General features: G+C 52.8%; 55 protein-coding genes. 44 read left to right on the forward strand and 11 right to left on the reverse strand.

What is annotated here, in order from left to right; translation table 11 throughout:
* Positions 1-694 precede the first annotated feature (694 nt).
* The 4 genes from HQN87_RS00005 (at position 695) to HQN87_RS00020 (ending at position 3,422) form a co-directional block, all read left to right on the forward strand.
* Positions 695-1,279 (forward strand): putative ABC transporter permease, encoded by a 585-nt coding sequence (locus HQN87_RS00005; protein ID WP_254075301.1) that lies wholly within the window; start codon positions 695-697, stop codon positions 1,277-1,279.
* A 423-nt stretch (positions 1,280-1,702) separates the two neighbouring features.
* Positions 1,703-2,185, forward strand: a complete 483-nt coding sequence (locus HQN87_RS00010; RefSeq protein WP_173125873.1) for an NUDIX domain-containing protein — start codon at positions 1,703-1,705, stop codon at positions 2,183-2,185.
* Between the two features lie 23 nt (positions 2,186-2,208).
* On the forward strand, positions 2,209-2,613 hold the full coding sequence (locus tag HQN87_RS00015; RefSeq protein WP_216857080.1) for a ribosomal maturation YjgA family protein: 405 nt from the start codon (positions 2,209-2,211) through the stop codon (positions 2,611-2,613).
* Positions 2,614-2,630: 17 nt separating this feature from the next.
* Positions 2,631-3,422, forward strand: coding sequence for a lipid II flippase Amj family protein (locus HQN87_RS00020; RefSeq protein ID WP_173125876.1), 792 nt, complete (start codon positions 2,631-2,633; stop codon positions 3,420-3,422).
* 13 nt (positions 3,423-3,435) lie between these two features.
* Here the strand turns inward: HQN87_RS00020 and HQN87_RS00025 are convergent, their stop codons facing one another.
* On the reverse strand, positions 3,436-4,176 hold the full coding sequence (locus tag HQN87_RS00025; protein WP_173125879.1) for a hypothetical protein: 741 nt from the start codon (positions 4,174-4,176) through the stop codon (positions 3,436-3,438).
* 400 nt (positions 4,177-4,576) lie between these two features.
* On the opposite strand from HQN87_RS00025, the gene HQN87_RS00030 reads away from it, so the two are divergent.
* Genes HQN87_RS00030 through lepB form a run of 9 tightly spaced genes read left to right on the forward strand, consistent with a single transcriptional unit; the run spans position 4,577 to position 12,980 of the window.
* A complete protein-coding gene (locus HQN87_RS00030) occupies positions 4,577-5,578 on the forward strand; it encodes a beta-ketoacyl-ACP synthase III (RefSeq protein ID WP_173125882.1) in 1,002 nt (333 codons plus the stop codon).
* Positions 5,568-6,779, forward strand: a complete 1,212-nt coding sequence (locus tag HQN87_RS00035; protein WP_173125885.1) for an ATP-grasp domain-containing protein — start codon at positions 5,568-5,570, stop codon at positions 6,777-6,779. Before HQN87_RS00030 ends, HQN87_RS00035 begins: the two co-directional genes overlap by 11 nt.
* The gene (locus tag HQN87_RS00040; protein WP_173125888.1) at positions 6,776-7,765 is read left to right on the forward strand and encodes an NAD-dependent epimerase/dehydratase family protein; all 990 of its coding nucleotides are present in this window, start codon (positions 6,776-6,778) and stop codon (positions 7,763-7,765) included. The genes HQN87_RS00035 and HQN87_RS00040 overlap by 4 nt, the downstream gene beginning before the upstream one ends.
* Positions 7,762-8,616, forward strand: a complete 855-nt coding sequence (locus tag HQN87_RS00045; RefSeq protein WP_173125890.1) for an MBL fold metallo-hydrolase — start codon at positions 7,762-7,764, stop codon at positions 8,614-8,616. The genes HQN87_RS00040 and HQN87_RS00045 overlap by 4 nt, the downstream gene beginning before the upstream one ends.
* Before the next feature lie 5 nt (positions 8,617-8,621).
* Positions 8,622-9,929, forward strand: a complete 1,308-nt coding sequence (locus tag HQN87_RS00050; protein WP_254075324.1) for a F390 synthetase-related protein — start codon at positions 8,622-8,624, stop codon at positions 9,927-9,929.
* Positions 9,926-11,071, forward strand: coding sequence for a GNAT family N-acetyltransferase (locus HQN87_RS00055; protein ID WP_367272636.1), 1,146 nt, complete (start codon positions 9,926-9,928; stop codon positions 11,069-11,071). The genes HQN87_RS00050 and HQN87_RS00055 overlap by 4 nt, the downstream gene beginning before the upstream one ends.
* A 35-nt stretch (positions 11,072-11,106) precedes the next feature.
* Positions 11,107-11,979 (forward strand): SDR family oxidoreductase, encoded by an 873-nt coding sequence (locus tag HQN87_RS00060; protein WP_173125896.1) that lies wholly within the window; start codon positions 11,107-11,109, stop codon positions 11,977-11,979.
* Positions 11,980-12,012: 33 nt separating this feature from the next.
* A complete protein-coding gene (locus tag HQN87_RS00065) occupies positions 12,013-12,456 on the forward strand; it encodes a DUF4265 domain-containing protein (protein ID WP_216857081.1) in 444 nt (147 codons plus the stop codon).
* 26 nt (positions 12,457-12,482) lie between these two features.
* On the forward strand, positions 12,483-12,980 hold the full coding sequence (gene lepB / locus HQN87_RS00070; RefSeq protein WP_173125902.1) for a signal peptidase I: 498 nt from the start codon (positions 12,483-12,485) through the stop codon (positions 12,978-12,980).
* Positions 12,981-12,997: 17 nt separating this feature from the next.
* Here lepB and HQN87_RS00075 read toward each other — a convergent pair whose 3' ends face one another.
* Positions 12,998-13,303: a Dabb family protein gene (locus HQN87_RS00075; protein ID WP_216857082.1), complete on the reverse strand. Its 306-nt coding sequence runs from the start codon at positions 13,301-13,303 to the stop codon at positions 12,998-13,000.
* A gap of 305 nt (positions 13,304-13,608) precedes the next feature.
* Here HQN87_RS00075 and HQN87_RS00080 point away from each other — a divergent pair, with 305 nt between their 5' ends.
* The 6 genes from HQN87_RS00080 (at position 13,609) to HQN87_RS00105 (ending at position 19,166) form a co-directional block, all read left to right on the forward strand.
* Positions 13,609-14,643 (forward strand): HD-GYP domain-containing protein, encoded by a 1,035-nt coding sequence (locus tag HQN87_RS00080; RefSeq protein WP_173125905.1) that lies wholly within the window; start codon positions 13,609-13,611, stop codon positions 14,641-14,643.
* A gap of 219 nt (positions 14,644-14,862) precedes the next feature.
* Complete coding sequence (locus HQN87_RS00085; RefSeq protein WP_173125908.1) at positions 14,863-15,618, forward strand: GTP pyrophosphokinase; 756 nt, start codon at positions 14,863-14,865, stop codon at positions 15,616-15,618.
* Positions 15,615-17,240 carry a glycoside hydrolase family 9 protein gene (locus HQN87_RS00090; RefSeq protein WP_173125910.1) on the forward strand — a complete coding sequence of 542 codons (1,626 nt, stop codon included), beginning with the start codon at positions 15,615-15,617 and terminating at the stop codon, positions 17,238-17,240. Before HQN87_RS00085 ends, HQN87_RS00090 begins: the two co-directional genes overlap by 4 nt.
* A 55-nt stretch (positions 17,241-17,295) precedes the next feature.
* Entirely contained in the window at positions 17,296-17,847 is a 552-nt protein-coding gene (locus HQN87_RS00095; protein ID WP_173125913.1) for a YfiT family bacillithiol transferase, read from the forward strand.
* 14 nt (positions 17,848-17,861) lie between these two features.
* Positions 17,862-17,999: a hypothetical protein gene (locus tag HQN87_RS00100; RefSeq protein ID WP_173125916.1), complete on the forward strand. Its 138-nt coding sequence runs from the start codon at positions 17,862-17,864 to the stop codon at positions 17,997-17,999.
* A 381-nt stretch (positions 18,000-18,380) separates the two neighbouring features.
* A complete protein-coding gene (locus HQN87_RS00105; protein ID WP_367272637.1) occupies positions 18,381-19,166 on the forward strand; it encodes a cupin domain-containing protein in 786 nt (261 codons plus the stop codon).
* Positions 19,167-19,290: 124 nt separating this feature from the next.
* On the opposite strand, the gene HQN87_RS00110 is transcribed toward HQN87_RS00105, so the two are convergent.
* The 3 genes from HQN87_RS00110 to HQN87_RS00120 all read right to left on the reverse strand — a co-directional run bounded on the left by HQN87_RS00110 (position 19,291) and on the right by HQN87_RS00120 (position 22,359).
* Entirely contained in the window at positions 19,291-19,689 is a 399-nt protein-coding gene (locus tag HQN87_RS00110; protein ID WP_173125922.1) for a MerR family transcriptional regulator, read from the reverse strand.
* Positions 19,690-19,725: 36 nt separating this feature from the next.
* The gene (locus tag HQN87_RS00115) at positions 19,726-21,180 is read right to left on the reverse strand and encodes an alpha/beta hydrolase family protein (RefSeq protein ID WP_173125925.1); all 1,455 of its coding nucleotides are present in this window, start codon (positions 21,178-21,180) and stop codon (positions 19,726-19,728) included.
* 186 nt (positions 21,181-21,366) lie between these two features.
* Entirely contained in the window at positions 21,367-22,359 is a 993-nt protein-coding gene (locus HQN87_RS00120; RefSeq protein ID WP_173125928.1) for an acrylyl-CoA reductase family protein, read from the reverse strand.
* A gap of 132 nt (positions 22,360-22,491) precedes the next feature.
* On the opposite strand from HQN87_RS00120, the gene HQN87_RS00125 reads away from it, so the two are divergent.
* The 14 genes from HQN87_RS00125 (at position 22,492) to HQN87_RS00190 (ending at position 37,134) form a co-directional block, all read left to right on the forward strand.
* Complete coding sequence (locus tag HQN87_RS00125; protein WP_173125931.1) at positions 22,492-22,971, forward strand: hypothetical protein; 480 nt, start codon at positions 22,492-22,494, stop codon at positions 22,969-22,971.
* 79 nt (positions 22,972-23,050) lie between these two features.
* Positions 23,051-24,457: an NAD-dependent malic enzyme gene (locus tag HQN87_RS00130; RefSeq protein ID WP_173125934.1), complete on the forward strand. Its 1,407-nt coding sequence runs from the start codon at positions 23,051-23,053 to the stop codon at positions 24,455-24,457.
* Between the two features lie 617 nt (positions 24,458-25,074).
* Positions 25,075-25,608: an AAA family ATPase gene (locus tag HQN87_RS00135; RefSeq protein WP_173125936.1), complete on the forward strand. Its 534-nt coding sequence runs from the start codon at positions 25,075-25,077 to the stop codon at positions 25,606-25,608.
* A 35-nt stretch (positions 25,609-25,643) separates the two neighbouring features.
* Positions 25,644-26,081: a hypothetical protein gene (locus HQN87_RS00140; RefSeq protein WP_173125939.1), complete on the forward strand. Its 438-nt coding sequence runs from the start codon at positions 25,644-25,646 to the stop codon at positions 26,079-26,081.
* Positions 26,082-26,135: 54 nt separating this feature from the next.
* Positions 26,136-26,579 (forward strand): GNAT family N-acetyltransferase, encoded by a 444-nt coding sequence (locus tag HQN87_RS00145; protein WP_216857083.1) that lies wholly within the window; start codon positions 26,136-26,138, stop codon positions 26,577-26,579.
* 94 nt (positions 26,580-26,673) lie between these two features.
* A complete protein-coding gene (locus HQN87_RS00150; protein WP_216857084.1) occupies positions 26,674-28,296 on the forward strand; it encodes a response regulator transcription factor in 1,623 nt (540 codons plus the stop codon).
* A 5-nt stretch (positions 28,297-28,301) separates the two neighbouring features.
* On the forward strand, positions 28,302-30,083 hold the full coding sequence (locus HQN87_RS00155; protein WP_173127579.1) for a cache domain-containing sensor histidine kinase: 1,782 nt from the start codon (positions 28,302-28,304) through the stop codon (positions 30,081-30,083).
* A gap of 184 nt (positions 30,084-30,267) precedes the next feature.
* Positions 30,268-31,602 (forward strand): ABC transporter substrate-binding protein, encoded by a 1,335-nt coding sequence (locus HQN87_RS00160; protein ID WP_173125942.1) that lies wholly within the window; start codon positions 30,268-30,270, stop codon positions 31,600-31,602.
* A 111-nt stretch (positions 31,603-31,713) separates the two neighbouring features.
* Complete coding sequence (locus HQN87_RS00165) at positions 31,714-32,610, forward strand: carbohydrate ABC transporter permease (RefSeq protein ID WP_173125945.1); 897 nt, start codon at positions 31,714-31,716, stop codon at positions 32,608-32,610.
* The gene (locus HQN87_RS00170; protein ID WP_173125948.1) at positions 32,603-33,427 is read left to right on the forward strand and encodes a carbohydrate ABC transporter permease; all 825 of its coding nucleotides are present in this window, start codon (positions 32,603-32,605) and stop codon (positions 33,425-33,427) included. Before HQN87_RS00165 ends, HQN87_RS00170 begins: the two co-directional genes overlap by 8 nt.
* 277 nt (positions 33,428-33,704) lie before the next feature.
* Positions 33,705-34,007 carry an ArsR/SmtB family transcription factor gene (locus HQN87_RS00175; protein ID WP_173127582.1) on the forward strand — a complete coding sequence of 101 codons (303 nt, stop codon included), beginning with the start codon at positions 33,705-33,707 and terminating at the stop codon, positions 34,005-34,007.
* Positions 34,008-34,149: 142 nt separating this feature from the next.
* Positions 34,150-35,319: an MFS transporter gene (locus HQN87_RS00180; RefSeq protein WP_173125951.1), complete on the forward strand. Its 1,170-nt coding sequence runs from the start codon at positions 34,150-34,152 to the stop codon at positions 35,317-35,319.
* Between the two features lie 197 nt (positions 35,320-35,516).
* Complete coding sequence (locus HQN87_RS00185) at positions 35,517-36,575, forward strand: DUF1835 domain-containing protein (protein WP_367272638.1); 1,059 nt, start codon at positions 35,517-35,519, stop codon at positions 36,573-36,575.
* A 67-nt stretch (positions 36,576-36,642) separates the two neighbouring features.
* Positions 36,643-37,134 (forward strand): DinB family protein, encoded by a 492-nt coding sequence (locus HQN87_RS00190; RefSeq protein WP_173125954.1) that lies wholly within the window; start codon positions 36,643-36,645, stop codon positions 37,132-37,134.
* A gap of 56 nt (positions 37,135-37,190) precedes the next feature.
* Here the strand turns inward: HQN87_RS00190 and HQN87_RS00195 are convergent, their stop codons facing one another.
* Positions 37,191-38,867, reverse strand: a complete 1,677-nt coding sequence (locus tag HQN87_RS00195; RefSeq protein ID WP_173125957.1) for an ABC transporter substrate-binding protein — start codon at positions 38,865-38,867, stop codon at positions 37,191-37,193.
* Between the two features lie 114 nt (positions 38,868-38,981).
* Between HQN87_RS00195 and HQN87_RS00200 the strand changes: the two genes are divergently transcribed.
* Positions 38,982-40,517 carry a DUF4153 domain-containing protein gene (locus HQN87_RS00200; RefSeq protein WP_173125960.1) on the forward strand — a complete coding sequence of 512 codons (1,536 nt, stop codon included), beginning with the start codon at positions 38,982-38,984 and terminating at the stop codon, positions 40,515-40,517.
* Positions 40,518-40,830: 313 nt separating this feature from the next.
* The gene (locus HQN87_RS00205) at positions 40,831-41,529 is read left to right on the forward strand and encodes a Crp/Fnr family transcriptional regulator (protein WP_173125963.1); all 699 of its coding nucleotides are present in this window, start codon (positions 40,831-40,833) and stop codon (positions 41,527-41,529) included.
* Positions 41,530-41,610: 81 nt separating this feature from the next.
* Here the strand turns inward: HQN87_RS00205 and HQN87_RS00210 are convergent, their stop codons facing one another.
* Entirely contained in the window at positions 41,611-42,693 is a 1,083-nt protein-coding gene (locus HQN87_RS00210; RefSeq protein WP_173125966.1) for a nucleotidyltransferase domain-containing protein, read from the reverse strand.
* A 234-nt stretch (positions 42,694-42,927) separates the two neighbouring features.
* On the opposite strand from HQN87_RS00210, the gene HQN87_RS00215 reads away from it, so the two are divergent.
* From HQN87_RS00215 to HQN87_RS00225, 3 genes are all read left to right on the forward strand, one after another.
* Positions 42,928-46,827 (forward strand): galactose-binding domain-containing protein, encoded by a 3,900-nt coding sequence (locus HQN87_RS00215; RefSeq protein WP_216857085.1) that lies wholly within the window; start codon positions 42,928-42,930, stop codon positions 46,825-46,827.
* 933 nt (positions 46,828-47,760) lie between these two features.
* Positions 47,761-48,684 (forward strand): cysteine synthase A, encoded by a 924-nt coding sequence (cysK, locus tag HQN87_RS00220; RefSeq protein WP_173125968.1) that lies wholly within the window; start codon positions 47,761-47,763, stop codon positions 48,682-48,684.
* Positions 48,685-48,703: 19 nt separating this feature from the next.
* Complete coding sequence (locus HQN87_RS00225; protein WP_173125971.1) at positions 48,704-49,735, forward strand: hypothetical protein; 1,032 nt, start codon at positions 48,704-48,706, stop codon at positions 49,733-49,735.
* A 34-nt stretch (positions 49,736-49,769) separates the two neighbouring features.
* Here the strand turns inward: HQN87_RS00225 and HQN87_RS00230 are convergent, their stop codons facing one another.
* The 4 genes from HQN87_RS00230 to HQN87_RS00245 all read right to left on the reverse strand — a co-directional run bounded on the left by HQN87_RS00230 (position 49,770) and on the right by HQN87_RS00245 (position 53,029).
* On the reverse strand, positions 49,770-50,261 hold the full coding sequence (locus HQN87_RS00230) for a VanZ family protein (protein WP_173125974.1): 492 nt from the start codon (positions 50,259-50,261) through the stop codon (positions 49,770-49,772).
* A 20-nt stretch (positions 50,262-50,281) separates the two neighbouring features.
* Complete coding sequence (locus tag HQN87_RS00235; protein ID WP_173125977.1) at positions 50,282-51,151, reverse strand: M15 family metallopeptidase; 870 nt, start codon at positions 51,149-51,151, stop codon at positions 50,282-50,284.
* A 92-nt stretch (positions 51,152-51,243) separates the two neighbouring features.
* Positions 51,244-52,341, reverse strand: a complete 1,098-nt coding sequence (locus HQN87_RS00240) for a sensor histidine kinase (RefSeq protein WP_173125980.1) — start codon at positions 52,339-52,341, stop codon at positions 51,244-51,246.
* On the reverse strand, positions 52,334-53,029 hold the full coding sequence (locus HQN87_RS00245; RefSeq protein ID WP_173125983.1) for a response regulator transcription factor: 696 nt from the start codon (positions 53,027-53,029) through the stop codon (positions 52,334-52,336). Before HQN87_RS00245 ends, HQN87_RS00240 begins: the two co-directional genes overlap by 8 nt.
* Before the next feature lie 219 nt (positions 53,030-53,248).
* Here HQN87_RS00245 and HQN87_RS00250 point away from each other — a divergent pair, with 219 nt between their 5' ends.
* The 6 genes from HQN87_RS00250 (at position 53,249) to HQN87_RS00275 (ending at position 57,510) form a co-directional block, all read left to right on the forward strand.
* A complete protein-coding gene (locus tag HQN87_RS00250) occupies positions 53,249-54,121 on the forward strand; it encodes a sensor histidine kinase (protein WP_173125986.1) in 873 nt (290 codons plus the stop codon).
* Positions 54,090-54,755, forward strand: a complete 666-nt coding sequence (locus HQN87_RS00255; protein WP_039297122.1) for a response regulator — start codon at positions 54,090-54,092, stop codon at positions 54,753-54,755. Before HQN87_RS00250 ends, HQN87_RS00255 begins: the two co-directional genes overlap by 32 nt.
* A gap of 67 nt (positions 54,756-54,822) precedes the next feature.
* Positions 54,823-55,473, forward strand: coding sequence for a DUF1775 domain-containing protein (locus HQN87_RS00260; protein ID WP_254075325.1), 651 nt, complete (start codon positions 54,823-54,825; stop codon positions 55,471-55,473).
* Between the two features lie 548 nt (positions 55,474-56,021).
* The gene (locus HQN87_RS00265) at positions 56,022-56,369 is read left to right on the forward strand and encodes a hypothetical protein (RefSeq protein WP_216857086.1); all 348 of its coding nucleotides are present in this window, start codon (positions 56,022-56,024) and stop codon (positions 56,367-56,369) included.
* Between the two features lie 172 nt (positions 56,370-56,541).
* A complete protein-coding gene (locus HQN87_RS00270; RefSeq protein WP_173125994.1) occupies positions 56,542-57,195 on the forward strand; it encodes a hypothetical protein in 654 nt (217 codons plus the stop codon).
* Positions 57,196-57,282: 87 nt separating this feature from the next.
* Complete coding sequence (locus HQN87_RS00275) at positions 57,283-57,510, forward strand: bacteriocin immunity protein (RefSeq protein WP_367272639.1); 228 nt, start codon at positions 57,283-57,285, stop codon at positions 57,508-57,510.
* Positions 57,511-57,671 lie beyond the last annotated feature (161 nt).

Consider the following 57,671-nt stretch of genomic DNA (forward strand, 5'->3'; position numbering starts at 1 on the left):
CAAAAACGCAGAGCAGCGATCCTCCAATAACGGGAGAATCGCTGCTCTGCTCACTTTTTGTAGCATTAAGAATGAAGAGGACGGTCTTTCGCCGTAGAAAATCTACTTTTGGGACAGCCCCTTTTTGTCTTTGTTCTTCGATTCATCCGGCGAAGTAACGGTCAGGACAATGCAGATGGGATGAAGGTGGGGACAACGCAGAGGAGATAGAGGTGAGGACCATGCAGATGGGATAGAGGTGAAGGCCATGCAGATGGGATAGAGGTGAGGACCATGCAGATGAGATAGAGGTCAGGACAATGTAGATGAGATAGATATAAGGACAATGTAGATGAGATAGAGGTGAGATAGACGGTGAGGACAAAGACAGATGGGATGAGGAGCGGTAGTAGGTGGACCGGTAGTAGGTGGATTTTGTCCACTTGCTATGAAGCGAATGAAAGTTGTCAGGGAAGCAGTTGGAAAAACAGCACTTAAATACGCCCGTTTCACCCCCAGTAACGAAAACTAACCGAATTAGATGCTGTTTTTCCACTTGCTTCCTTTATTTCCGCGGATAGGGGCGAATTAAGCTGCATTTTTCCACTTGCTGGTTGCGTTCGGTCACCCCGGCATTACCCTCATAATCTCTGGACCGCTGAGGCATACTAGCTCCAATTGGTAAATAAATGGGGCTGGAGGCGGGACGACTACGATGACACCTTTACTTTTGCACAATAGTTATAATGCCATGACTGCCGCAAGCCCATATCTGTTCTATTTCACCATATATTCGTTTCTGGGCTGGGTTCTTGAGGGCAGCTACAACCTGTACAACACGGGAACATTCCGCAAAGAAGGCTTCCTGAAGGGGCCATTCAAACCCATGTATGGCTGTGCGCCGCTATTGCTGCTTGCGGCACAGGCTATCAGTCTTCCCTTTCCATTGCTTTTGCTGCTTGCACTAATTATTCCGTCGGCGGTTGAGTTTGTCAGCGGCTGGCTGCTTAAAGGGATTTTTCGTAAGCAGTGGTGGGATTATTCGGGAATGCCGTACCAGCTGCAGGGACATATTTGCCTGAAATTCTCGCTCTACTGGTGGGGACTGTCAGTCGCTTGTATGTACGGCTTACAGCCCTTGGTCCACTTCCTGTATCTGCATGTCCAGCAGGCATGGATACCCGTGCTTCCCCTGGTCATTCTGCTATTCTCGGCTGATCTGCTGTGGACCTGCCGGACCCGGCGGCGCGGGCTGAAATCGCTGGAGCTGGTGGAGCCGCTGGAGCTTGGCGAAGGTTAAAGCATGTGAAAAACCCGAAGACACCTCTGCCATTTAGGCTGGAGGTGTTTTTGGGCGTTCAGTACTGTCGTTCTGGATGTAAATATCAACAAGGAATACCATACAACGGTGTCAAATATAGAGCTATATAGAAGCATAAGCTGAAGTTGGACAGAAACAGAGAAAGGTTACATAGAATTAAGCAAGAAGCACTAAAGAAAGAAACAAAAAGCAAAAGAAGCGGAGGGGAAATTTGGAACTGTAGGAGCGGTAGCGACCGCCTTTGTCACCGGATTTCACCCGCGAAGAGCGGTATTAATCAAGAAATCTGGTGACAACAGCGGCCGAAAGTCCAAATGTTCACCGCAGTGACGACGAAGCTTCATGTTCAAATCTTAAGTGCGCTTTATGTAAATCTTGAACCACAAGTTAGGAGGAAGCTTCATGCCAATGTCTGATTATTACCGTGAGCTGCGCGGAAAAACCGGCAACGGGTTGTTGATGATGCCGTCTGTTGCGGCTGTAGTGCGGGATGAACAGGACAGAATTCTGCTGATCCGCAAGAAGGATGAGACTCTATGGGGCTTGCCGGCAGGAGCCGTTGAACCGGGGGAGACCCCATCCAGAGCGCTGCGCAGAGAAGTGTTTGAAGAGACCGGCTTAATGGTTACGCCTGAGCAGATTATCGGCGTGTTTGGCGGCGGAAAATACAGATATGAGTATAGCAATGGTGATCAGGTTGAATACATGGCTATTGTGTTTGAGTGCATTATTGTGAAAGGCCAGCTTAGAAGTATGGACGGGGAAGCGGAAGAACTGAAGTTCTTCAAGGAAGACGAGCTGCCCGAGCTGACCATTCCGTATCCTCCGAAGCTGTTCGTACGGGAGGCTGCTGCTCCACGAAAGGTTATATTCGAGAATAATTAGCAACATATGAAGGAGTAATCTCATTGCGAAATCCAGTAATAAGATCCAAGCTGGTCTACTGCAGCGCAGTACTGCTGGCTGTCATACTGGGCCTCGGGACCAGGGCATACGGTAACCAGCTGCCCAGCTTTGTCAGCGAACACTTTGGTGATGCACTCTGGGCAGGGATGATTTATTTTGGTTCCCGTGTGCTGTTCACCCGGCGCCCGCTGTGGATGTCGCTTGTACTCAGCCTGGGCTTCAGCTTCGGAATAGAGTTCAGCCAGCTCTATCAGGCGGAATGGATTCTGGAAGTGCGTGCTACAACAGCAGGCGGATTGATTCTGGGCCGGGGGTTCCTCTGGATAGATCTGGTCCGGTATACAGCCGGAATTCTGTTCTGCTACTGGATTGACCGAATCTTATGTAACCGATCCCGGATGATATAGGAGATGAGCAGCTGCAAATGACGAACAGTTTAATAGTGGTATGCCTGTTGACTCTGGTTATTCACACGGCAGAGACCTTGTCGTATTCGGTGCGGTTTGCCGGAGTGAAGCTGAACAAGATTGCCATCGCCTTATCCCTGACCGGAATTATCGTACTGGTATCCAGAACGGCAAATATGATCCAGGGGCCCTTAACGGCCAAGTTCGTAGACATTGCCAAAATAGACAACAGCTTCCCGTTACTCAACTATCTGCGGATTATTATGCTGGCTTCATCACTGGGCACCTTGATTGCCATCGCCTTGTTTCCGACCTTCGTCGGGCTGTTCGGAAGAATCATCTCCAAGCTGGAGGTCGAAGGCTCGATCCCGAAGCTTCTGACCAGTGTAACGGTCGGCCAGCTTAAGAATACGCGCAAATATATCCGCAGGCCAAAGGTGAGACTGCGCAGCTTCCGCTATCTGGGCATTCCGAAGCGGTTCATTGTGATGAATATCTTCGTGACGGCCTTTTATACGGTGGGTGTATTATCCTCCATGTACGCTGCCAAGCTGTTGCCTGAATTCAGCACAACCGCTTCCCAGGCATCGGGCCTGATTAACGGAGTAGCGACGATCCTGCTGACGGTGTTCATTGATCCGCAGCTCGGGATTATTACCCACAAGGCGACGGAAAATGTGGAATACCGTGATCAGCTCGGCAAGATTTATGTTCTGCTGATGGGTTCACGCTTCCTGGGGTCTTTGCTGGGTCAAGCCCTGTTGGTACCGGGAGCCCATATCATCACCGGACTTGTGAAGCTGCTCTGAGCTTCAGGGTACGTTATTTCGGCAGCTTTAGCTCCGCAGCACGGAGAGCTGTGCTGATCTGCTGCTCCCAGCTGTACATCTGTCCAACCATTGTGCGGATCTCCTGCATCCTGGTATAAGAGAGCTTCATCGCAGCCGCGGCCCCGGTGGCATCTCCCGCCTTGACAGCGGCTTTGTAGCGTTTATCAGCCTCGCTTCTATCCGCTTGTGCAGGGGAGAACAGTTTGTTCTGGGCGGCGATTTGCTTCTTGAGCTTTGCGACTGGTGCGAGGGCGTCCTTAGCAGGCTTGTTACGGGCTGCTGTAAGTGCCTTGGCTTCCGCCAAGGCCGAGGTGGCGGTCTTCACTTCCGCCCGTGCCGCCACTGCGCCAGCCTTAAGCTTGTTGCGCTTGATCTCAAGCAGAGCCGCACTCTTCAGGTTGTTGGCTTTGCGGGCAGCGGTAATTTGTTTGCCGAGAGAGGTGTATTGTTCCAGCAGCGGGGCGTGCTTCTTCCGCATCGCTTCCGCCGCAGTCCGCAGCCTGCCGAGCTGGAGCGCGTCTGTGGCTTGAAGCCGCTTGTTCACGGCGGCAAGCGCAGTATTGTTCTGCTTACGCAATTCCTGATTCCGCTGAATATCGGACTTCAGTAATGTCTGCAACCCGGTGTAGTCTGTGTACAGATTATGGATCTCGTCCAGAGCGGAATCCCATTCAGAAGCGGCCGAGACGCTGGACAAGGGACTGCTCCAGAGCAGCAATAGGATCAATACCACTGCGATTCTCCTTACAGACCCCCCAGAGCAACCTGTGAAACCTCGAAAGCCATAATAACCTCTCAACCTTGTGCAGCCTGTGAATTTTAACATTGCGCTCAGCTCCTATTATTGTTAATTTGGTAATAACCAGGCAATAAACACAAAGAAGCACCTCCAAGACAGGCATGAAATGCCGGTCCTGCGAGGTGCTTCTCCCGCTTAACGTGTGTTATTGTTCATTTACTATACCCTGTCAATTCTTCAGAGTCAATAGAATTAAGGAACATTAGTTCGCTTGCCTGGGATGAATCTCTTCTTTTTGGGTATGACTTGGCCAGAAAATCTAGTAGAATATATCTATAGTTTACAATTATATTAAGTCCGACATCTAGGTACTCACAGGAATAGGGGATGCACAATGCAGCTTAGACATGTGAAAATCAAAGGAACAGGTAAATATTTGCCGGAACGCGAGGTTAGTGATGCTGAGCTTGACCAGATCCTCGGCACAACTCCGGGCTGGGTTAATAAAATAACCGGCGTTGGCATCCGCCATTATGCCGGAGCAGACGAAACGGCCTCCATTATGGGCGCAAGAGCGGCAGAAGCGGCGCTCGCTGCTGCAGGCTTAAGCTTTGATGAGATTGATTGCCTGGTCTGCACAAGCGGAACCAAGGAGCAGCCGCTCCCGAGTACCGCAGTGTTCATTCAGCAAGCCATGGGGCAGGCGGATTCTGGTGTTCCGGCTTTTGATATTGATGCCACCTGCCTCAGTTTTCTGGTGGGTCTTGATGTGATGTCCTACATGGTGGAAGCGGGAAGGTACAGGAATGTGCTGCTGGTCTCCACTGAAATTGCCTCCGGGGGGCTGAACTGGCAGGATAAGGAGAGCTCGGCATTATTCGGCGACGGAGCGGCGGCGGTGGTCATTGGTCCTGCAGAGACCGGAGAATCCTCACGGATTATCCATGCTTCGCTCAAAACCTACAGCAGCGGTGCACGTTATTCAGAGATCGCCGGGGGCGGCACCAGGCTGCATCCCCAGAAATTCACCGCTGAGAATGCTGCACCTTATTTATTCCATATGGACGGACAGGCAATCTTCCGCAAGGCCTCCAAGCTGCTTCCGGATTTCATTAATGAAATGTTGACGGCTGCGGGGAATCAGATGGATGACTTCTCGCTGGTGATTCCTCATCAGGGCAGTGCAATGGCCATGCGGCTTCTGCGTAAAAAGCTGGGCATCGCCGAGGAACGCTTCCTCGACAATACCGCCGGTCACGGCAATACGATTGCAGCATCCATACCGATGGGGCTGCATGAAGCCGTCCGGCAGGGCCGGATTACTCGCGGAGACCGGATCATGCTGATTGGTACAGCAGCCGGGCTGTCTCTGGGAGGCATGATTATTGATTACTGAGGCCCGGAATATTCTGATTACCGGCGGACGCGCCCCGGTGGCACTGGAGCTGGCAAGGCTGTTCAAGTCGGCAGGCCACCGGGTATATGTAGCGGAAAGCGCCGAATATCATCTGTGCCGGGGTTCCTCTGCCGTCGAGGCCAGCTTCCGGGTACCTTCTCCCAGGCATCAGCCGCAGGCTTATGTCCGGCGGCTGGCCGCATTAACGGAAGAACTGGACATTCACTGCCTGATCCCGACCTGTGAAGAGATCTTCTATATTGCTGCCGGTCTGGAGCGCTTAAAGGGGTGCCGGGTGCTTGCGGCAGACCGGAGCATTCTGGGCGGGCTGCACCATAAGGGGGAGTTCATTGCCCGGGTCCGTTCCCTCGGATTCGCTGTCCCGGATACGGAGCTGATCAGCAGTGCTGCGGAGTGGCAGAGAGCCGCAGAGCAGGCGGCAGCGAACGGTGAGCAGCGGGTCTACAAGCCAGCATACTCCCGGTTTGCTTCCAAAGTGATTCTTCCCGCGAAGGCTTCCGCCGCCTCCCGCAGCGTCAGCCAGGGAGGAATCAAGCCTCCTGCCGGTATTTCGGCAGATGCGCCATGGGTGTCACAGCAGTACATCGAAGGCACTGCCATTTGTACTTACAGCATCGTTCATGAAGGTTCAGTGGTGGCACATGCCGCTTATGACAGCAGGTACAGGACGGGCCGGAGCGGTGCCAGTGTATATTTTGAGTCTCTTGAGCATCCGGCGTCCCTGGATTGGGTGCAGCGGTACGCCGGGGCAACAGGCTTCAGCGGCCAGATCGGGTTCGATTTCATCGAATCAGAGAACGGTACCCTGTATCCGATTGAATGCAATCCGCGCGCGACAAGCGGTATTCACCTGTTCACTCCGGAGGACGGGCTGACGGAGGCTCTGCTGAATCCCGGTCCGCTGGTGAAGAGTGGAGCAGTCATTCTTCCGCGTTCGGCCCGGAAGGCCATGCTGACGCTGCCCATGCTGGGCTGCGTCCTGAAGCTGAGACCCGGGGAGTGGGGGAATTGGCGGCGGGCACTGCTTGGAGCAGCGGATGTGATCTCCCGCAAGGGCGATCACCGTCCTTTCCTCGAGCAGTTCCGTGTAGTATACGCTGCCTGCAAGACAGCGGTGCGGTGCCGCATCTCTATTACAGAGGCGCTGACTGAAGATATAGAATGGAATGGTGAAGCATGACAAAAGCACTGGTAACAGGCGCAACCGGATTTCTTGGCCGGCACACGGCCCGCAGGCTGGCCCGGATGGGCTGGGAGGTCTACGGGCAGGGACGCAACCTGGAGCTGGGGAAGCAGCTTGGGCAGGAGGGGGTGGAGTTCCTGGCCGGGGATCTGCGCGAGGCGGAGAGCGGGCGCTTTTGCCGGGGAATGGATGTTGTGTTCCATTGTGCAGCATTGTCATCACCCTGGGGGAAGTATAAGGAGTTCTATACCTGCAATGTGGAGGCGACCCGCCATATCGTAGAAGGGTGCAGGCGGCATGGCGTGGGCAGGCTGGTTCATATTTCGACGCCCAGTGTGTATTCCAGCCAGCAGCACCGCTTCGCCATCCGGGAGAGTGATCCGCTGCCCAAGCGGCCTGCCAACGGATACGCCGCAACGAAGCTAATCGCCGAGCAGGTAGTCGGGCAGGCTTCCAGAGAGGGGCTTCCAGCCTTCATGCTCCGGCCCAGAGCCATATTCGGCCCTATGGACAATGCGTTATTCCCCCGGCTGCTGGCGGCGAATAAGAGCAAGGGTGTTCCGCTGATGAACGGCGGAAGGGCAAAGATTGATCTCACCTGTGTAGAGAATGTAGTCGATGCCATGCTGCTCTGCTGTGAAGCTCCGCTCTCAGCTTCGGGTAGAGCCTACAATATTACCAATGGTGAGCCGCTGATGTTCAGCGAGCTGATCACAAGATTGTTCTCACTGCTGGAGCTTCCGCTGCACACCAGGCGGCTGCCTTATCCCGTTGCTTATACCGCAGCGGCAATGATGGAGGGCATCCACAGGGTGCTGCCTGTTCTGGGTGAGCCGCTGCTTACCCGTTATTCTGCTGCCGCGCTCGGTATATCGCAGACACTGGATATCTCACTGGCACGGGAGCAATTGGGTTATCATCCGCGCGTAACAACAGACGAGGGGCTTCATGCCTTCGCAGAATGGTGGAGGGAACAGCCATGATTACAGAAGTTCCAGTTGGATTATCCCTGTTGTCAGCGGGCTATTGCCTGCATCCCGAGCTGCTGACACTGCGGGGCGGCTCGCTTAAGCCGGTGGCCTTTCCGGCAGGGTACGCCCTGATCCGGCATCCGAAGTACGGGCCGATCCTGTTCGATACCGGCTACAGCGCGCGATTCTTCCGGGAGACGGCGAGTTTGCCTGCCTTGCTATACCGTAAGATCACCCCGGTAGTCTACCGGGACGAAGAGAGTGCAGCCCGCCGGTTAGAGGAAGGCGGGATCACTCCGGGAGATGTACGCTATGTAGTGCTCTCGCACTTCCATGCCGACCATATCGGCGGTGTACGGGATTTCCCGCAGGCGCAGTTTATTTATCTGCGGAAGTCTTACGATGCTGTAAGCAGACTGGGTCCGGTCCGGGCGACGAAGGCTGGATTCCTCCCGGGGCTGCTGCCGGATGACTTCAATCTGCGTTCATTGCCGCTGGATGAATATTCGGCTATGCGTCCGCTGCCGGAAGGGCTTCCGTTCACAGAGGCTTATGATCTGCTGGGAGACGGCAGCCTGCTGGCCGTAGAGCTGTCGGGCCATGCCGCAGGAATGATCGGCCTATTCGTATCGACCGCCGAGCATGATTATCTGCTCTGCGCAGATACGGTCTGGTCCAGCCGGGCTTTCCGGGAGAACCGCAAGCCGCACCCGGCGGCCGGATTGATTATGTCCAGCCGTGCAGAGTACAACCACAATTTCGAGCGGCTGCGCCGGATCCATGAACAGCTTCCGGCACTGCGGATTGTGCCCAGCCATTGCCGCGAGGCGCTCGCGCTCTGGGGAACAGGAAGTGTGAAATGAAGCGGATGAGGCTGGTTATTACCCATTATATTCTTACCAAGTGGGGCAGACGCTGGAAGAACCGGACCGAGCTGGAACGCTGGCAGGAGAAGCGTATCCGGCGTCAAGTGGACAAGGTGCGGCTGCATTCCAAATTCTACAGGGAGCAGTGGGCTGGTATTCCTTCAGCAGAATGGCGCAGCTTCCCCATCATTGAGAAGTCCCGGATGATGGAGAATTTCGATGAACTCAATACGGCAGGCATTACGAAGGAGCAGGCCTTTGCCGAGGCCTATGAAGCCGAGAACAGCAGGGATTTCAAGCCTACGCTGCAAGGCGTGACCGTCGGGTTGTCTTCGGGAACCTCCGGGAACCGGGGGATTTTTCTGGTCGGAGAAGAAGAACAGGCAGCCTGGACCGGTACCGTGCTGGCGAAGCTTCTGCCGGGAGGGCTGTGGAAGCGGGCGAGGATTGCTTTTTTCCTGCGGGCGAACAGCAATCTGTATGAATCTGTGAAGCAGGGACGGCTGCAGTTCCGATATTTCGATCTGCTGGAGCCGCTTCCGCAGCTCTTGGCCCGTATGAAGGAATACCGGCCGGATATCTGGATTGCCCCGCCTTCCATGCTGCGTCTGCTGGCTGAGGCTCAGCATTCAGGCAGCTTGAATCTGACACCGCGCAGAATGATTGCCGTTGCGGAAGTGCTCGACCCGCTGGACCGGCAGCATATTGAGCAGACCTTCGGGCAGAAGGTGCATCAGGCCTATCAGTGCACCGAAGGATTCCTGGGTTCAACCTGCAGTCACGGGACGCTGCATCTCAATGAAGACATTGTACATATTGACAAAGAAGTGCTGGACGGGGAATCCCGCCGCTTCGTGCCGGTCGTGACTGATTTCTCCAGAACCGTGCAGCCCATCATCCGCTACCGGCTGAATGATATTCTGACCGAGGCGGCGGAGCCGTGTCCCTGCGGATCGTTATATACGGCCATTGAGCGGATTGAGGGCCGCTGTGATGATATCCTGTATCTGCCGCATGTCTCTGACGGCCATCTGGTCACAGTGTTCCCGGATTTCATTACCCGGGCTGTGCTGGCGGCTTCGGCAGAGATTGAGCATTACAGGGCGATTCAGCACAGCCCGCAGGAGCTGGAGATTTCGTATCGCACGCGGCCCGGCAGCAATGAAGATACGGAGCGGCAGATTGCGGATGAACTGACACGCCTGTTCAACAGGCTGTCCTGTACTCCCCCACTTCTGACGTTCAGCGCCTACAGCTTCGTGCCGGGCAGGCTGAAGCTGCGCCGGGTGGAGAGGGGCTGGAAGCTGTGAAGAGCAGAGTGATTCAATATGACAGTGATTCCGTTGCCCTGCTGGATTGGCCCGATACGGAGTACGGGCAATATGCCAGGGAGTATCTTACGCCGCTGATGGAACGGGGAGCGCAACCTTTTATTGCCAATGTGAGTACAACAGTTAAGGTGTTGACTGTCGATGGTCTGCCCGTTCCGATTACGGTGAACGAGAAGGACTATAATAATTCCTATGTGTGCTCGCCCTACACCCACTATGTCAGCTATGCGCGTGAGGAGCTGGCTCTGCTCAATAACCGGATGCTCGAAGGCCTGCTGTCGTTCATGCTCACAGGGATCGGCCGGGTGCTGAGACAAGCCCGCTTCAACCGGGTGATTCAGGTGAACAACTGGCTGCTGTCCACCAATCTGTATCCTGCGTTAAGTGCAGAGCAGCTGACCGAAATCTTGGATTACCTGCGGCACATCTATCCGGGTTATACCTTAATGTACCGTTCTCTGAGCCGCGAGACTTCGGGAGAATTCATCGACAGACTGCAAGCGTATGGCTGCAAGCTGGTTCCCAGCCGGCAGATTTACCTGCTCCAGCCGGACACCTCCGGCTCCAAAGCCAGATGGCTGGTCAAACGCGACCGGAGTCTGCTGGCGAAACACGGTTACACCGAGGTATCCCCCGAGGAGATCACACCGGAAGACATTCCCCGGATCGTGGAGCTGTACAGACTGCTGTACATTGATAAATATTCGGCCCACAATCCGCAGTTTACCGAAGCCTTCATCGCCCTGGCGCTGGAACGGCGGACACTGAAGGTCCACGGGCTGCGCAGAGAAGGACGGCTGGATGCGGTACTTGGCTTCTATGAGCGGGAGGGGGCGATGACAGCGCCTTTGTTCGGTTATGATACAGGTCTGCCCCAGTCTCTCGGACTCTACCGTATGCTGTCTGCCGTACTGATCGGGCTTGCCGGGAGCAGAGAATTATTGCTGCATGAGAGCTCCGGCGTGGGCCAGTTCAAGCGCAACCGGGGAGCGGCAGGAGCAACCGAATATTCTGCCGTGTACGACCGGGGGACCTCCTTGCTGAACCGCTGCGGCTGGTCGCTGCTGGAGCTGCTGCTCCGGAGGATCGGCATGCCGCTGATTCAGAAGCTTAAGTTATAATGAGGTCAAGTAGAATGAATTAAAGGAGGTGCAGCATGAACTCTAATTCAAGCCCGCCCGACGATCATGAGCCAGTCGCACTGATCACCGGGACTTCCAGCGGGTTCGGGCTGCTGACAGCCCTTACGCTGGCCCGCAGGGGCTACCGGGTAATTGCCACTATGCGGGATCTCGGCCGCCAGACTGAGCTGCTTCAGCAGGCTGAACAAGCCGGTGTTCTGGAACGCATTCATCTCATGACGCTGGATGTGACGGATGAAGCCTCGATTGCTTCCGCCCTTCAAGCGATTCTTGGGCGCTTCGGCAGAGTGGATGTGCTGGTGAACAACGCCGGCTTTGCCGTAGGCGGGTTTGTGGAGGAAGTGGGCATGGCGGAATGGCGGCGGCAGATGGAGACCAATTTTTTCGGGCTGATTGCCGTCACGAAGGCCGTGCTTCCCCTAATGCGGGAACAGCGCAGCGGTCTGATCATTAACGTGAGCAGTGTCAGCGGCCTGACCGGGTTCCCGGGATATGGCCCGTATGCCGCCTCCAAGTTTGCAGTGGAGGGCTTCAGCGAGAGCCTGCGCCAGGAGATGCTATCTTTTGGCGTCCGCGTAGTGCTGGTTGAACCCGGTTCCTTCCGTACGCCCATCTGGGGCAAAGGCATTGCCGGAATCCATAGCAGGGAAGGCTCTCCCTATCAGACCCGGCTTGAAGAGGTGTTGCGATACTCCCGGCGGGCGTCCGAGACGGCTCCCGATCCGCAGGAGGTAGCTGAGCTCATTGGACGGATTACAGCCAAGCGAGCGCCCAGATTACGTTATCCGGTCGGCAGAGGCTCGCGTGTGCTGATTCTCGGCAAAGCCCTGCTTCCCTGGAAGCTGCTGGAGGGGATCATCTCGAAGTCACTGCGGGCGATGAAGTGAGCAGCGTCAACGGGGGAGGTTGTAGCGGCATGGTTGTATTGTATAAGATGGCAGAACAGAACAGGGGTGTATGCATTGCCGGGAACGGTTGAATTACATATTTGCTTTGATGAGCAAGGCCGCGAGATTGAGGTCCTGGATGTGACTCCGGTTGCCAAGGATACGTACCGGATGGAGGAAACGCCGATTTTTAACCCGGGGATCGGGCTTGGTGACATTATCAGAGTGCGGGAACAGGAGGGCATAGCCTATTATGTAGAAACGGTGCAGAAATCCGGCCTTGTCCGGTACGCCTGGCTGCTCAGCAAAGAGGCGGCGGCTTCCAAGGAGGTCCGGAGCTTCACCGAACGGGTTACGGAGCATGAGGGAAGATGGGAGCAGATCTTCGGCGGTTTGCTGGTCGTTCATCTGCCCAAACATGCTGCACTGGATGCGGAACTGGAAATGTCACGGATTATTAAGCATTTTGAAGACTAATTATACGAATTCGAGGTGGAAGCACGATGAGAAAATTTCTGAAGCAATGGGTGCCGAGTATCGCGATCGGTATTATTCTATCCCTGTTTATCCGGACTTACGTCGCTGAAGCAATGAGAGTGCCCACAGGCTCCATGATTCCTACCATTGAGATAAACGACCGGCTGGTTGTGGACAAAATGCTCTGGAACTCCTCGCTCAAGCACGGCGATATTGTGGTGTTCCATCCGCCTGTTGCCGGTGAGGAGCATACAAGGTATGTGAAACGGCTGATCGGCCTGCCGGGAGATACGATTGAGATCAAAGAGGGCACCCTGTACCGCAACCATGAGGAAATTGCCGAGCCGTATCTCCAGGAAGCGATGACCTATACCTTCGGGCCGGTCACCGTTCCCGCAGACCACTATTTTTTCCTGGGCGATAACCGGAACGTCAGCTTTGACGGGCATTTGTGGGATACCCCGTTCGTAGGCAAGGATCAGCTGATTGGCAAAGTGCTGTTCGATGTGAATCAGTTGTTCTAGCGCAGGGCAGGTGGAGGTTACGGAAGAATCGGGTAATCCACGACGACAACGTTCTCTATAATCCCTTCCAGCATGGACACAAAACGCTGATGGGCCGGATGCGGGCCGTATTGGCGCAGGGCTTCCTGATCCTCAAAGGTCACGCGGAGCCCCAGTGTATAGCCGTGGATATTCTCCGTCTCCTCTGTCACATTAACGCCTGCCGTGAGGTCTGCAATACCTGGGATTTGTCCCTTCAGCGCCCGCAGCGTGCTTAACAGACCTTCCTCCCGGCTTGGTTCATACTGATCATTGAATCTGAAGACTACCAGATGTTCATACATATAGATTCCTCCCTAAGGTGTGGTGTACTGATGTAAGCGATTATACTACAATGGTCCATTGGTAGGAATAGTACCCCGTGAAACGGCTAATTACCTGGACGAAAGACAACGAAGTTAGGCTGAAAGGCGAGAGATTTGTCAAATGGCCCCGAACAGAATATGGAAAGGAGCCTAAAGACAGGGATTCATTGGAACTAGATTGCGGGGAGTTTGTGACTTTCACCGGATTGTTACTTTGCCGTCTGTTGACTATGATCAAGTGGAGAATTACGGAATATTCCTATAAATAAAAGGGGTGCTGAAACTTGAAAGTACATGTCACGGATCTGAAGCACGGTGATTGTCTCATGGCAGACACTTTCAACGGTGTAGGTCTTCATGTTCTCCCCAAGGGGACTCGTGTAGAACGCGAAGAAATTAGTATCCTGATCCGGCATAAAATTCACTATGTGGATATCGAGCCGCGCAGTGAGCTGCATCCGGACGCCGCACCAGAGCCCAGCCACGGGCTGCACGATGATTTTGATCTTGCCATTTTGAATTATGAGGGGATTTTTCTGGAAGCCCTGACTAAGGGCAGCTTCTCGCAGTCCGCAGTGGATGATACGCTGAAGCCGCTTCTGGAGACTTTGGCCGGGCAAAAGGATGTCGTCTCCCTGCTGCTCCTGCTGGACCGGGATGACATTGATACATATCACCACTCTTTACAGGTGGGCTTATTATCCTATTATATTGCCGCGTGGATGGGTTACTCCAAGGAGGAGCGTTACCTGATCAGCCGTGCGGGTTACCTGCATGATATCGGCAAAAGCCGGGTGCCCCTGTCGATTCTGAACAAGCAGGGTCCGCTCACGGAATCCGAGAAGGAGGAGCTGGCACGCCACACTTCCTATGGCTATGATCTGATCCGCGGCTCCCAAATGGACGAGGTTACCGCGCTGGTAGCCCTTCAGCATCATGAATATGAGGATGGTTCAGGGTATCCCAACCAACTGGTCAAGCAAAAGATTCACCCCTATGCACAGATTGTCTCAGTAGCCAATATCTATATGTCGCTGACCACTTCTACTGCGAACCGGCCCAAGCAGGGGCTGGTTACCGTGCTGCGTAAGGTGCATGAGATGGGCTTCGGCAAGCTGAACGAGACGGTGGTGCAGGCGCTTACCGGACATTTGCTGCCCAGCTTCGTCGGCAAGAATGTCCAGCTCAGCAACGGGGAAGTCGGCATGATCGTGATGAATAACCCGCTGGACCTGTTCAAGCCGCTGGTTAAAGTGGGCGAAGGCTTCAGAGATTTGTCGCGTGAGCGCAGCTTGTCCATAGAAGAAGTCGTTAACTGATATACCCGATAGAGTTGCGCTCCCCAGCGCGGCCTCCGGCCCTTCGGAACGGCCATACTGTCCTTGCGGATGGTGTGGCTTTTTTGGTGTTCCTGAGATGATCCGGTGACCGGAGGAAGGTTTGTGTTCGCGTGATAGATTGGCTATGATTAATGAGAGATGGAAGACTTCCATAGAGATTCTAGTAATTCTGTGCAGCAGGATAAAGGAGAAATTAAGATGAATACCGACAACCAGCTAGAGAAATTGAAGCAGCTCAAATACGAGCTTACCCGCTTCATGATGATCTACAAATTCGCCCTCGCCGAAATGGAGACCAAGATTGATATCCTCAAAGAGGAATTCCAGCTGCTCCACGACTACAGTCCGATCGAGCATACCAAGTCCCGGCTGAAGTCCCCTGAGAGCATTATGAATAAAATGCTGCGCAAGAACAGCGAGCTGTCCCTGACGGAGATCAGATCCAGTATTAAGGATATCGCCGGGCTGCGGATTACCTGTTCGTTCATTTCGGATATCTATCAGGTCAGCGCCATGCTGCAGAAGCAGGATGATCTCAAGGTGCTTGCGGTCAAAGACTATATCAAGAATCCGAAGCCAAACGGGTATCAGAGTCTGCATCTGCTGATCGAGGTTCCCGTATTTATGTCGGACTGTCAGGAGCATGTCTGTGTAGAGGTGCAGATCCGTACCATTGCTATGGATTTCTGGGCCAGTCTGGAGCACAAAATTTTCTATAAATACAGCCAGGCGGTTCCTGAGCATCTGACCCGTGAACTGAAGAATGCGGCGGACAAAGCGAATGCACTCGATCTGCAGATGGAGCGGCTGCACCGTGAAATTAAGGAAATCAAGGACTCTCAGGAGGAGGAGGACTCTCTGTCCGGGCTGCGGGAGATTATCCTCAACAATCAGCAGTTCAATCTGCCAGCCAACTTCATTAAGCTGTTAAGGGAAGGGGACGATTCCAGATGAGTGAACAGCACCTTGGTGCCATAACAGTGAACCAGGCGGGTTACCCAAGCAGCGGGGAGAAGCTTGCCAAGTTCACCGGGGAGACGTCCCGTTATCAGGTTATCGACGCAGCAACCGGAAATGTGGTGTTTACCGGACAGACGGGGATTTACGTTGAGGACAAGCCCAGCGGCTGCCGTGTGCATACCGGAGATTTCTCAGCGCTAACCTTACCCGGGAAGTACCGGATTGAAGGGGCTGCGGGTGAGCGGTCTGCTGCATTTGTAATTGCTGACAAGCCTTATTATGAGCTACAGCAGGGGTTGCTGAAGGCATTCTATTACTACCGCTGCGGCACCCAGCTTGACGGGGACTACGCCGGAGCCTGGGGGCATAAGGCCTGCCATCTGGCGGAAGGAACGGTAATCGGCCAGCCGGAGCTGAAGCGGGACAGCAGCGGTGGGTGGCACGACGCCGGAGATTACGGTAAATACTCCGGGCCGGGAGCGAAGGCTGTGGCGGATCTTCTTCTGGCCTGGGAGCTGTATCCTGCGGCGTTTGCCGGTGTACATACACTGCCGGAGAGTGACGGTGTGATGCCGGATATTCTGCTGGAATGCAGAGTGGAGCTGGACTGGCTGTTCAAAATGCAGGAGACCGGCAGCGGCGGGGTCTACCACAAGCTGACCACACAGCATTTCCCGGGGCTTGATGTTATGCCGGAGGAGGATACGGCGGAGCTGTATTTCTCGCCGGTCTCTGCTACAGCCACGGGCGACTTCGCCGGGGTGATGGCGATGGCGGCGCGGATCTACCAGCCGTTCGATGAGGCATACGCCGCACGGTGCCTGGAAGCCGCGCGGACTGCCTGGAGCTGGCTGACAGCGCACCCGCATGTGCCGGGCTTCACCAATCCGCCCGGAATTACGACGGGGGAATACGGCGATGAAGTGGACAGCGACGAGCGCTTCTGGGCAGCGGCGGAGCTATTCCGCACTACAGGAGATGAACAATTCCACGGTGCGGCCCGTGAACTTGCCAAGCTGCCCTTCCCCAAATACAGCCTCGGCTGGGGGGACATGGGCGGCTATGGTACACTGGCTTACCTGCTGCAAGGGGAAGCCGGAACGGACCCTTCCCTCTATGCGGAGCTGAGGGAAGGGTTGCTGGCCGAAGCCGGGCGGCTGCTGCGGCAGAGCCGTGAAGACGGCTACAGAATCTCGCTGCTGGAGGAGGATTACATCTGGGGCAGCAATATGCTGGTCATGAACAATGCAATGCTGCTGCTGATTGCGGAGCATGTCAGCGGGGAGCCGGAATATGCGGCTTGTGCCCTGGATCATCTGCATTACCTGCTCGGCCGCAATGTGCTGGGGATCAGCTATGTGAGCGGCTTCGGGGAACATTCGGTTATGCACCCGCATCACCGCCCGTCTGTGGGCGATCATGTTCTTGATCCTGTTCCGGGGCTGGTGGCAGGCGGACCCGACCGGGGCTTGCATGATGAATACGTACGGGAGCATCTTCAAGGCAAACCGGCAGCCCAGTGTTATGCGGATCACGAAGACAGCTACTCCACGAATGAGGTGACGATCTACTGGAATTCACCGGCGGTGTTCGTGACGGCGAGATTCAATTGCTGATTAGACGGGAGCTCGGACAGGCAACACACTCTCACCACTGAAGGGGCGAAGCGAAATGAGTAACAGCCAGGCAGAGCAGGAGTTAGAGTTGTTAAAGTACCCGATAGGTAAATTTGCTGCGGTGGAGAACCGGACGGCAGAAGCACGGGAAGAGTTGATAGTGATCCTGAAGCAGCTGGCGGATGAATTGCGGGCTGCCGTAGAGCCGCTGACGGCTGAGCAACAGAACACACCTTACCGTCCGGGCGGCTGGACTGTGATCCAGGTTGTGCATCATCTGGCCGATACGGGCATGTATGCATACCTTCGCTTCAAGCGGGGGCTGACGGAGGATGCGCCGCAGATTCCCAGCTACAGGCAGGACCTGTGGGCGGAGCAGAGTGATTATGCCGATGAACCGGCGGAATCCTCACTCCAGCTCGTGGGGCTGCTTAACCGCAGATACGCTACCCTGCTCACCTCGCTGAAGCCGGCTGATTATGACCGGATCTTCGTGAGTGCCGGTCTGGGCACAATGACTTTGGATGCGGCACTGCAAAGATACATTTGGCATAGCCGCCACCATATTGCCCAGATTACAGCATTGATTCAGCGAAGCGGCTGGTAATTGAGGCTTCTGCAATGGATGATAGTCTAACAGACGGACCAGGGGACTTCCTGCCGTCTGTTTTTTTGTATGCCAACGTATTCATCTGTTTCTCGCTGAAGCGGCCGCGCTATCTTCATGAGGATGGTGTGGCCGTTTTTCGGGCCAAATGAGCTAATGAGGAGCAATAGTGCACCTTAATTCAGCGGACGCGGGCTAGAGAACGAACGGGACGGGGCTGGAGTAGTAAGAGCCGGGAGTAGATGGATTTCCTCCACTTGCTGATGAATGAATGCACGCTGCGAGAACAGGAGGTGGATAAACAATACTTAAATGATCGAATTTCACCCAAAGCAGCTGAATCCACCACTAGCAGATGCTGTTTATCCACTTGCTTCCGTATATTCGGCAGAAATGGGGAAATTAGGATACGTTTATCCACTTGCTCCAATTTCGCTCGGTTACGAATGCAAATAATCGTCACCTGGGCATGGGCGGATACATACTCTGTAGCAGAACGATAAAAAACGGCTCTGAGGAAAGGACGGATTTGCGTGACCTCTTATATGGATTATACGTCACCGAATACACAGTTTACGTTTGATATGAACTGCAGCACCTTATTCAAGAAGGATGATTGCAATTATATCAATGTGCTGGGGATCAAAAACTTGAATACACTGGAGAATACCTCGCTGCTCGATATTTTTCTCAGTCAATCCAATGTCGTCGAGCCGCATTATCATCAAAATGCTGCTGAGCTGGTGTATTGTATCTCTGGCGCGGCAGTGGTGTCCCTGATTAATCCGTTCACGAATGAGCTGCTGCATTTCCCGATCACTCCGGGCCAGGTCGCCAATGTGCCGCAGGGCTGGTGGCATTATGAAGTGGCAACGGTGGATTGTACTCATCTGCTCGCGATATTCGACGCCCCCACGCCGGAGGTCATTCTCGGCTCGGATATTCTGAGCAAGACCCCGGCCAATGTGCTGGCACATACTTATTGTCTGAATGAAGCGCTGGTCAAGGAGGCGCTCGCTCCGGTTAAGCCCCAGACTCTCATTGGTCCGCCTGCGGATTGCTGCCCTCCTCCGCAGCACGTATCCGAGAACATGAAGGGGACCCATATCGCTCCCGCCAATATGTCACCCATGATGGCGAATGCGAACATGTCCCCGTATATGCACCAGCCGCAGGCATCGCAGTCCTTCGGCTATCAGCCAATGGCGGTACACGGTTATTATACTCAGCCGTATGCCCGGCCGTACGTCCAGCCCTACCGCCAGCTGCCCTATGTTCAGGGGAATCCGCAGAGTGCACATGAGGCTGGAATCGAATAGGGGAGCTGGCATGGACAACAAGACGGCTGTACATTCTGTGGATACAGAATATACGCCGTCTTTTTGCAAATATGAATTATATGTTTGCCGGGAAAGCTTGCGCCTGCCAAACGCAGATGTATCCTCAATTCTGGCTGTCCGTAATCTCGAACGATTTCAGGTAGTTCTGAATATCATCCTGAGGCGTCTGGAGCAGACTTGCCAGCATGCTCTGAATGGAGCGGAGTGCTGCAACCTTCTCGTCGATTTCGGTGATTTTGTCGCGGACGAGTACCTTTAATGATTCCTCATCCATCCTGGAGCCGAGCAGGGCAAGCGCCGCCTGAATTTCATTCAGCGAATACCCCAGTGATTTGGCATCCTTGATGAACTTCAGCTTCACCAGGTAATCCGCAGAGTAGATCCTGTATCCCTTCGCAGTCCGCTCCGGGACGGGCAGGATACCGCTGTCTTCATAGTAACGGATGGTTGCTGCGCTTACCCCGGCCTGCCGGGCCAGCTTGCCGCGGGTCATTCCCTCCATCGGGCACCTCCTCCTTTATTCGATATTTATCTACGGCTATTGTCTCTTTTGCGTATAGGTCTGGTCAAATTTCACTTCCGGATATTCAGCCGAAGGACCGTTCAATAGAGCCTGCGGCTCGCCTTTCAGATATTGATCGAAGAATGACCGTACATAAGATCTGGTAATATCTACAGTATGCACCGGATCGAGACCATTTGCGAATAATGAAGGCGACAGCAATGCAATCTCGGTGAAGCTCTGATGGATGAAATGATTGATGGTCAGATAATAGGTATCCCCGGAGCTGCGGGTCATCACAGACTCCAGGTCGGGAGCGAATTCCTCATAAAAGACCTTGTCCTTCTTCGTTGCAGCCGGATCAAGACTCTGAGCGGTACCGCCTGTCATCATATACATAAACGGCTGCTTAAGCCCGGCATGCGCAACCTTCCCCCAGAAGCCGCCTTCCAGACTGATGCCTGCCTTGAACCGCTTATCCTGGGCAAGTGACTCAGCAGTGGTTGCCCCGCCAAAGGAATGACCTAAGATCCCAGCGCGGCTGAGATCCAGCTTGCCCTGGAACAGTCCGTTCGGGTCCTGATTGTTCCATTCCGTCAATGTATCCAGCACAAAGCTGGCATCTGCTGCACGGATTGCGATCCCGTTCACATTGTGATTGTAGAGCTCTGCAGAAGTATCGAATTCGGGATCAGGCACGTAATAGACTGAATCTCCGTCCGGGTAAGTGACTTTGGCTGAGGTATAAGGATGGTCCATCCCGACTACGATATACCCTTGGCTGACCAACTCTTCAATCACTGACATACTTTGAAACCGGGTGGAGCGGATTCCCGGCGAGAACAGCAGTACCGGATAGCTCGCTTCTTCAGCAGACAGCTGTACTCCATCGACGACATGGGTAGGGATATCGGTGACATGACTGAACAGCAGCTTCGGCAATCCGAATACAAGGCTCACCGCTTCTCCTAAGGCGGAAGGATAATGGCCTTTTGGCTTACCCTCAGCGAGCTCCGGAGTGACCGGGTACCAGACATTGACCATCAGCTTCCGCTTGTCGCCTTCCTGCGGGCTTAGTGTCTCGTCACGGCTCTCATCCGTAAGCTCTCTTGCTATCGTTCCGATGGCATAGTGTCCTGTTGGTTCGGGTAACGTGAACATGGGCAGCAGCCGGCTCGCATATACGGATACACCTGCCAGAAGGAGGATAACGATCAGCAGCAAGCTTTTCCATAGCTTCGTTGATCTCTTCGGCCAGTCCCGTGAGTGTTGCTTCAAGAGCCTGAAGCTCAGTATGATCAGTAGCCCTAGTGCTGCGGCGTAGGCCGGAGCCATCTGGATGCGGTAATTCTCTATCACTCCATGCAGTCCAATGGCTGTAATTACAGCCAGCAGCATTCCGGTATCCAGCCGCCGGTCCTTCTTCCTAAATAAAATCCCCGCTGTGGCAGCCAGAATCACAACAATAACTACAATCTCTAATCCTCTCATTTGCAGTACCTCCACCTGTAATTGTCTGTTACAGGGATAGCATAAAGGTTGAAGTATACTTCAAGGTCAAGGTTTAATTAGCCGTTATAAGTGACAGTCAACGGAGAGCCCTGAGATGGAAAGCAAAAAAGACGGCAGAATGTTCTGTGAATTCAGAACGAACGCCGTCTTTGTTATAATATAAAGCTAGGATAAACGGACAAGCACGCGCCCCCGGGTGTGCGAACGGAGAATATCCCCGAGCGCCGCAGGCAGCTCATTCAGGGAAATCTCACGGTCCACAAGCGTATCCAGCACCGCAGGCTTCATGTCGCCTGCCATGCGCTGCCAGAGCTTGGTCCGTGTTCCGATAGGGCAGGCGACGGAGTCGATGCCCAGCAGGCTGACCCCTCGCAGGATAAACGGCAGGACTGTCGTTGGAACCGCAGTGCCTGCGGTTAAGCCGCTTGCAGCCACGGCGCCGCCGTAAGCGATTTGGCTCAGCACGGCAGCAAGCGGGGCACCTCCGACAGAATCTACAGCCGCCTGCCATTGCTGCTTATCGAGCGGCTTAAGCGCACTTCCGGCCACCTCTGCACGGGAGATGACCTCCGCGGCGCCAAGCGCCTGCAGATAACCGGCTTCATCCGTTCTGCCGGTACTGGCGGTAACCTGGTAGCCCAGCTTCGCCAGTATGGCGGTTGCCGCACCTCCGACACCGCCGGTGGCACCGGTGACGAGTACTTTTCCCTGACCGGGAGTCATTCCTTGTGCTTCCAGCGCCTGCACAGACAGCGCCGCCGTGAATCCGGCTGTGCCATAGATCATAGCTTCCCGCAGGGTTAAGCCCTCCGGCAGGTCCACTACCCAGTCCGCAGGAATGCGGGCGTACTCGCTGAAGCCTCCGAAGTGGGAGACTCCGATCCCGTAGCTGGTGGCAATGACAGACTGGCCTTCGCGGAAACGCTTGTCCGTAGAAGAGACTACCGTCCCGGACAGGTCAATTCCCGGAATGAACGGATAATTTCGCACAATATTACCATTCGGGATACTTGCCAGTCCGTCTTTATAGTTTACACTGGAATAAGCTACCTTAATTAAGACTTCACCGGCGGGTAGGTCCTCCACCGACAACGATTTGACCTCTACAGAGAATGGTTCTGTCTTGTCCACTACCAAGGCTTGAAAAGGGTTAGTCATATTTGCTCGCTCCTTAAAATCGGTTATATACTATTTATTCTGACCGGTTAACTTGTTAAACACAATGATATCTTACACAAAATTGCCTGATTTGCGAATGAAGAGGAGAGGTGAACTCTGGTGGGAGTTAACATGCGAAAGGTCATTCTTACAGCAGCCATCTGCCTCGTTCTGGGCGGGGGCACATGGTACGGTTATACGAAGGCTGATTCCAGCTCTTCTATACACAGGCTGCGGCTGAGTGATGAAGAGCCTGCACGGTATCTGCAGGGAGCAGAAGTATTGTCTCTGGATCAGATAGAGCTGTCGCTTGGCGATCAGAGCCGTCCGGGGGATTATATCAGTATTCCTAACCATACCGAGGTGTTGTGGAGGAAGGCGGTTCCTACTCCGGCAGGAGACGGGGAGCTGATCAAGTTCGTACAGGGGGGAAGCGCTGTGTTCCCTGCTCCAGAGGTTACCTATTATTGGCTGTGCTATCAGCGCCCCGGGAAGAGTGCCGACGTTAATACTGTAACCTACTATATTGAGGCCAAAGTACTGGGAGAAGATGAAGCTGCTGCGAAGAAGGAGCTGCTGAAGCTGGCTGAGCAGTGGGAGATCCCGGGTTGACCAGGAAAAGTTATGTACATCGTGTGAACTGTAGTATATTGTAGATAGCATTCATCCGTCTGATGAGGGAGGCAACTCTATGTCCATTGCAACAACGATGATTATCCGGCTTGAGATCCGTAAGTCCGAAGCTTCTTTTGGAGATGTGGCGTCCAAGCTGGCGTCTGCCGGCGGTGATATTGTAGCGATTGATGTGATCCGCGGCGGTAAGGATGTGACGACCCGCGACCTTACGGTTAATGTGCAGGATGCGGCGAATGAAGAGATTATCAGAGTACTGAAGGATATGCCGGGTATCAAAGTCATCAATGTCTCCGACCGGACCTTCCTGGCCCATCTCGGCGGCAAAATCGAGGTTACCCCGAAGATGCCGATCAAAAACCGGGAGGATCTGTCCCTGGTCTATACCCCCGGCGTGGCCCGTGTCTGTACGGCGATTGCCGAAGATCCGTCGAAGGCGTATTCCCTGACGATGAAAAGAAATACGGTAGCTGTTGTCAGCGACGGTACCGCAGTGCTGGGGCTTGGCGATATCGGACCGGAGGCGGCGATGCCGGTGATGGAAGGCAAGGCGATGCTGTTCAAGCAGCTGGCGGATATCGACGCTTTTCCGTTATGTCTGGACACCAAGGACCCCGAAGAGATCATTCAGATTGTGAAAGCGGTTGCTCCGGGCTTCGGAGGAATCAATCTGGAGGATATCAGCTCTCCGCGCTGCTTCGAGATTGAGCGGCGGCTGTCCGCTGAGCTGGACATTCCGGTCTTCCATGACGATCAGCACGGCACAGCGGTTGTTGCGCTGGCGGGTCTGCTGAATGCGCTCCAGGTTGTAGACAAGACAATCGAGGATTCCAGAATCGTAGTCGTCGGCATTGGTGCGGCAGGGGTGTCGATTTGCCGTCTGCTCCTGGCAGCGGGTGCGAAGCAGATCTATGCGGTAGACCGGGCCGGGATACTGCACCGGGATGAAGCCTACTCGAACCCCGAGTGGAGCTGGCTGGCCGAAGCTACCAACCCGGAGAATCTGAGCGGAGGACTTGACGCTGCCATGCGCGGGGCGGATATATTCATCGGGGTCTCCGGGCCAGGCATTCTCAAGGTGGAGCATCTGAAGACGATGGCCCCGGACAGTATCGTGTTCGCCATGGCTAACCCTACCCCGGAGATTGAACCCGAGCTGGCTGAGCCTTATGTCAAGGTACTGGCTACCGGAAGAAGCGATTATCCGAACCAGATTAACAACGTGCTCTGTTTCCCCGGGATCTTCCGCGGCGCGCTGGACTGCCGGGCGAAGACCGTGAATCTGGAGATGAAGCTGGCGGCGGCGCAGGCTATCGCAGCCGTGGTTCACCCGGATGAGCGGAATGAGCAGTATATCATTCCTAGTATTTTCAATGAGAAGGTTGTGGAGCAGGTCCGTCTTGCTGTGATTCGCGCAGCTATAGCGACTGGCATCGCCCGGCGTGTGCCGCCGGATATCAGTTGAGGGAACGGCTTACCGGGAGAGTCCGGTGACGCTGAATACAGGGAAGGTGAACAAGCTGTGGCCCATGGGCTGCGGCTTTGTTTGCATAGGAGCCTATCGCTGGCCCGGTGGACAAGTCTTGTGCGGATGCGCCGGGGGGGGGGGATAGGTGGACAATGGACTAGTGTAAGTACGAATGCGACGGGGAGGAATAGGTGGATTGTAGCCTAGCGCTAGTAGGAATACGGCAGGAAGGAATAGGATTGATTGTGGTCTAGCTCAAGTATGAAGGGGGAAGGAAGAGGCGGAATGGATTAGCTCATGTACGAACGGGGGGAATAGGTGGATTTTGTACACTTGCTGGTAGACGTTGGGGCGTTGGTGGGACAGCAGTTGTATAAACAACACTTAATTCAGCAATATTCAGGTAAAGCGATAAAATCCAACATAGCAGATGCCTTTTTTCCACTTGTTTCGTGAGAATCCTCAGAATCCGAGAAATTAAGATACGTTTGTCCACTTGCTTGCCGCTGGGGAGGCCGAGGGGACCTTCGGGGTAAGGCTGCTTGGTTTAAATATGAGGGACAGCATGGTAAAATATACAAATGGATACAATGATTTTTCATTCAGGAGGGCCTATGTACCGCAGAATTCATATTATGGGAGCTTCCGGAGCAGGCACGAGTACGCTCGGCCAGGTGCTGGCGGCAAGGCTTCCCCATGTGCATCTGGACAGTGACGATTATTTCTGGGAGCAGAAGTACAGTAAGCAAAGTGTTGTAGCAGAACGTCTTAGGAGATTGCGGACGGACCTGGAGCAGCAAGAGCCATGGATTCTATCCGGTGCAGTCTGCGGCTGGGGTGATCCGCTGCGTGATATGTTTGATCTGGTGATTTTCCTGTGGATTCCTGAGCAGGTTCGTCTGGAGCGGTTGCGGGCAAGGGAATATGAACGTTACGGGGATGAGAGTCTGCCTGGCGGGGATAAATATGAGGAGGTGCAGCAATTCATGGCTTGGGCGGCACTGTACGATTCAGCCGGACCGGAGGTCCGTAGCCGGACGCTGCATGAGGAATGGATAGCGGGCTTGAAATGTAATCTTGTGCGGCTGGAAGGGGATCTTACGGTGGAGGAACGGGTGAATGCCGTGCTGCAATATATGTCCGGTTAACTTCTCCTAATCAACTATAGAAAAGAGGACTGACCATGAAGAAGATGATACGTGCGCTGCTGCTTCCCGGACTCTTGCTTCTGCTGCTTACGTCCTGCAATACGGAGACGACTCATTTCAACTATACATTCAAAGGTGAGGCCGAAACCTGGTCGGCGGTATATAAGCAGGAGGCCAGCCAGAAGCTGATTACTAAACGGGATAAAGTAACCAGTGAAAGCTTCAAGCAATATACATTCAATCTGCATTACAAAGGTGAGCCGTCCGATCTCGAAACGATTAAACAGATGAAATATACTTATAAAGGCCGGGGAAGCGGCGGCAGCCAGAATATTGAAGGCCCTGTTCCTATAGGAATGCTGAAAATGGGCGGTTCTGGAAGTGGGACGATAGAGAGAGAGGACTCCGTCATTAAAGTCACTGTCGAATGGGACGGGAAGAGTGAGGAGTTTGAGCTGAAGAATGAGAAGTAGGGGACGGCTGGCAGCAGCGGTCTCACAACAATAGGAAAGCGGGGCATACCTATCATGATAACAATCGAAGCAATCGGAATAGAATCGCTGGAGGCACTGAACACACTCTATCATGAGTTAATTGGCGGGCCTACGGACCCGGTGAAGCTGGAGACCGCTTTTCGGACCATCCGGGAGGATGAGCGGTATGTGCTGCTGGGTGCTTTTGTAGACGGGGAATTGTTAGGCTCGCTGATGGGGATCGTCTGCCAGGACCTCGTGGGGGATTGCCGTCCGTTCATGGTGATTGAGAATGTCGTAGTCTCCTCCCGCGCACGGCGGCAAGGTCTCGGCAAAAAGCTGATGACCGCTATTGAAGCGATTGCCCACGATCGGGACTGTTATTACATCATATTCGTGTCAGGGGAGAAGCGGAAGGAAGCGCATATTTTCTATGAGGCTATGGGGTATAGAGAGGAGCAGGTGGAGGGATACCGGAAGCATTTAAGCTCGCATTAGGGTAAATACAAGTTGCACCAACAAGAGCAGGGAACTTCTCCCTACTCTTATTTTTAGTTTGACCATCCTGATGATAGCGCTTTATAATCCGTTCATGAGTGGCTGGACCGGCGGTCATAACTACAGAAGGCGGGGGACAACTGTGAATCAAATATGCAAGGTACTGATTGTGGACGACGAAATTCTGGTCCGGCAAGGGATTAAATATGTGCTGGACTGGGAACACGAAGGGTTTCAGATTGTAGGTGAGGCGGCGAACGGACGGGAAGCGCTGAATCTGCTGCCGGCCCTGCGGCCGCATATCATCATTACCGATATAGTGATGCCGGTGATGGACGGCGAGGAATTAACACGCCTGGTGAAGCGGGATTATCCGGCGACTGAGGTGATTGTGCTGAGCAGCTTCAGCGAGTTCCATTATGTGCGCTCCACGTTCCAGAACGGGGTGGCAGATTATATACTGAAGCCGAAGCTGGAAGCCGGGGCACTTTTGCAGGTGCTCCACACAACCCGGGACCGCATCCCGGAACTCAGCACGGCGGGAACGCAGGCAGATACGGCACCGCAGCCACTGGATGCCCTGCTCGGCCGGATGATCTCCGGTTACCGGCTGCAGCCGGAGAGCGAAGAGTACGTGAAGCAGCAGTTTCCGCATGGCTCCTTCGCGCTCCTCGGCTGGGAGACTGTGCAGATGGCGGAGGGCGGCAATCCAGTCGCCTCCCCGGGCACCACTCTCACCACTGCTATAACCGGGGAGCTGGAACGCAGTGTTCCGGGATTGGTGCAGTGTGTGATCCCAGGCACAGAGCCGGGCGCAATGCTCATGCTGATCAATCTGCAGGAGGCCCGGCGGCCGCAGCTGCTGGAGGCGGTACACCGGTTGGCCGATACTCTCGCCGGGCAAGAACCGGAGCTGCGTCTGACGCTTAGCCGGATGTTCGGTTCGCTCAGCGAACTGGCGGCTGTTCGGCAGGAGACTGTGCAGAGGCTGCAGCAGTACCGCTTTTTCAAGCCGGACCAGGTCCTGCTGGTATATGGGGAGCTGCCGGAGCGTGAAGCCGACCTGCTGCCGAAGTTCAATCTGACCCACTTCACCGAGCAGCTGAAGCGTCAGCAACTGGAGGAAGCCTTCGGTGACCTGCGTCAGTACGTAGAGGCACTTAGCGGGCAGAACGATGGAGATGTGTTCCAGTTCAAGTCCTTCCTGGGCAACATCGTCTTCAATGTCACGAATCAGTTCAGCCATCTGCGGGAGCTGGAGGAGGGGAAATACAGTCTGTTCCGGGCCATAGACGAGGCGGGTTCTGCGGATCAGGCGGTACGGATTCTGGATAATTATCTGGCCCGCATTATGGAGCTGACTTCATCGGCAGCGGCTGCGCCGGGCAGCAATGCCAGTATGACCAAGCTGCTTCAGTACATAGAGGAGCATTATGCTGAGCCGCTGACCCTTACCGAGCTGGCCCGTCATTTTCATTTCAACCCTTCGTACCTGTCGAGTCTGTTCACGGCCTACAATCAGGAGGGCTTCAAGGAGCATCTCAACACGATCCGCACGGGCAAGGCGGCAGAGCTGCTGCGGGCAGGCGAAGCACCGATATCAGAGATTAGCAGCATGGTCGGGTACGGGGATCACAGCTATTTTTGCAAAGTGTTCAAGAAGTATACCGGCTTGTCCCCGAGCGGCTACCGGCGTCAGCATTACGGGCAGGTGTAGAGGCGATGCGCAGCGTGTGGGAACGTTTCAAATTTCACAGCCTGTTCATCAAAATCTTCATCGTCATGCTGATCAGCATCATCGCTGTAGCGATCGCTTCCTCCTGGACCACCGTCCGCATGTCGGAGAGGCTGTTCATGAATACCTTCAGTATTACGAATTCCAAGGTGATCAGCCAGATCAAGGCGAGCTTTGAAGCTTTTCACTATTCGGTCGTTACGGCGACTAACAATACCCAGCTCAGCGGCACGATCAAGACCTTCCTGACTGAAAAGGACTCGAACTCCCTGGGGATGCTGCGGACCTATTACAACATGACCTCACAGATGAAGAAGATTCAGTCTACCCTCGATGCCTACCAGGTCGGGGTCAAGATTATGGGCAAAAACGGCCGCAGCTACTCCACCAATACGAACAATCTGCTAATGAGCGACCCGGAGCTTCAGCAGCATGAGCTGACACGCAATACGCTCGCCGAACCCAAACGGCTGATGTATCAATACTATGAGGAGACGGTGCCGGATTCGCCGCTGAAGGAAGCAGTCATCGTAGGCAGTAAAGCGCTAATGGAGCGGACAACGGGCGATATTTACGGGACGCTCTATTTTACGATTCATGAACAAGATTTCCGGTCCTTCTATGGGAGCTTTGTCAGTACCGGGAACGATGTGGCGATCCTGAATAAGCAGGGGATGATTGTGTCCAGTAACCGCAGTGACCTGATGGGCCAGCAGGCGGCGGACGTATTGCAGGTGGCAAAGGAGATTGAGGAGCAGCAGCTTGCTTATCAGAATATTGATTTTCGCGGGACAGATTCGATTCTGATTGCGGATTACCTGCCGTCTTATGATTTCTATATTGTGAACCTGATTGATAAGCAAACCGCCCTCGGCCAGATGGTCAACGGTAAAATGGTGGTGCTGTTCTGCTCCGTTATCGTTATCGTGGCCCTGATCGTGGTCTTTCTGATCTTCAGAAGGCTGACCCGGTCGCTAACGCTGCTTACCCGGCAGATGTCCAAGATCACCCAGCGTAACTTCCACAACTACATCACGGTGACGGGGAGCTTTGAATTTCAGGAGCTGGGACATGCCTATAACTATATGCTGGACGAGCTGAATGAGTATGTGGAGAAGCTGGTGGAGACGCAGAAGGAGCAGCGGAATGCGGAGCTTGCGGCCCTGCAGCATCAGATTAACCCGCATTTTCTGTACAATACGCTGGCCTCGGTGAACTTCCTGGTGCAGCAGGGCAGTCAGGAGAAGGCGGTCCATACGATCCATGCCCTGATCTCGATGCTGCAGAATGCGCTGAGCAATGTCAATGAGAGCATTACCGTGGCCCAGGAGCTGGAGAATCTCAAGTCCTATGTGTTCATCAACCATGTGCGCTACGGCGAGCGGATCAGGGTGAATTTCTTCATCGCCCCGGACTGTATGGAATTCCATCTGCCGAAGCTGATTATTCAGCCGTTTATTGAGAATGCCTTCTTCCATGCGTTTACGTACAAAAGCGGAGGATATATCCATATCCTCATCTCCCAGGATGCCGGATCTCTGCTCTGCGAGGTGGTCGACAACGGAGACGGTATGGACACCGGAGAAGCGGAGCTGAAGGTATCCGGGCCTGCGGGCAAACGCCAGCTTTTTACCGGAATCGGCATCAAAAACGTGCATGACCGGCTGGTGCTGATGTACGGCGAAGAGTATGGGATCACGATTAAGAGTACGCCGGGCGAGGGAACGGCCATCCGAATCCGGCTGCCGCTGATCACGGGACAAAATTAATACCATTATCCAAAAAAAGAACAAACGGCCAATAGGTAGCGCTTACAATCAGGCGATAAAATGACCAATCCCCATAAAGTAAGTTCTAACGGCTCCCCGGAGGCGGGTGATAAGATTACTTATGTAAATAAGCGCTTACATGACAGCGGAACACATAAAAGCGCATCAAAGGGGAGGATTACAAATGAAAAAAGGCTTTGCGTTAATCCTGATTTGTATGCTTTTGCTCACGGCTTGCAGCTCGAACTCGGGTTCCAAGAATTCCGGCAGCCCAGCGAATACAGGGAAGACAGAGAAGACTGAGAATACAGAAGCTACGGAGCCTGCACAGGCGAAGGAAATTACGATCTGGGCATGGGACCCGGCCTTCAATATTGCGGCGCTGGAAGTGGCCAAGGCAGAATATGCCAAGACCAACCCGGATGTGAAAATTAACATTGTAGAGTATGCACAGGCTGATATTATCCAGAAGCTGAACACGGGGCTGAACTCCGGAACGACCAAAGGTCTGCCGAATATCGTGCTGATCGAAGATTACCGTTCCCAGAGCTTCCTGCAATCGTACAAGGATTCCTTCTACGATCTGAGCAGCAGCATCAAAGGCACGGACTTCGCGGATTACAAAAGCGGGCCGACCAGCCTGGACGGCAAGCAGTACGGAATTCCTTTTGACTCCGGCGTAACCGGCTTGTATGTCAGAACGGACTATCTGGAGCAAGCAGGCTACAAGCCAGCTGATCTGCAGGATATCGACTGGAAGAAATATATTGAAATCGGCAAGGCCGTGAAGGACAAAACCGGCAAAGCGCTGATTACGCTGGACCCGAACGACCTCGGACTGATCCGGGTCATGATTCAATCCGCAGGCGAATGGTATCTGAAGGAAGATGGCAAGACGCCGAATATTGCCGGGAATGCCCCGCTTAAGGAAGCTTTTGAAACCTACAAAGAGCTGACCGATTCGAATGTCGCCAAGGTTCACGCGGACTGGAGCCAATTCGTTGCAGCGCTGAACAGCGGTGATGTGGCCTCCGTACCGACAGGCAACTGGATTACCCCTTCGATTACGGCTGAAGCGTCCCAGTCCGGCAAGTGGGCCATCGCCCCGCTTCCGAAGCTGACCGTGAATAAATCGGTTCATGCCTCGAATCTCGGCGGAAGCTCCTGGTATGTGATGAATGTGGACGGCAAGGAGACGGCTGCGGACTTCATGGCTAAGACCTTCGGCTCGAATGTGGAGATGTATCAGAAGCTGCTGACAGATATCGGTGTTATCGGCACCTTCAAGGCGGCTGCGGGCGGAGAGGCTTACAGCCAGGCCAATGAATTCTTCAGCGGCCAGAAGATCGTATCGGATTTCGCTGCCTGGACGGAGCAGATTCCAAGCGTCAATTATGGTATCAACACCTATGCAATTGAAGACATCCTGATTGTAGAGATGCAGAATTACCTCAACGGCAAGGATATTGACAGTGTGCTGAGCGATGCCCAGACCCAGGCCGAATCACAGATTAAATAACTGAGCAATGCACACAGGTAGACCTCGGGTGTGGCCTGCAGCTTCCGGGAGTTCAGGAGGCGGGCGGCGCCCGGGGTTTATTTTAAATGATAAGGAAAGGACTGGGCAGCTGTGCATCAAACAAATTCCAAACTTAGGTTCCGCACCAAAAGCGTGTTGACCGGATGGTCCTTCGTCCTGCTTGCGGTCATTCTGATCTTCGTCTTCTATTTCTATCCGATGCTTCAAGCGCTGATTCTATCGTTCCAGACGGGAACGGGCAGCAATCTGACGTTCACCGGATTCGACAACTACACACGGCTTCTGTCTGACCAGACGTTCATCACCTCGGTCAAGAACACCTTCATCTATCTGCTCGTTCAGGTGCCGCTGATGATCATACTGGCACTGTTTATCTCGGTGCTGCTGAATGACAGCAAGCTGAGATTCAAGGGGTTTTTCCGGACGGCGATCTTCCTGCCCTGTGTAACTTCACTGGTTGCGTATTCAGTGGTATTCAAGTATTTATTCGCCGGCAATGGCCTGGTCAATACCATGCTGCTGAAGCTGCATCTGGTCAGTGCCCCGATTGAATGGATCACCGATCCGTTCTGGGCCAAAATCACCATTATCATAGCGATCACGTGGCGCTGGACGGGCTACAACATGATTTTTTACCTGTCCGCCCTGCAAAATATTGACCATTCCATCTACGAGGCCGCCAGAATTGATGGGGCTTCGGCATCACGCCAGTTCTTCGGAATTACGGTTCCGCTGCTGAAGCCGATCATCCTGTTTACCTCGATTACGTCAACCATCGGTACGCTGCAGCTGTTCGATGAGGTCATGAATATTACGAAGGGCGGCCCGGGCAATGCGACCCAGACGATCTCCCAGTACATTTATAATTTGTCGTTCAAATATTCAGCGGACTTCGGCTATGCAGCCACCGTATCATACTCGATCGTGATTATGATTGCGCTGCTGTCGGTCATCCAGTTCAAAGTGGCAGGTGATAAAAATGGCTAAAAGCAAACGTTTCTTCATGTACCTGTTCCTTAGCATCGCGGCCATTGTCTCAATCTTTCCATTCCTGTGGATGGTGGTCAGCTCCACGAATAAGTCGGTGGATGTCACCCGCGGGCGGCTGCTGCCGGGTACCCATCTGCTGGAGAATCTGCGCAAGCTGCTGGATACCACAGACCTGCAGTTATCCCTGATCAATTCGGCAAAAATCTCGGTGACCACCACGCTGCTGGCCCTGCTGATCGCCTCGCTGGCCGGGTACGGCTTCGAGGTCTTCCGCAGCCGCTCGAAGGACATCGTATTCAACATTCTGCTGCTGTCGATGATGATCCCGTTCGCCGCACTGATGATTCCGCTCTACCGGATGTTCGGGCAAATCTCCAATGTGTTCCCGTGGATGGGCATTGATACGATGACTTCGGTTATTCTGCCAACAGTGACTACGGCGTTCCTGATCTTCTTCTTCCGGCAGAGCACGAAGATGTTCCCGAAGGAGCTGCTGGAGGCCGGACGGATGGATGGGCTAAGTGAGCTGGGGATCTTCCTGCGGATCTATCTGCCGACCATGAAAACCACTTACGCCGCCGGAGCGATCATCACCTTCATGTCCAGCTGGAACAATTATCTCTGGCCGCTGATTGTCCTGCAGACGCCGCAGACGAAGACGATGCCGCTGCTGATCTCCACACTCGGCTCGGGCTACGCCCCGGATTACGGCATGATCATGATTGCGATCGTGATCGGCACGATCCCGACGGCGTTAGTGTTCTTTGTGATGCAGAAGCAGTTTGTGGCTGGGATGATAGGGTCGGTGAAGTGAACTAGAGATTTTCAGGTTTGGGAATCGTCGTGGCTACAGAGATCGTTTGGACTTTCGGCCGCTGTTGTCTCCAGATTTCTTGATTTATGCCGCTATTAGCGGGTGAAATCCGGAGACAAAGGCGGACGCTATTGCTCCTACAGTTCCAAACATCTCTTCCGCCACTCCTCCCAAAATGGGAAGGACTCAAGTTCAATTCATGTGGGGGTGTGGGCAGGAGGAAAACCAATAAGGCTACCGTATTGACATATCGCAAATGATCAATATAATAAAAATTATGAATCCAATTGATGCATTTAAGGCGCTATCGAATGAATCTAGGTTACAGATCTTACAATGGCTCAAAGAGCCATATGTTCATTTTAAGCCCCATGAAGGAGTGGATATGGAGGAGATTGGGGTTTGTGTAAGTCAAATAACCGACAAGCTAAACATGACTCAGTCAACGGCTTCTCAATATCTTACGATGCTGCAGCGGGCAGGGTTGATCACAACCAAACGTATAGGCAAATTTACTTATTATCAGAGAGACGAGGAAGCCATACGTAAGTTGGCCCATTATACGATGAGTGATATGTAAGAGAGATAAAACTGAGTTCTTTACCCGGAATTTGGCTTTATCTTGGTATTACAAATCGACAATTCGCGATATGTCTTTTTTTACTTATCATATCGACAATTCGCGAATTATATATATTAAAACAAAGGAGTTGTATTATTTTATGTCGCTAAGTTGGAAAGTTTATATTTTAGCAATTGTTAGTTTTTTGGTAGGGACGTCCGAGTATATTCTATCTGGCATTTTAGATAAGGTATCCGTTTCGTTTGATGTTTCACTTGCTGCTGCCGGGCAATTAATTACGATTTTTTCTCTAGTCTACGCTTTATTCACTCCTATTCTTATGGCTCTAACCGCAAGTATGGACAGGCGGAAATTAATTATTCTGGGTCTAGGCTTATTTGTGATCTCTAACATTCTTGCGGTTCTTCTGCCTGGGTATGGATTGTTTGTGGTTGCCCGCATCATTATGGCCATAGGCGCAGGTCTAGTGGTTGTTACCTCATTAAATATTGCAGCTAAAATTGCCCCTGAGGGGAAACAAGCAAGTGTTATTGCAACAGTCGTAATGGGCTTTACAGCATCATTAATCATTGGCGTGCCTCTTGGGCGCATTGCAGCGGATACGCTTGGCTGGAAATCTGTGTTTGGAGGAATTGCCCTTCTAGGTATTATCGCAATGGTCATCCTTTCTTTCACAATCCCGCGTGTTAAGGGAGATGAACCTATTCCATTACGGCAACAATTAAGGTTACTAAAAAAGCCTAAGGTAGCATTGGGATTAGCTATTACCTTCTTTTGGCTTGGCGGATATTCGGTTACATATACGTATCTTTCACCGTATCTGCTTGAAGTATCTGGCATAAGTTATAAATATCTCAGCGGAGCTCTGCTTATATTTGGAATAGCCAGCATGATAGGCTCCAAAATTGGTGGCCTCAGCACAGACCGGTGGGGGGTTCACCCGACATTGTTCAGCGGATTGATACTCCATATTGTAATGCTGATTATATTGTCTTTTGTGACGAATACATTCATTGGTGTAATGGTCGTGCTTTTGCTGTGGTCGTTCTCCGCATGGTCATCTGGTCCAACGCAGCAATATCATTTAACGACAATTGAACCCGAAGCATCAGGTGTTATGCTTGGCCTTAACCAGTCTATGATGCAGCTTTCGATGGCAGCAGGTGCTGGTATAGGTGGGGTAGCTATTGAAACGGTCTCGCTCACATCTATTACATGGATTGGTGCTGCAGGGGTTGCGATTGCTATAATCGCTACGCTCATCTTATATAGAATGAATTCTAAATCAAAGATAAATATTCAACATTAAGTTCAAGACAACAGAAATACTTCTGGTGACAAAAAGCGCGGTGACCGGACATTCCGGACACCGTGCTTTTCCTTCAGCTTGCCTCTTCGGGTTACTAAATTTACTATAGAGATAGAACCTGGCAATACGGGCTGACGTTATGAATATACAGAGCAGAGGTGATCCTGTTGAAGAATATGCAGGAAATACAAAAAGCTGTGAGCACTTTGAGGGAAGATGAAGTGAAGTTGTATCTGATTCGGATTCTGGCGCAGATCGGACGGGTAAAGGAGCAGAGTAAGCTGCTTGAAGAGCCGCTTGAACAACAGATTGCAGAACCCGTTGCCTCACTGCTGGAATACTACACAAGTCTGATGGAGCTTCCGGCCAAACGGGCATTCTGGGACCCCTCGCCGGATTGTACCCATGTACATATCTTGTGCGGCGACTCTTTCACCGGCAGTATGAAGCAGGCATTGAGAGGACTTAGCTGGATGGATACGCACAAGCTTGTAACGATGCGGGAGAATTACGCTATAGGTCCGCTGGGCCAGCTGGACACGCCGGTGGGCAGGAAGCTCAGGAGCGATTGGTTCCGCCAGCATATCCAGGAATATTTCACTATCTCTGATGAGTGTGAACGGGAGTATACAGAGCTTCTCGGCAACCTGGAGCTGATCCCCGAACAGGCCAAGGTCGTCATCTGGACGAGCAGAAGTGCTTCCGAGCAGACGGCGCTGCGTCTTGCTGTGCATCTGCTCGGGAATAGACCGAACGAAATTATAGTGTGTGATGCCTGTTCAATCTGTGAGGAGCTATATAACGGCCCGGATGCCTCCTGTATCTATCGTAGTTCAAGTGAGATTCCGGCTGACAAGCTGCGGGAAGCCCTGCTGCGAATCGGTGAAGGCAGCAGACTGGCTTCTGCAGATATCGCAAGGCTCACGCGGGAATGGCAGGAGATGTCGGAGCAGTCCGGCGTACTGCGGATTTGGCAGGATGAGGCTGTACTTGAGGTGCCTGCTGATTATTATGACAGCTACCTGCTGGAGAAGCTGGACTCGCTGGACCCGCCGCCAGGGGAAGACGGTTTCCTGAAATCGGCCCGGCTGGTGGGAGAGGCGCTCGGGAACTGTGAACAGGATATTGGTGACGCTTATTATGAGTCCAGGGTAAGAGAACTGATCTATAGCGGGGTTCTGGAGATCAGGGGCGTCCCGACTGCGATGAGATTCTACAGCATTAGACGCAAGCAGGGCAGGGGCTCAGAGGATTGAAGGACGGACATGGGAAGAGAGAGAATGATATAATCATGTGAAATGATAAATATGAAGGAGGCAAACGATGCAAACGTTATTCAGGTATAACTGGGGGGTCCGCGAGGAATGGTACAAATGGTGTGAGGAGCTGCCGGAGGAGGAGCTGGTGAAGACACGCATAGGCGGAATGGGCGGGATTCTGCAGACGCTTGTGCATATTGTGGATGTGGAATTAAGCTGGGTCCGGGATATGGAGGGCAAGCCTGATCTGCGGGCGGACTTCACGGAGTATAACAGTCTGCAGAAGATCAGAGAGCTGGATGCACGGTTCCGGCCGGAGGTAGAATCCTTCGTACTGGCCTGGCATGAGGGGCTGGAGCGGAAAATTCTGAGGGACGAGCGGCCGGATGGACGGGTGACAGAAGACGCCTGGGGCGAGATCATGCGTCATATTATCGCTCACGAGATCCATCACATCGGCCAGCTCTCCGTCTGGTCCAGGGAACTCGGCAAGAAGCCGGTATCCGCGAACCTGACCGGCAGAGGGCTGGCAGCGTATTTACCCGGCAAAGTTTAGGTGGACATGTCCTCTATAAAATAACGGCTTATCCGGTCCAGCCTGCCCTGATGGGACTATAACTCCGGCGGGAACCAGAGGTGGCGCAGATCTACCCAGCCCTGGCTGTTGAACGTAACCCCGCGCACGCTGGGCAGATAAGCGGTCTCGGCAGGCCGCTCGTAGAGGATATGCAGCTGATGATCCTGCGTCAGGGTATCTTCAATGACCTTGAAGCCCTCAGCCCGCACTGCGGAGTCGGGCTCCCGGGAGATCAGGTGCAGCCTGCCCTCAATGCTCGCACGGGTGCGCGGTTCAATGTGCTGCGAGAGGGTCAGATACAGATCGTACAGCCGCAGCTGCTCGTCCTGATCGCGGAGCAGCGAGAAGACAATCAGGTCGGACTTCAGACGGATTGGGCCTTTGAATTCCTCTGGCGACACGGATAGTACCTTGCAGGAATATCCGTGCTGTGTGAGCCTGGCGGCAATATATTCGGCATCCCCGGTATACTGCGGGATGGTCGCAATCTGGAGTGTCGCAGCCGGAGGCTCCACAGCATGCCGAAAAGGCTCCCGGGGAGTCTCCTGCAGACAGGACAACAGCTCGGCACGGAGAAGGGGATCGCTGAGCGGTCCCTTTTTTTTGGTGTTGCAGGTAACGAATTTGCGTACGAAGGACTCGGAATGGATTCTGCTTAAGGAGCCTGCGCCTGCTGCTGACGGGTTCGGGATGATATGGAAGGCAGAGCTGGTCTCCGGGGATTCCGGTTTCAAACTCCACGGCACATAGATAATCTCCACGCGGTCCAGATGGGCCCGTCCCTGAAAATAATAAGGAAACACCTCCAGCACACAAGTATCCTTGTTCATCTCGACTACCTTGAAGGGGCCGGTTCCTACCGGCCTGCGTCCAAACATATTCTCCCCGATAGATTGCAGATCACGGGGCACAACAGCCGCCCGGCTGGTGCAGAGGAAGGGCAGGAAGAGTTCGTTCGGCTTCTTCAGCAGAATGCGGACGGTGGAGGTATTCAGCGCTTTGACCTCCCGGATTTCCTTGAAAATATAGCTGTATAGCGTGCGCTGCGAGGTAGACATCATCCGTTCAAACGAGTAAACTACATCCTCGGCGGTCAGCACCTTGCCGTGATGGAATAACACTTCCTTACGCAGGTGAAATGTCCACGCTGTCCGGCTCTCATCGGTCTCCCAGGCATGGGCCAGGCCGGGAATGACCTTGCCCCGTTCACCGCTGCGCCCGACCAGACCGTCGAAGACATGGCTTGCGACAAAGGACTCCGCCAGCAAATTCATATACAGCGGATCGAAGGTATGGAGCTGCTGGGTAACCGGCAGCCGCAGCGTATCAATCCGCTTGTCGCTGTGCATCTCGGCGTGATGCCCGAAATAAGCCAGCAGCCACCCCTGAAGCGTATCCTGCAGCGATGAGGTGCGGGCATGTCCACGGATGCCTTCCAGGGCACTGCTGATATCCTTGCTGCTTATGGCCTGCTTCATGGATTCCAGGGCAATGTCCTCGGCGGCCGCGAGGAATACCAGCTTGGAGCGGCGTCCCCGTCCCCGGCTCGGTGTCCAGGTGATCCAATGGAGATCGGCCATTTTGCGGATCACATGCAGTGCATTGCGGTGGGTGCAGCCCAGGGTCAAGGCCAGCTCATCCAGGGTGACGGCGGTCTCTGGCGGACCTCCATGATGCGAGTGCAGCTTCAGGTATTGGCTGTGCAGCTTCAAATTGAGTCTCTCCTTTCATTAAAATAGGAAATTAATAATATTATATTTCTCTTTTTCTTCTTATTTTATCAGCTAAAATCAGGATAAGATAGTTAAAAGATGGAGGAATTTACCATGGACGATCAAACCGCTCACAAACCGGGGTTTGCGCGTATGGCCTTGCTGGCCGCGTTTCTGCTTGCGCTTGTGCATCAGTACTTGTTCTACGGCAAGATGCCGGGGATTTCTTACCCGATTTTTGTCAGCTTATTCTATGCGTTTATATTCTATTTCGCCAAGGAGAGAATGCGTAAGCAGACCTGGTTCAGCTACGTTTGGATGGGCTCGATTGGTCTGCTGTCTCTGACTTATGCGCTATTTGGCAACTGGTTTTTCTTTGTGCTTAATTTCCTGGTCATTCCGGTATTGATTCTATTACATATGACCTATATGTTCAGTTACCGTAAGCCTGCCTGGAGCGGGTTCGGGCTGATCTGGGCTGCCCTTGAGCATCTGTTCCCGCAGAGTCTGCGCAACTGGGGCACTGCACTGAAGCTGATGCGCCGGGGCAAAGGGACCATTCCAAATGAACGCAAGCAGGTGCTGATGCGTGTGCTGATCGGCCTGCTGATTTCCGTTCCGCTGCTGCTGGTTGTCACTTCACTGCTCTCCACCGCTGATGGGGTGTTCAACCGGCTGCTGTCCACGCTCCCGGATTACTTTTACAATATCTCATTGGGGGACTGGATCTTCAGAGCGCTGTGGATTCTGCTGCTTGGCCTTGGCATGTTCGGCTTCGTATGGGGGTTCGTGCACAGCAAGTCTTATATCCGGACGGCTCCTGCCAGCGAATTGGATGCCATGGCAGGGAAGCTGGAAGCAGCTGAAGCAGGGGATGACGGTATCGGCATTGATGATCCGGTTATCATCACTACAGTTCTGGCCGCGATCAATGTCGTGTACATTCTGTTTGTGAGCGTACAGTTTTCTTACCTGTTCGGGGCATGGGACGGTATTCTGCCCAAGGACAGCACCTATGCGGATTATGCACGGAGCGGTTTTTTTGAGCTGATTCTGGTAACGTCGATCAATTTCGCCATTCTGCTGCTGTCCCTGCTGGCCGTACGCAAAGCGGGCGGTAACCTGAAACGGGCGATCCAGCTCCTGCTGTATATCCTGGTGCTCTGCTCGATGGTCATGCTGTATTCCGCATACTCCCGGCTGACGCTGTACGAAGAGGCCTACGGTTACACCTATATAAGATTCCTGGTACATGCCTTCATGATCTTCCTCGGACTGCTGCTTGTACTTGCTGTACTGCGGATTAGCCGGGAATCCTTCCCGCTGCTGAAATGCTACATCGTGCTCGGCCTGCTCTCCTACGTGCTGATGAACTATATCGGCATGGATCATATCATTGCGAAGCAGAATATCCAGCGTTATGCCGCAAGCGGCAGTGTGGATGCCGCCTATCTGACCGAACTCTCGTCAGATGTGGTTCCGGAGCTGATCGAATTCAGCAAGCAGGAGAAGGGGATTCTGGACGAAGAGCTGCGCAGCCGGCTGTCTGAACGCGCACGGCCGGTGCAGAATTGGCCTTCATTCAATCTTGCGAACTACCGGGAGTGGAGAGCGTTGGAGGATTATTTTGCAGAAGGCACCGTACACTGACTAACTTAGATAGCTTCCTCTCCCAGACTTGTGTTACAGTGATTCCAGAAGGACACATGTCCTAACGGATAGACATACTATATAAGAAGCACTAAAGAAATAAACAAAAAGCAAAAGAAGCGGAGGGGAAATTTGGAGCTGTAGGAGCGGTAGCGACCGCCTTTGTCACCGGATTTCACCTGCGAACAGCGGAATAATTCAAGAAATCTGGTGACAACAGCGGCCGAAAGTCCAAATGTTCACCGCAGTGACGACGAAGCTTCAAGTTCAAAACTTAAGTGCGTCTTATATAGACAAGGAGAGGAAGAGCTTCATGCAGTCGATAATGAATCCAGAGGCCGTGCGCGCGCTTACGGAGCAGAATGGGCTTTCAGCGATGTTCAGCAGCGGCGCCATTGCCCGGATGGAGCTTCGGCGTTACGGCGACGGGGAGGCGATCTGCTCCGTGGGCGACCGGCTGGAGCATATGTTCTTTCTGGTACAGGGCAAGCTGAAGATTCATACGCTGCTGCCTAACGGCAAGTCGATGCTGGTCCGGTTCGCCCGGCCGATGTCCGTAATCGGGGATGTGGAGCTGCTGCGCCAGTATCCGGTCAAGAATGAGGTGGTCTCTGTAGGGGACAGCCTGCTGCTGGTCGCGGGAAGGAAGCTGCTGCTCGGGGAACTGGAAGACAATACAGCACTGCTGCGGTTCCTGGTCGGTGAGCTGAGCCACAAAATGTATACGCTGGGTCAGACGTCAGCCATGAATGTACTCTATCCGGTAGAGAACCGGTTCGCCAGCTATCTGATGTCGCTGTTCTCGGACAACACGGGCGCTCAGCGGGTGGAGGAGATCCGCACTTCTACCCTGACAGAGACCGCCGATCTGCTCGGTACGAGCTACCGCCATCTGAACCGTGTGGTGCGCCGCCTGATCGAAGAAGGAATTATTGAACGCAGGAACGGACGGCTGATTGTGCTGGATGAAGAGCGGCTGGCGATGCTGGCTAACGGGAATCTGTATGATTGAGCCTGCCGGGCTGCAAGGTCTAGCGGCACGCATATGACCCCCGCCGTAACGAAACGGTGGGGGTCTTTGCTGTGTCATTGCCTATAGCTTCATATACTGGCTGTACAGCTCCTCAAAAGTATCGTACCGCGCAACCTTCCGCCCGGCCCGGTGATATTCTTCCAGATATTCATCCATCGCCTTAAGGAACTGCTCCTTAAACAAATCCAGCCGGTCGGCATCGAAATACGGCATGAGATCAAATTTCCGGGTTCCCAGTGAATCTGTCATATCATCCAGGAACTCCTGTGCTCCCATTGCGGCATAGAAGGTGTAGGAGGCATCCTTCGCTTCTGTGCTGGCAATCACCTTGTTGCGGTAGTTACACCATAACTCTTCATAGCTTCCTGCAAGATTATCATAGGTCGGCACAGGCTGATCTGCGTATTCCTGAACCATCGTATGGTATAGATCAAGAATGCTTTTAAGGAGGAGTTGTGAGGTGCTTCTGATCTCATCCACACTTTTGGCGCGAATCACATTCATATAGATCGCTTCATAATTCTCAGGAATATAGCGGTAGGCTGCGCTATCTTCCAGGTATCTCTTCAGTCCTCTTTTGAAATACGTATTATTCATATGCGACAATGCATTAACCAGATTGTATACAACCTCGGCTGAGGCTAGCCTAACGGCCCCGAGATCCTCAGCAAGCAGGGTATTCGCGTATTCCTGTTTGGCAAGGTCAATCCACTTCTTCGCTCTGCCGAGACATTCGCTGCCGATAGGCTTATCCAACGCCTCCAGCGCACGCTGCTGATACGCACTCAGCTTCTCCAGATATTCAGGCTTGGCACAATAGAGGACCTGCAAATCCACCAGACTTGCGATCATCGGATGCTCAAGCACCGCCTGCTCTTCAATCCTGGTCTCCCACGGTGTGCAGTAGATATCATATCCGACATCACCCAGAATGAAGCAGGAAGAGATGCCCCAGCCTTGGTTGTTGTTATTGATGATAATCAGATCCAGGTCGCTTTTGTCATGGAAATCCCCGGTCCGAAAAGAACCCGTAAGCCCAATAATCGCAATCTCCTCCGGATAATCCCGTTTGGCCCGTTCAATCACCATGTTGATGAGTTTTTCATTTTTGGATAATAGCTCCTGCTTGTCCGTAGCATTCATAATTAGTTCCCCCTAAGCTGTGTCTTGTTGTATTTATTGTAAAAGGAGCCAGTACCGAAGGATATACCGACTTCAATTAGGTTCATTCTCTCCGGGCCGTATGTACGCACATACTATGCATAGGATACGCCATCGACCTCAGCCAAGCATTATCTTATATTATTACCATAATTAGTTATTATGTAAGCGCATACCTGAAGACGGAACCATAAATTTATGGGAGGTGGTTGTTAAATGATTAGCAGAACCAAGGCTTTGCTGCAACAGAAATTCCTGATGTACGGTCTGATTCTCGTGTTATGTGTAGGACAGTTAGCGTTGTTTCCGGCAGTGGGGGCGGCGGCAGGCAATCTGGCTCAAGGCAAGACGATCAGCGCAAGCTCTGTTGGTGATGTGTACGTGGCAGCGAATGCCAACGACAGCAATCAGGGCACGTATTGGGAGAGTGCCGGTAATGCTTTTCCGCACTGGATCAAGGTGGATCTGGGTGCCAGCAGCAGTGTGAATCAGGTTGTACTAAAGCTGCCTGCGGGCTGGGAATCCAGAACACAGACGCTGTCTGTGCAAGGCAGTACGGATGATGTCTCTTACAGCAATCTGGCTGCTTCTGCGGACTATTCCTTCAATCCTTCCAGCGGCTCCAACGCCGTCACTATCCCATTCACAGCAGCAACCGCCCGTTATCTGAAAATAAATTTCACCGCCAACACCGGCTGGCCTGCTGCCCAGCTATCCGAACTTGAGGTGTACGGAACCACGGTTTCTCCGCCCGGAACTTATGAAGCGGAAGCAGCCGCCTTATCCGGCGGAGCCAAGACCAACACGGATCATACCGGCTATACCGGTTCGGCATTTGTTGACGGCTACCTGACTCAGGGGGCAGCCACGACCTTCACCATATCCGCCGTATCGGCAGGTAATTATAGCGCAGCACTGCGGTACGCCAATGCTTCCGGCAGCACCAGGACGCTGAGTGTTTACGTAAATGGGACGAAGATCAGGCAGACCTCGCTTGCCAATCTGGCGAACTGGGATACCTGGTCCACACAGGCTGAGACGCTTGCCTTAACTGCCGGAAATAACACGATTGCCTACAAATATGATGTGTCCGACTCCGGCAACGTGAATCTGGATCAGTTGGTCCTGACCGTCTCAGCGGCACCGACCGCTACGGCTACACCCGTTCCGACAGTAGCGCCAACCGCAACACCAATACCGACTAGCGCACCGACGGCCACGCCAACCGTAGCCCCGACTGCTACTGCGACGCCAACACCGGCTGTAACGCCAACGCCTTCACCATCTGCTGCACCGACGGCTACTCCAAGCGCAGGCCCCGGCTCGAACTTAGCCATCGGCAAAACGGTTAATGCCTCCTCTTCCGTCTTCACTTTTGTCCCGGCCAACGCGAATGACGGAGATGTGACCACATACTGGGAGGGAGCAGGAGGAAGTTATCCGAATACGCTGACTGTGAACCTTGGGTCGAACGCCAATGTAACCTCTGTAGTCGTGAAGCTTAATCCGGCTGCGGCCTGGGCTACCCGTACCCAAACCATTCAGGTACTGGGTCATAACCAGTCTACAGGAGCCTTCACCAGTCTGGTGCCCGCCGCAGTGTATACCTTCAACCCGGCCAGCGGCAACTCAGTGACCATTCCGGTCTCGGCAACGGCCAGTGAACTGCAACTGAAATTCACTGCGAACTCTGGTTCAAGCGCGGGGCAGGTGGCTGAATTCCAGATTATCGGCACACCTGCTGCGAATCCCGATCTTACGGTAACCGGCATGTCCTGGAGCCCGTCTGCACCGGTAGAGACCAATACCATTACACTGAATGCCACTGTGAAAAATGCCGGGTCTGCTTCTTCGGCAGCAACCACCGTTAGCTTTTACCTTGGCAGCACGCTTGCCGGTACTGCGCCAGTCGGTGCTCTGGCCGCAGGTGCATCGGCTAATGTATCGTTCAGTCTCGGGGCGAGGGATGCCGGAACCTATGCCTTAAGTGCCAAGGTTGACGAGAACAACACCGTCATTGAAATGAATGAAGGGAATAACAGCTACAGCCATCCGTCCTCTCTTACCGTAAATCCGGTATCCAGCTCGGATCTGATCGCGTCTCCAGTCAGCTGGTCTCCGGGCAATCCGGCAGGAGGCAACACGGTGAGCTTCACGGTCGCTATTAAAAATCAGGGAACGGCGGCCTCCGCAGGCGGTGCGCATAACATCACGCTGACCCTTACGGATACAACCAGCGGTACAGTTATCACAACACTAACCGGTTCGTATAACGGTGTCATTGCCGCCGGAAGCACTACGGCTCCGGTTGCGCTCGGGACCTGGACCGCAGTGAACGGGAAATACAATGTGAAGACAGACATTGCCGTAGATCAGAACGAACTGGCAGTGAAGCGGGCCAATAATATCCAGAACCAGCCGCTCTACATCGGACGCGGGGCCAATATGCCATACGACATGTATGAGGCGGAGGACGGAGTGACCGGCGGCGGGGCGGTCAAGCTGAATCCGAACCGTACGATCGGCGATCTTGCCGGTGAAGCTTCGGGCAGAAGAGCCGTTACGCTGAGTACAACAGGCAGTTATGTCGAATTCACAACCAAAGCCAATACCAATACGCTGGTCACCCGGTTCTCCATCCCGGATTCGGCAAGCGGAGACGGAACAACCGCTACGCTCAATATTTATGTAAATGGTGTTTATAACAAAGCCATTACTTTGACTTCAAAGTACGCCTGGCTCTACGGGTCAGAGGTTAGCCCGGGCAATTCACCAAGCGCAGGCTCACCGCGTCATATCTATGATGAAGCAAATATCATGTTCGACAGTACCATTCCGGCAGGCAGCACGATCCGGCTGCAAAAGGATGCGGCTAATACTTCACAATATGCCATAGACTTCGTCAGCCTGGAGCAGGTAGCTCCGGTTGCCAATCCGGACCCGTCCAAATATACGTTACCTCTTGGATTCACCCACCAGGATGTGCAGAATGCCTTGGATAAGGTGCGTATGGATACTACGGGGAACCTGGTCGGCGTGTATCTTCCTGCGGGAACGTATGAGACCTCGAACAAATTCCAGGTATACGGCAAGGCAGTGAAGATCATTGGAGCCGGCCCGTGGTACACGCGGTTCTATGCTCCAGTCAACCAGTCCAATACAGATATCGGCTTCAGGGCTACCGATTCTGCGAATGGCTCGACGTTCTCGGGTTTTGCTTACTTCGGCAACTATACTTCACGGATTGACGGCCCAGGCAAGGTGTTCGACTTCTCCAATGTGGCGAACATTACGATTGACAACATCTGGACCGAACATCAGGTATGTATGTACTGGGGGGCGAATACCGATTACATGGTGATCCGCAATTCGCGTATCCGCAACACCTTCGCCGACGGCATCAATATGACCAACGGCAGCACCAACAACCTGGTGTCCAACAATGAAGCCCGGGCGACCGGAGATGACAGCTTCGCGTTGTTCTCGGCCATTGATTCCGGCGGCTCTGACATGAAGGACAATGTCTACGAGAATCTGACCTCGATCCTGACCTGGCGTGCAGCCGGTGTTGCCGTCTATGGCGGTTATGCCAATACCTTCCGCAACATTTATATTGCGGATACGCTCTGCTATTCGGGAATCACAATCAGCTCACTCGACTTCGGCTATGCCATGAACGGATTCGGGGCTTCACCGACGACGAACTTCCAGAATATCTCCGTGGTCCGGTCGGGTGGACATTTCTGGGGCGCACAGACTTTTCCGGCCATCTGGGTATTCTCCGCCTCCAAGGTATTCCAGGGTATCCGGGTCAGCGATGTGGATATCATTGATCCGACCTATCACGGGATCATGTTCCAGACCAATTATGTCGGCAATTCGCCGCAGTTCCCGGTAGCGGATACGATCTTCACGAACATTACGATTTCCGGTGCGCAGAAGAGCGGCGACGCCTTCGACGCCAAGTCCGGGGTCGGCATCTGGGCCAATGAATCGGCCGAAGCGGGTCAAGGCCCTGCGGTAGGCAACGTTGTCTTCAACAACCTGAAGATCCAGAACACAGTCACACCTATCAAAAACACAACGTCTACGTTCACGATTACAGTGAATCCGTAGAGAGAAACATTTATCAGAGCATGTGGCAGAGACTTATAATGCTTATCTGAGAACAGGTTCAGCCGGATACGAATGAGTTAAAAATAGAGCCATCCGTAGCTCAGAGCCGTACAAGAAACGGCACTCGTAACTCAGGGCTGTACAAGAACTTCTTCCCATCACTTAGGACTGCACAAAGAGCCGCACAACAATCGCCTCCCGTATATACGGGGGCGATTTGTTGCGTTGCATGTGCTTCACAGCAGCATTACAAGAACAATCATTGACCGATCTGCTATGGCATCCGGATAGGCGTTATGCGAGATAGGCTTGTAAATGGGGCATGAAGGTAATGCCGGACAAGCTCAAAGAGAGAAGCATATGAAGCAGTTGGATTTCCTCCACTTACTGCCGAACGAATGGGCGATGTTGTAACAGCAGTTGGATAAACGGCACTTAAATTCTTCCATTTCATCCATTCCAGCGAAAACCAACCTGATTAGTTGTTGTTTTTCCACTTGCTTCCGCTCATCGCACAGAAATGGAGAATTTAAGATACGTTTTTCCATTTGCTTGATACAACAGGTATAACCGTTACAATGGTCTGCGATTGTCCGGGAACCCTGTGAAGCCATGGAAATCCTGCACGTTTTACAACAAATTAATCTTTTCTTAGCCGAATTTAGAGGATTCCTGCACAAAGTGCAACACTTCGGGCGCTGAACGGCCGATCTGTAAGCATTTCCTGCAAAATATACAACAATCCCCGATCTGATTCGATCCCCCGCCGGACATCCTGCATTTACTACAACAATTCCATTTCGATTAGCACCACTTCTAGCACTACTTCAAGCACTATTTCAAATCAAATCCCTATCCGCCAAATCGACAAGCGGCATACGTTAGCGATACAATGGAACCTATATCATATATAAGAACGAGGGAGGCGCGCATATGACGAAGCGGGTAGTTAATAATATCACGGAGCTGATCGGTGGAACGCCGGTGGTACGCTTGAACCGCGTGACCGGACCGGAGGATGCGGAGCTGTATGTGAAGCTGGAGATGTTCAATCCCAGCGGCAGCGTCAAGGACCGGGCAGCCTATAATCTGATCCTGCAGGCGGAGCTGGACGGACGGCTGCTGCCCGGCGGTACAATCATCGAGCCGACGAGCGGCAATACGGGCATCGGTCTGGCGATGAATGCAGCGGCGAAGGGGTATAAGGCAATTCTGATTATGCCGGATAATATGACGAAGGAACGGATCAATATCCTGAAGGCTTACGGGGCGGAAGTGGTGCTGACTCCGGCGGCGGAACGGATGCCCGGCGCGATTGCCAAGGCGGTGGAGCTGGGGCGTGAGATTGCCGGGAGCTTCATCCCGCAGCAGTTCGAGAACCAGTCGAATCCGGACATTCACCGTATCACTACCGCCCCGGAAATTCTGGAGCAGATGGAGGGTCGGCTGGATGTCTTCGTCGCCACCTCCGGCACCGGCGGGACCATTACCGGCACTGGTGAGGCACTGCGGGAACAATTGCCCGAGCTTCGCATAGTCGTCGTGGAACCGCAGGGTTCACCGGTGTTGTCCGGCGGCCAGCCCGGACCGCATAAGCTGGTGGGAACCAGCCCCGGCTTCGTACCGGCGATTCTGAACACTAGCATCTACAATGAGATCGTGCAGGTATCCGACGAGAATGCCCTGGAGATGGTAAGAGTACTTGCCAGCACCGAAGGAATTCTGATCGGCCCTTCCGGCGGAGCAGCAGTCTGGACGGCATTGCAGGAAGCACGGCGCCAAGGCCGGGGCAAGCGGGTGTTGTGTATTGCTCCTGATACTGGAGAACGATATCTCAGTATGGGGATTTTTGACTAAATTTCACTGGAGGTACGCTATGAATCAAGTGAAGGGCCGCAACCGGTACCGGGTCAGAGCGGCCGGAATCCTTATTCTTGCAGCAGCAGTTGTCTTAGTCTTCAGCCTATCCGGGTGTTCCAGGCCGGGCGGCAATGACGATACAAGCGGTGCAGAAGCTTCGGCCATGCCATCCCCTGCCGGGACGCAGCTCCCTTCACCTGCCGCCGGGCAGACGGATGCCCCGGAAGGGACGGAGCCTGCTGCAAGCGCCCCGGATTCCAGTCCGTCCGCACTGACGGCATTCATGGACCCTGACAAGCTGCAGCCTGTTTTCGGATTTGCCGACGAGACCGGGAGTCATATTCTTGTCACTAGGGAAGAGGAGGGGAATGAACAGCAGATGCAATCCCTGAATACGGCCATCGGCAACGGAGGCCAGGAGCTGGCCGTGAAGTTCGAGAAGTGGCAGGCGGGGAGTGAGGACAGCAACGGACGGGAGCTGGCGAATAATATTCCCCATCTGTCCGGTTATCTGTTCAAGGTTGAGAGTGGCGCGGCTGAACAGAATGAAACCTATTATCTGGCCGATTCTGCCCAATTCCCGCAGGCTGCCTTGCTGGCGATTCAGCCCGCCGACCCGGCGGCTCCACAGCTTGCCCTTGAAGATCCTGTGCGACAAAGTATAGCGGCCGTGAAGCAGCGGAAGATTGAGTCGGTGTGGAAGCTGGCTGATCTGGGCCCGGACAGACGGCTCTATGTCGTCCAGTTCGTTAGAATGGATAAGGATATGCTCTTCAGCCTTGTGCTGGAGGAAGACGGGAAGCTCAGCTTCAAGGATTATCCCGCTGTGCTTCAGGACAATGAATATTCAGTCTGGCGGGTCGATGACGGCGGTGAGGTGATTCCGCAGATGTTCTCCTTGTTGTTCGCGGCGCAAGCAGCAGACGGACTGCTGATTGGGCTGAACTGGTGGGGAGCGGAGGGAGTAAGCAGCTTTTTCCTGTCCCAGCAAGGTGGTAGCTTCACAGAACTGAAGATCGAGTACAGCCGTTATATTTCTCCCTTGTAGTTCAGAGGGAACGGCAAGCAGACAGGGCTCCCCATCACTTCTGGGTGACGGAGGAGCCTTGTCTGCTTGTTATATAAATACTCATTAAAGGGCGGATCAACAGATAGCCGAGCAGCCCGCCGAACGTATTCAGGAGCAGATCGTCCACATCCAAGGTTCCGATATAAAAGACCGACTGGGCCCCTTCCAGCACGGCGCTTAATGCGAAGGACCAGAGCAGCACACCGCTGAAGGAGCCGCTGCCTTTTCCATTTGGGGACAAGAGCACCAGGAATATGCCAAAAGGTATAAACAAAGCGATATTTCCCGCGAAATTAACAAAGCTGTGAGGGGTGACATGGTGATAGGTGCTGGACAGCGTAGCAAGCGGCGTCAGGTTGCCTCTCTGCAGACTTCCTATAATGTTCTCCGGGCCGTGCTGAAGCTGCTGCCAGAGAAAGCTGAGATCAATCGAACCAAATTTGAACAAAATGATTTTGAACAGGATATAGATATATACGGCTAATAGTGCCTGTAAACCGTACATTCTCCGATTATGTGCTTGGTTCATTCCGCATCACCGCTTTCTGCCGTCATAATCACACCGTCCATATTATCTCCAGAGAGCTCTATGTGTTGACCGGCAGGCACAGGAACCGGGGTATTTCCCTTGACCTCTATATAAGAGATCTGATAGTGGGTACCGTTAACGGTAGTGGTGATCGTCTGCTGCTGCTTAAGGAATTCAAGGTACTCTTCCAGGGTGAAATTCTTATCCCGCATAATAATGCTGTGCGGCAGCCCTACATAACGGAAATGCCAAGGCTCATACTGGATGCCAGTAATCTCTGTTTTATCTTCAGGATAGCGCAGAATGAAGCCGTAATCCCATGCGTTATCCCGCAGCCATTGCCCTTCAGGGGCATGGCTCATGGACATCTGTGAGGAGCCGATGTCGAGCGACAAGCCTAGATTATGTTCGCTGTATCCGGGCGGCAGGGCGTAGTCAGCCCCTTTTTCCTCATAGAGCTGCTTCTGCTTCGCATTGTCCCTATAGCCGCTGCTAATCAGGAAATGGTTGATATCCTCCCCGGAAGCGGCCTGCACCATCTCGGCGAATTTCTCTGCCACTTGTCTGGAGAGCTGTGTTTTGTGGTCCAGCAGCCCGTACCCTGCGGTCAGCTCCTCATGATCTAACAGACTGACAATGTCCCGGCTGACGCCCGTTTCATGTACGGGATAATCCTTGTTGACCAGCAGCAAATCACCTTTGTAGATCTGGCCTTTGGGAATCAGCGTCAGATTCTTGGAACCTTTATCTGTAGAGACTTGCACGGTGCCGGTGTTCAGTTCAGCCTTAGCATCCTCCCGGTCCCGCGAAGCCCATTCATAACCGGCCAGCCCGACAATTACAATCACTAATAACCACTTCTTCATGTTATCTTCCTCCTTGGCTCTATGAATACAGCATAAGGGAGTGTGTTTAAAAAGAAGTGGGGTAAAGTTAAAGTTTTTCTTAAAAGATGTTCTTACTTGATCAGACCCGGCAGCCGCACCTCGAAAAGCGTACGGATGGTATCACTCTGGACGGAGATCGTCCCCTGATGCTGCTCTACGATATTCTTGGCAATGAACAGGCCCAGGCCGGTGCTGCCTTCCTGATGGGTCCGCGCCCGGTCGCCCGTATAGAACATATCGAATAGAAAAGGCAGGTCCTCCTCAGGAATCCTGTCTCCATAGTTGATGACCTGGACAACGACCTGATCTTCCTCCGGATGGCAGAGGATATCGACGTAACGGCCGTCTTTGCCATAACGCACCGCATTGGTCAGCAGGTTCTCGAATACCCGGGCGAGCAGCTCCCCGTCCCCGGTAATCGAAAGGTGCGGAGTCAGCTCAAGGCGGGCCGTCAGCCCGTTGTTATCCAGCACCGGATATAGCTCCTCATTCAACTGAACCAGCAGCTTGCTCAGATCGAGGGGGAGCTGTTCCACGGTCATCATGCCGTAATTCATCCTGGTAATCTCAAACAGCTCATCGAGGAGCTTTTCCAGCCGCTGCGATTTGGTATAAGCAATTGTTGTGTAATGTTTGACCTGTTCATCGGTTAATTGTCCGTCCTTCAGCACCAGATCCAGATAGCCGAGCACGGAGGTCAGCGGGGTCCGCAGATCATGGGCCAGATTAAGCACAAGCTTGTCCTTGCTGTTCTCAGCGAAATCCCCGCGTTCCACCGCTTCCTGGAGCTTATCCTTAGCCAGATTGAGATCGGCGGCAATATCCTCGAATTCATCATTGGATTGAATGCGGATGCGGCTCTTGAAGTCCCCGTTGGCCAACAGGCGGATATGCTGCGAGATTTCTTTGAAATACCGGGCATACGGCTTGGTGAACAGGAAGAAGAACAGCAGCGCCAGCGGGATGAAGAAGATCAGGAAGAAATTGAGGTCTCCGAAGTCGGCAATCAGATAGCGGAAGCGGGTCAGCTTGTCCTCGAACTTCACCTGGGAGGTATAGTAGCTTTGCAGGATTTTATACAGTACATAAGTAACAATGCCGGAGCAGGCCATGCTCAGAACCAGCAGAAAGATCATTTTGAAGCGGAAGCTGCGAAAAAGGTTAGCCATTGAACGTATACCCTACCCCCCAGATCGTTTTGATCCACGTATTTTTGGTCTGCTCTTCGCCCAGCTTTTTGCGCAAGGTGCGGATATGTACCATCACAGTGTTCCCGCCTTCATAATAAGCCTCACCCCAGACCTGGCGGAACAGATGCTCTGCACTGAATACTTTTTTGGGGTAGCTGGCGAGCAGATACAGAATATCGAATTCCTTCGGCGTCAGCTCAACGGGATTCCCGTACAGCGTCACCGAGCGGCGGTCCGGATCTATCGTCAGGCCACCGGCTTCCACCACGGCCTTCTGCTCGGCAACCGGCTGATTCAGCTGCATGGAACGTCTAAGCTGCGCATTCACTCGGGCCACCAGCTCCATGGGGTTGAAGGGCTTGGTCATATAGTCATCGGCGCCGATGACAAGTCCGGTGATTTTATCCAGATCCGAAGTCTTCGCGCTCAGAAAAATAATCGGCAGCCCATGCTGCTCACGGATCTGCCGGGTCACCTCATACCCGTCCAGCCCGGGCATCATGATATCCAGAATAGCCAGGTCGATATGCCTGGACTGGACCACCTGCACAGCCGCTGTGCCATTCGTAACCTTGATGGGATGATAGCCTTCCTTTTCCAAATGCAGTCCGATCAGATCGGCAATTTCCGCATCGTCATCGGCGACAAGAATCGTAATTCGTTTCATTTCATTATCTCTCCTGTAGTGTCAGCATGAAATTATCCTTGATTGTGCGTCAATCCTAGTGTAACCTATCGGATATTGTTTCGCTAACTGCTATGATAGTAAGACTAACATTTTAAATACTTAATTTCGTAACAATTACCTGCGGGTATAGCCCGAAAGAGTCATACCGGAGCAAGTCCGGGAATGATAAAGTAATCCATAGTAATTAGGGAGGGGACAGTGACGTATACCCGGATTAAAGTGCTCATCCTGCTGATTCCGACCGTGATGGTCGGCATATGGGAATGGGTGCGGCATCAGTTCCTGATGTCGTACATTTCCATGGACACGGGAAACTACTTAACACCTGTATTGGTTTTTATGTTCAGTATTATTCTGCTGCTGCCGCTCTTTCGGATCATGGAGCGGAACCAGCGGGAGCTGGAGCAGGAGCGGGCGGCAACAGGGGCGATGGAAGCGCGGGAGGCTCTGGCCAAGGAGCTGCATGACGGGATGGCGCAATCCCTGTTCCTGCTCTCCGTGCGGATTGACCGTCTGGAGCAGAGCCGTAAGGACGGCAGCGTCAGCGCGGACAGTGTGGATCAGATCAAGAAGACCGTCCATGAGGTCAACCGTTATGTTCGTCAGGCAATTGCCAATCTGAAGGTGCCGGTCAGCGGTGAAGAGAGCTTTTCGCTGGAGCGATCCATTAAGGAGCAACTGGCCGGAATTGCCGGAGAAGTCATGATTGAGGTGTCGCTGGACTGGCATCTGGAGGAGCAGGCGCTGACGGCGGCGGAACAAGCGGAGCTGTTATCCTGTATCCGCGAAGCGATTATCAATGTGCGCAAGCATACACGTGCAGGCAGGGTGTCCGTGTCCGGACAGGGCAATGAGCTCCATTGGACGGTGACCATTGCCGACAACGGTGCCGGGATTCAGCATGACGATCCTTTTGCGGTGATCGGGAGCTATGGCTTGCAGATTATGAGGGAACGGTCCCGCAGTATGGGCTGGAGGCTAGACATACAGTCAGGGAGTGACGGAACCACCGTGGAAATTGCCAAAGGAGGTGCGCAGAATGGAACGCTGCCGGGTACTGATCGTCGATGACCATGCACATGCACGTGAAGCGATGAGTGAGATTGTGGCGCTGGATGAACGGTTCGAAGTGATCGGCGCGGTTGCCAGCGGAGCGGAGGCCATCGTCTGGACCGGGCAATGGATGCCGGACCTGATCCTGATTGATATCGAAATGCCGGGAATGGATGGTCTGGAGACCACGCGCCGCATTAAGCTGGAATATCCGTATGTGAAGATCGTCATCGTCACTGTATCGGATGAGATCTCGTATTTGTTTGAAGCGCTCAAGCAGGGGGCTCAGGGGTATCTCCTGAAGAATCTGGCTCCGTCCACCTGGATTGAATATTTGCTGGCTATTGTAAGTGAGGAGGTGCCGCTGAGCCGGGAGCTGGCTTTTCAGATTCTCAAGGAGTTCGCCGTTACCTCCGTCAAGGAGGAGCGGGAGGCATTAACGGCGCGGGAGAAGGAGATACTGGGCTGTGTGTCTTCAGGGTCCACCAATAAAGAGATTGCGGCCACCCTCGGCATCTCCGAGCATACGGTCAAGAATCATCTTAAGAATATACTTCAAAAGCTTCAGCTTCAGAACCGCACGCAGCTTACCAGATACGCGATGGAGCAGGGGCTGGCTTCGCGGGAGCGGGATTTTCCGGGGAAAAGATAGAGCTTAAGATAGCGTAGACAGTCCCAATATCCATTATTAGAGAATAGGGGAGATTTCATTGAATAGAATGTTTCGCAAAATAGCAGCACTGGCTGCACCGGCAGCCGCAGCACTGATGCTGTTCGCAGCCGTGGCGAGCGCCCACGTAACCGTTAGTCCAGCGCAGTCCAGCACGGGGGCCTGGGAGACATATACGCTGAAAGTACCGTCTGAAAAGGACATCGCAACGGTGCGGATAGACCTGCGGATTCCGGCAGGCGCAGAGTTCAAGCAATACGAGGCCACACCCGGCTGGGAGGTAACGGTTGAGGGGAACAAGGTGAGCTGGATTGCGAAGGAAGGCGGCATACAGGCCGGACAGTTCCAGCGCTTCTACTTCACCGCCAAGAACCCGGATACCGCAGGCGATATTGCCTGGGATGCCTATCAGCATTATGCTGACGGCAGTCTGGTGCAATGGTCCGGCGAAGCTGGCTCGGAATCCCCGCATTCCATCACCGCCATCGCTGAAGCCTCCGGCAGCGCCGATGGCGGTCACGGCCACGGTGCCGCAGACAAGGCTAGCAATGATACCATGACAATGGACGAGCATCAGGCCATTGTGGACAATGAAGGCGCCAGCACCGGCACCTCGCCGATGCTCTATATTACCCTCGGCATCTCGCTGGTGTCGTTCCTGCTGGCGGCCGTGGCTTTGCTTCGGGGGAAGAAGGAGTAGGCCACTTGGTATGAGATAGGTCAGAGTGGAGCGACCTGATTAAATAGAGAGAACCCTGTATCAGAAGGTGTAACCTTCCGGTGCAGGGTTCTTTGTACTTTAAATCTGGTTATATTCTGAATTATCCGGGGATGGGTAACAAGATTTGTGCTAGGTGATTATTTAGATAAATTATCCTCTTTGTTAAACATATAAAACTCTCTTTTTAATTTGAAAATGGTGTATAAAATTGAAGGGGCACTTTAAGACCCTATGTAAGTTACATGGGGTTCTTTATTCTATGAAGAGTGTGGTTTAAGATCATCAACCGAGAATTTGTTGATCAAGCAAATTTGGTACGCGGCGACAGACTACTGGTGAAGATGTGGAGTCAGGAACTTTGATAAGATTCGGCGGCGCTTATCGAATTGATAGTTTACCAGTGGGATTGAATGTTATTCAACATGAAAACGAGCTGAGCATTACGAAATAGTTCCTTCCTACAATATGAATGCTGATCAATATCAAAAGTTATTAAATCAAATAGTAGTTTCACCAACAAATTAGAATTGGGGGGGGATGTATGGATAACATCAAAGTTTTTTTTAGATGATACGGAACTTGCAGAATTTGAGGGAAATAGCAAGGGGTACAGAAATGATGTTTATGTTGAGGTACTGAACAAGTTATTTAACATAAAGGTCTATGATATAGTAAGGCTTCAACAGGATCATGAATTAGAATTAGAGACATATGGGTATTATTCAGGAGAACCTAATCTAGTTCTAGTAAAAGATGTGAGTAAAGCGGAGATCGAATTTGTTGTGAGAAAGTTATATGAACAGAAATATTTTGAAATTGTAAAGCCAGTGGATGATAAGAATATTTATGAATTTTTTAATTTAAACATAGAATAATTTCATCGAATTGTAACTCAAAGAACTCAACTTAGTATTCTATAAGGCTAAACCACAGTGAGTTACTGACTCCATGTGGTTTTTCTTTTAGAAAAAAATTATCTTAATATGAAAATGGTATAGATACAACAATCCGAATAAATATGGAAAATAGTTTTAGAGAGGAGCTAATATGCACGAAAACACACTTATTTATATTAAAGAAATATTGGGAAGAGACCACTCAAAAGGAGAGAAAATAATATCAGAGTTAAATAATTATATTTCCCAGTTGGAAGTTGGGGAGCAGGCAGAGTTGCATGGAGAACTTTCTAAACATGAATTAAATCGCCTTTATAAAGTGCTAAGCTCAATTGTTATGTCACCTACAGCCAAAGAGCATATTACTTGGTTTTACTTTAAACTTAAATGTGAAGATAACAGTTCCGAATTCTTAAATACAGAATTAGTTAACGAGATGATTGTTAGCTATAAACAACATAAATATTTAGGGATTGAAAGTCTTATTATAGATGCTATAAAGTCAGAAAAAATAAATCCCCAGTTACTTCTATCATTGGGTATGGAATTCACCAGTAAGGCGTTTAAGAAAGAACTAGCAACTTATAAATGTAGAGAAACAGTAAGAAAAGGCGGCAGACTGAATAAAGAACAAGTTGTCAAATTGCTGGAATATAGATCTTATAGGTCACTTGAGTATGCTTTAGATTGCAATGCTATTACAAAAGACGGATTATTAGAGTTTAGAAAACCTGTTGACAATGAAAACGATAGAAAAGCTAAAGAAAATTTATTTAATAAGGCTCAGAACCAGCCTCATATTTAAAAAAAATTAGTGGGGTGCTCCATGGACAGAAGTGAAAATGGGAATAGCTCAAAGTTAGGTATTTGGTACATAAAAGGAGGCTTCCGAGTGCCGCTTACAAAAGAACAACTGATCGAACTCGTAACCAAGATCGTTAACGCCGAAGGAACAGAGGCAGAGCTGGACCAATGGCTGGAGATCGTTGTGAGAAACGTGCCTCACCCCGGCGTGAGTGATCTGATCTTCTGGAATGAGCCGGAGCTGACGCCGGAGGAGATTATAGATGCTGCGTTAGTGTATCAGCCGATTGTGCTGTCGCCCCCAATGGAGAACTAGCGCTAGAACTGCCTTGCGATTGCTGATCGCGAGGTTTTTTTGTGTACTGCTCTATCGCAAATATCGTCAAATGAGAAAACGGTACGATAACAGATGACAATTTTCACACATAATCAACCGTTTTCTCTCACGGGGCGGGTAGGACAGGTTATATAATGAAA

This window comes from Paenibacillus tritici (assembly GCF_013204885.1).
GTDB classification, from domain to species: domain Bacteria; phylum Bacillota; class Bacilli; order Paenibacillales; family Paenibacillaceae; genus Paenibacillus_AQ; species Paenibacillus_AQ tritici.

Bases quoted from the DNA above. Each gene is read 5' to 3' on its own strand.
- HQN87_RS00005 (WP_254075301.1), top strand. From the start codon at position 695: ATGACACCTTTACTTTTGCACAATAGTTATAATGCCATGACTGCCGCA.
- HQN87_RS00010 (WP_173125873.1), top strand. From the start codon at position 1,703: ATGCCAATGTCTGATTATTACCGTGAGCTGCGCGGAAAAACCGGCAAC.
- HQN87_RS00020 (WP_173125876.1), top strand. From the start codon at position 2,631: ATGACGAACAGTTTAATAGTGGTATGCCTGTTGACTCTGGTTATTCAC.
- HQN87_RS00030 (WP_173125882.1), top strand. From the start codon at position 4,577: ATGCAGCTTAGACATGTGAAAATCAAAGGAACAGGTAAATATTTGCCG.
- HQN87_RS00040 (WP_173125888.1), top strand. From the start codon at position 6,776: ATGACAAAAGCACTGGTAACAGGCGCAACCGGATTTCTTGGCCGGCAC.
- HQN87_RS00045 (WP_173125890.1), top strand. From the start codon at position 7,762: ATGATTACAGAAGTTCCAGTTGGATTATCCCTGTTGTCAGCGGGCTAT.
- HQN87_RS00050 (WP_254075324.1), top strand. From the start codon at position 8,622: ATGAGGCTGGTTATTACCCATTATATTCTTACCAAGTGGGGCAGACGC.
- HQN87_RS00060 (WP_173125896.1), top strand. From the start codon at position 11,107: ATGAACTCTAATTCAAGCCCGCCCGACGATCATGAGCCAGTCGCACTG.
- lepB (WP_173125902.1), top strand. From the start codon at position 12,483: ATGAGAAAATTTCTGAAGCAATGGGTGCCGAGTATCGCGATCGGTATT.
- HQN87_RS00075 (WP_216857082.1), bottom strand. From the start codon at position 13,303: ATGTATGAACATCTGGTAGTCTTCAGATTCAATGATCAGTATGAACCA.
- HQN87_RS00085 (WP_173125908.1), top strand. From the start codon at position 14,863: ATGAATACCGACAACCAGCTAGAGAAATTGAAGCAGCTCAAATACGAG.
- HQN87_RS00090 (WP_173125910.1), top strand. From the start codon at position 15,615: ATGAGTGAACAGCACCTTGGTGCCATAACAGTGAACCAGGCGGGTTAC.
- HQN87_RS00095 (WP_173125913.1), top strand. From the start codon at position 17,296: ATGAGTAACAGCCAGGCAGAGCAGGAGTTAGAGTTGTTAAAGTACCCG.
- HQN87_RS00100 (WP_173125916.1), top strand. From the start codon at position 17,862: ATGGATGATAGTCTAACAGACGGACCAGGGGACTTCCTGCCGTCTGTT.
- HQN87_RS00110 (WP_173125922.1), bottom strand. From the start codon at position 19,689: ATGGAGGGAATGACCCGCGGCAAGCTGGCCCGGCAGGCCGGGGTAAGC.
- HQN87_RS00115 (WP_173125925.1), bottom strand. From the start codon at position 21,180: ATGAGAGGATTAGAGATTGTAGTTATTGTTGTGATTCTGGCTGCCACA.
- HQN87_RS00120 (WP_173125928.1), bottom strand. From the start codon at position 22,359: ATGACTAACCCTTTTCAAGCCTTGGTAGTGGACAAGACAGAACCATTC.
- HQN87_RS00125 (WP_173125931.1), top strand. From the start codon at position 22,492: ATGCGAAAGGTCATTCTTACAGCAGCCATCTGCCTCGTTCTGGGCGGG.
- HQN87_RS00130 (WP_173125934.1), top strand. From the start codon at position 23,051: ATGTCCATTGCAACAACGATGATTATCCGGCTTGAGATCCGTAAGTCC.
- HQN87_RS00135 (WP_173125936.1), top strand. From the start codon at position 25,075: ATGTACCGCAGAATTCATATTATGGGAGCTTCCGGAGCAGGCACGAGT.
- HQN87_RS00140 (WP_173125939.1), top strand. From the start codon at position 25,644: ATGAAGAAGATGATACGTGCGCTGCTGCTTCCCGGACTCTTGCTTCTG.
- HQN87_RS00145 (WP_216857083.1), top strand. From the start codon at position 26,136: ATGATAACAATCGAAGCAATCGGAATAGAATCGCTGGAGGCACTGAAC.
- HQN87_RS00150 (WP_216857084.1), top strand. From the start codon at position 26,674: ATGAGTGGCTGGACCGGCGGTCATAACTACAGAAGGCGGGGGACAACT.
- HQN87_RS00155 (WP_173127579.1), top strand. From the start codon at position 28,302: ATGCGCAGCGTGTGGGAACGTTTCAAATTTCACAGCCTGTTCATCAAA.
- HQN87_RS00160 (WP_173125942.1), top strand. From the start codon at position 30,268: ATGAAAAAAGGCTTTGCGTTAATCCTGATTTGTATGCTTTTGCTCACG.
- HQN87_RS00170 (WP_173125948.1), top strand. From the start codon at position 32,603: ATGGCTAAAAGCAAACGTTTCTTCATGTACCTGTTCCTTAGCATCGCG.
- HQN87_RS00175 (WP_173127582.1), top strand. From the start codon at position 33,705: ATGAATCCAATTGATGCATTTAAGGCGCTATCGAATGAATCTAGGTTA.
- HQN87_RS00180 (WP_173125951.1), top strand. From the start codon at position 34,150: ATGTCGCTAAGTTGGAAAGTTTATATTTTAGCAATTGTTAGTTTTTTG.
- HQN87_RS00190 (WP_173125954.1), top strand. From the start codon at position 36,643: ATGCAAACGTTATTCAGGTATAACTGGGGGGTCCGCGAGGAATGGTAC.
- HQN87_RS00200 (WP_173125960.1), top strand. From the start codon at position 38,982: ATGGACGATCAAACCGCTCACAAACCGGGGTTTGCGCGTATGGCCTTG.
- HQN87_RS00205 (WP_173125963.1), top strand. From the start codon at position 40,831: ATGCAGTCGATAATGAATCCAGAGGCCGTGCGCGCGCTTACGGAGCAG.
- HQN87_RS00210 (WP_173125966.1), bottom strand. From the start codon at position 42,693: ATGAATGCTACGGACAAGCAGGAGCTATTATCCAAAAATGAAAAACTC.
- HQN87_RS00215 (WP_216857085.1), top strand. From the start codon at position 42,928: ATGATTAGCAGAACCAAGGCTTTGCTGCAACAGAAATTCCTGATGTAC.
- cysK (WP_173125968.1), top strand. From the start codon at position 47,761: ATGACGAAGCGGGTAGTTAATAATATCACGGAGCTGATCGGTGGAACG.
- HQN87_RS00225 (WP_173125971.1), top strand. From the start codon at position 48,704: ATGAATCAAGTGAAGGGCCGCAACCGGTACCGGGTCAGAGCGGCCGGA.
- HQN87_RS00230 (WP_173125974.1), bottom strand. From the start codon at position 50,261: ATGTACGGTTTACAGGCACTATTAGCCGTATATATCTATATCCTGTTC.
- HQN87_RS00235 (WP_173125977.1), bottom strand. From the start codon at position 51,151: ATGAAGAAGTGGTTATTAGTGATTGTAATTGTCGGGCTGGCCGGTTAT.
- HQN87_RS00240 (WP_173125980.1), bottom strand. From the start codon at position 52,341: ATGGCTAACCTTTTTCGCAGCTTCCGCTTCAAAATGATCTTTCTGCTG.
- HQN87_RS00245 (WP_173125983.1), bottom strand. From the start codon at position 53,029: ATGAAACGAATTACGATTCTTGTCGCCGATGACGATGCGGAAATTGCC.
- HQN87_RS00255 (WP_039297122.1), top strand. From the start codon at position 54,090: ATGGAACGCTGCCGGGTACTGATCGTCGATGACCATGCACATGCACGT.
- HQN87_RS00260 (WP_254075325.1), top strand. From the start codon at position 54,823: ATGTTTCGCAAAATAGCAGCACTGGCTGCACCGGCAGCCGCAGCACTG.
- HQN87_RS00270 (WP_173125994.1), top strand. From the start codon at position 56,542: ATGCACGAAAACACACTTATTTATATTAAAGAAATATTGGGAAGAGAC.